The sequence below is a fragment of the Motilimonas eburnea genome, from assembly GCF_021295345.1.
Lineage (GTDB): Bacteria > Pseudomonadota > Gammaproteobacteria > Enterobacterales > CBDFNC01 > Motilimonas > Motilimonas eburnea.
Map to the genome: position 1 here is coordinate 114,073 of NZ_JAIMJB010000003.1, position 55,860 is coordinate 169,932.

Below are 55,860 nucleotides of genomic sequence, written 5' to 3' on the forward strand. Positions count from 1 at the left end.
GCTCACCTGAGCTTGCCCTGCGCTATTCGATTGACCTTTGTTTTGTGTCAACCAAACCAGCGCAATTAAAGTGAGTGCGCCAGAGCTTAGCCGGATCAAGGTAAACTCGCCTGCGGCAACTAAGTTTTCAGCTAAGGCTAAACGGCAAAAAATTGAGTTGGCAGCAAAAAGCAGTAAGGTCAGGCCAAGGCGTGACCAAAAGTGTATGGAATGAGTAGCGGTAGAGTCGAAAGGCTGGTTCATGGGCTATCTCTTTAAAAAAACAAATGATAGCCCTTAGCAAGCTCAGCTGCCACTGTCTAGCAACCTCGCATAGCCACCTGTGGGAGGTGAGCTCGCGAAAACGGCACAACTCACACTTAAATATATAATTCCCTGAGCAAGCTCAGGTCCCACTGTCTAGCAACTCCAGATAATCACCTGTGGGAGGCAAGCTCGCTCGGCGAAAACAACACAGCTCACACTTAATTATACATTTCCCTGAGCAAGCTCAGGTCCCACAAGCTCGCGATCAAACTTATTTTAGCGAAGCGTAATAAGCCGCTAAATCTGCAATATCTTCATCAGACAATGCCGCCGCGTTGGCTTGCATCACCGCCGCCATGCCGCCGGTGCGCTCTTTGTTTTTGTAAGCTTTTAATGATGACACTAAATAAGCTTCATTTTGCCCTGCCAGATTAGGGTAAACCGGCACACTCGCTATGCCTGCCTCACCATGACAAGCAACGCAAGTCGCTGATTTTGCCTTACCCGCTTCAGCGTCACCCGCCTGTGCTAAGCCCGGAAGACACGCTAACAGAGACAAACCTAATAACACTTTTTTCATTATTTATTATCCTTCACATTGCAGGTTATCTTAAAAATCATTTTATATTAGCAGCTTGAGCAACAATTAAGGCTACTCAGATCAACTAACATCGCGCTAAAACAAGTTTAGCTTAAGTGATCTTACCTTGGTAAATACGTTGATAAACGTGATTTAGTCCATATTACAAACAGACATCTTGGGGTGAGCGAATATCCCATGCCACCATATTGGCCACCTTACCCACCTCAAGGGAGCCCTCTAGGTGGTCAACGCCGAGCGCCCGGGCTGCATTAAGGGTGATCCCTTGAAAAGCTTCTTCGGCACTTAATCCAAAGTGAATACAGGCCATATTAGCGGCTAGCAGTAAAGAAAGCAGTGGTGAAGATCCCGCATTGTAATCACTGGCAATGGCCATATTGACCTTGTATTCACGCATCAAGGCAATAGGCGGCAAGCGTTTGAGTTGTAGATAATAATGACTTAATGGCAACAAAATGGCGCAACTATCATAAGTCGCCAGCGCCTTTACGCCGTGCTCATCAAGATAATTCAAATGCGCAACCGCTTTTGCCCCCTGAGAGGCGGCTAAAGAAGCACTGTGCAACAAGCGAAATTGCTCTGCGTGGGCACGAATCGCGAGTTTATGAAACTTGGCCACTTCAAAAATGGGCTTGGCCATGCTTAAACTAAACGCATTAGGGTCACAAAAAATATCCACGGTATCCATTAACTGTTGCTCTGCAAGCGCCGGGATCATTTGCTGACACAAGAGCGCAATATAAGCATCCTCTTTGCCTTGATATTCAGCGGGAAACACGTGGGCACCAAGAAAGGTAGTAGACACACTAATGGGCAAGGCTTTTTCAATCGCTTTTGCCACTTTCAGCATTTTAGTTTCAGTTTCTAAATCAAGGCCATAACCCGATTTTATCTCGATTCGAGTCACCCCTTCTTGAATCAGCTTCTTCACTTTTGGCAGGGCAATATCTAATAATTGACGCATACTCGCTTGACGAGTTTCACGTACCGTGGCGTGAATTCCCCCGCCTTGCGCTAATAAGTCTAAATAAGGCACTCCCCGCTGCATCAGTTCAAAATCATCACTGCGATCACCGGCAAACACCAAATGGGTATGGCTATCAATCAAGCCCGGAGATAGCCAGCGCCCTTGCAAGTCAATCACGGTTTGATCCGTTAATTCACTGGCATCCCATTCCGACATCGGAGCAATACAGCAAATAAAGCCATCAGCGACACCGACGGCACAACTGCGCTGCGTACCAAAGCGAGTGGGCACGTTAGCATCAAAACTGATTAACTCAGCATTAATCCAAATGGTGGAACACTGTGCAAAGGTGATGTTCATTCAAGATCCCAAAAAGTTGATACAAAACGGGCCTGTATCAACTTCTAGTTCATAACCCTGCACAGGGCAAATTGGAATAACAAATAAGCGGGTGACTTAACAGCTATGATCAATCTGATAAATATGATCTAATTGCTCTGCTGACGACACCGCCACATTAAGATCTTTGAGCAGGCCATCCTTAATCGAATAAACAATGCCATGCACCGTCAACGCCTGACCCCGCTGCCATGCATTTTGCACTATGCTGGTATGGCAAACATTAGCGACCTGTTCCATCACATTAAGCTCACATAAGTAATCTACTCGCTGCTCTTGGCTCATGTCGGGATCAAACCTAGCCTGATGCTTTTGGTAAGTATCCTTAATATTACGTAACCAGTAATCAATTAAACCATGAGATGAATTTTCTAAGGCGGTTTTGATGCCGCCGCAGCCATAATGGCCCGTGACAATAATATGTTTCACCTTAAGTACATCCACTGCATATTGGATAACCGACATGCAATTAAGGTCCGTGTGCACCACTAAATTCGCAATGTTACGATGGACAAAAATGTCACCCGGCAAGAGCCCTAATAACTGATTAGCAGGCACTCGGCTGTCCGAACAACCTATCCATAAATATTTAGGGGCCTGCTGCGCGGCGAGGGATTCAAAAAATGCCGGATCTTCGGCTTTGATCTGCTGCGCCCAATCGCTGTTTTGCTGCAACAGCCGTTGTATTTCATTCAAACTCAATTCCTCTGCATCATCTACTGGGCAGCAGTGTTGATTACTTTGTGCTAGCACTTTCGCTAATAAAAGTAATAACCTGCGCCTCCTTTCTACTTGTCAGCATTTTATCGGTTTAGAGTAACGAAACCCTGATGCAAAGCAAATAACAAACTCATGATTAGTGTATTAGCCAAAACACATTTTCTTTACAGCGGATCCAGCAACTACGGCAGATTTGCTGCAATTCAGGCAACCATAACCAAAATAAAACGGCGAGCATCATCAATGTATCGCCGAACCAACCTTCAACCAACAAGCTGATGAGGGTCAAGGTGGCAATGAAAACGCGTTGCAAATGTGAGTCATTGGATAGTGTCATCGTGCTCCCCTCCTTTGCGCTTTTAAGGGAAAGATGCATAACCCATTCCAACAAATTTTCGATTTTTCTAGTATCATAGCCTGCTACATTTATCCAACTGGCGTTTATACTTACGGTTAGCTAACTGGGGTATATTCCTCAAGGTGTCTGCTCAGCGACAATCCCTTGGCGCTTAGACCAAGCCGTCAGGTCTCGGTTCGCTGCATGTTCACCACAGCCCGATATTGCTCGTCGCGCAAAACGGGTTACTAGGCTGCAATAAATGCAATTTGCAGTAATAAGGGGGCGCCAATGAGACAAGGAACGAAAGTGCACAAACTCTACCCGCTGTTGTTGTTGGCAACGATATCAACGTCGCCCCTAGCGGCAGACTCAGAACAAGATGAAAACGAAAGCCTGTGTGAATACGAAAGTCCGCATAACACCATGCTCGACAAAGCCTATGATTATCTCAATACTAAGATGTGTGAGCCCGCCCTTTGGTTTGATGATTTCTTCGTTGATGAGCGGGTGAGTGAAGATGCCAGAGCCGGCACCATGGTACGCTGGTATAACGACTTTAAGTACACCGAAGGCGAAGGCTTTGACTATGAAACCCGCCTCTCTGCTCGGGTACATATTCCCAAGGCAACCAAGCGCCTCAAACTTGTTTTTGATAATGACAGTGATAGCAAGGTAGCCGATTTGTTTCCCGGTAGCTCAGATGACACCAAAAATACCTTGGGCTTGCAGTATGATTGGTTTGTTAAAGGTCGCTCTAGTTTAAATTTTAAAGTGAGTTTGCACCCTGGCATCGAAGCCCGCTATCGTTATATCTATCCCGTCAATGATGCCACCTATGCACGTATCACCCAAAAGGTGTATCAAAAGAAGAAAGAAACCGGCAGTAATACCAGTATTGACTTGGACCATAGGCTAAACCAGAACTTATTAATTCGTTGGAATAACTTCGTTAAATTCTCCACGGAATTTGACGGCTCTGAGCTCGGCACGGGGATCACACTATACCAATACCTGTCCGACAAACGTGCGTTAGCCTATGAAGCCAGTCTGTACGGTAAAACCCAACCTTATCGCTACCTAGCCAATCAACGTCTGGCAGTCCGCTACCGTCAAAACATTCTGCGTAAATGGTTTTTCTATGAAATCACCCCGGCCATCGAATGGCCAAAAGAAGAGTATGAATCGAGACGAGATGAAGCTTCTATCACCCTTAGACTAGAGGTGTTGTTTAATAATATCTAACCCTAACGCTCAGTTTGATAGCTAGTACCTATCAGACTGACTGTTATAAACCAATATCACCTAAGCTGCTTTTGCTCTATGCTATGGCTTAGTTGATAATCACCGAAGGAAATTATTATGTTAGCCGTTATTTTTGGTCGCCCAGGTTGTCCGTATTGTGTTCGCGCTAAAGAAATCGCCGAGACATTAACCGAGTCACGCGACGATTTTAAATTTCGCTATGTTGATATCCAAGCTGAAGGTATCAGCAAAGCCGACTTGGAAAAAACCGTGGGCAAGCCGGTTGAAACCGTGCCACAGATCTTCTTAGATAAAACCCATGTCGGCGGTTGTACTGAGTTCGAAGCATATGCCAAAGAACACTTAGGCCTGTATCAAGAGGGCTAAATGGGTGACCGCTGCGTTGTCCCCATTTTCGGCGCCACTGTGGTGCGCTAATGCGCACCTACAAACCTTGCTCCCCACCTTACTCAAGCGCCAATTTCGCCAGCACCTGCACCAACAAACCATCACCACGCCTGATGGTGACTTTTTAGACCTGATTTGGACAGAGCCCCCCAAGGCTCACTACCCTAAGCCCATCGTGGTGTTGTTTCACGGCTTGGAAGGGTCGTTACACTCGCCTTATGCGCAAGGCATGCTCCACGCCATAAAAAAAGCAGGCTGGATTGGCTGTTTAATGCATTTTCGCGGTTGCAGCGGTCGGCCGAACTTAACCGCGCGCAGTTACCACAGTGGGGAAACCCAAGATGCGCGATTCTTATTAACTTGGTTAAACCAGCATTATCCTGAGCACCCTCTCGTGGCCATCGGATATTCTCTGGGTGGCAATATGCTGCTCAATCTCGTCGCCGAACCAGAGCCTACGGCGCTAAAAGCGGCGGTGTCGGTCTCGGCGCCATTACGTCTTGAGCTTTGTGCAAAAAGACTACAAAAAGGGTTTTCTCGGGTTTATCAGCATCATTTGCTCAGCCGAATGAAGCGCAACTTAGCTAACAAAATACAAACCGGTGCACTGGCTGAGTTTACCTTGCCCCATCCAACCGAAATACAGAACTTTCACGATTTTGATCAGGCTATCACCGCTCCCCTTCATGGCTTTGCCAGTGCCAATGATTATTATCAGCAGTGCAGCGCATTTCATAAGCTCAGTGCGATCCACACCCCAAGCTTACTGATCCACGCTCAGGATGATCCCTTTATGACAACCGCGGTGATCCCAACCGCCGATCAAGTAAGCCAACAGGTTGAGTTGATGATCAGTGAAAAAGGCGGGCATGTCGGCTTTGTCCACGGTAATATACATCAGCCCCAATTTTGGTTGGAGCAAACTATCCCCGTGTGGTTAAATCGATTTATCTAGAGCGCTAAATGATTATTCCTTATCAAGAAATCCAACCCGATACGTTAACCGAGTTAATTGAGCATTTTGTCCTGCGAGAGGGCACGGAATATGGCGAGCAGGACGTAAGCCTAGCCGATAAGGTGGCACAAGTAAGGGCACAGCTTGCGTCAGGGCAGGTGGTTATCGTTTATTCTGAGCTTCATGAGTCGGTCAATATCGTGCCAAAAGAGCAAGTAAGTGCAGAAAATAACAGTTTGATCTGCTAAAGCATTTGCGGTCGGATATTTTTCCCCTAAACTGCTATTCCTATGTCGACTTTTTAGCTTAAGGTGTTTTCATGTCAGCTACGCATCCCATTATCGCGATCACCGGCTCTTCTGGCGCGGGCACATCCACTACAACCTTAGCCTTTGCGCAAATTTTCCGACAACTCGGCATTAAAGCGGCCTTTGTAGAAGGCGACAGTTTCCACCGCTACACCCGCCCTGAAATGGATGTGGCAGTGCGCAAGGCACGTGAGCAAGGTAAACACATTAGTTATTTCGGCCCCCAAGCCAATGACTTTGAACAACTTGAGCATTTTATGAAAGAATATGGCGAAACAGGCACAGGTAAGTTTCGTCGTTACCTGCATACCTTTGATGAAGCCGTGCCGTATAACCAAATGCCTGGTACCTTTACCCCGTGGCAAGAGTTAGAAGACAACACCGACTTGTTGTTTTACGAAGGCTTACACGGTGCGGTGTGCGATGGTGAGGTCAACGTCGCTCAACATGTCGACTTTCTCATCGGCATGGTCCCTATCGTTAACCTAGAATGGATCCAAAAACTGGTACGCGATACCTCAGAGCGTGGCCATTCCCGTGAAGCGGTCACCGATTCCATTGTTCGCTCCATGGATGATTACATTAACTTTATCACGCCGCAATTTTCACGCACCCATATTAACTTTCAGCGCGTTCCTTTGGTGGATACCTCAAACCCATTTAGTGCCAAGAACATTCCTTCTTTAGACGAAAGCTTGTTAGTGATCCGTTTCCGAGGCATTAAAAACATGGACTTCCCTTATCTGTTATCCATGATTGATGGCTCCTATATGTCACGAATGAATACCATCGTCGTGCCTGGGGGTAAAATGGGATTTGCAATGGAGCTGCTATTAACGCCTTTGATCCGACAATTAATGGCAACGGGGAAGATAGCTTAGTTAACTGGTTATCGTGCTCATCAAACTCGATGCTTGATGAGCAGACCTAATAATTAAGGATTAATCACAAAGCTAGCATTGATCTGTGCGGTCGACTCAAGCATTTTTGCTACCGAGCAATACTTATCCATCGAGGCATCAATCGCCTTTGCGACTTCGTTCGCGTCTACACCTTGGCCTGTTAAGGTATAAATCAAATCAATTTGCGTAAATACTTTAGGGGCGGTCTCGGCGCGCTGCGCCTTAACATCCACACTGCAGGCTTCAACCCCTTGTCCGGCTTGCTGTAAATCAGAAACAATATCCACGCTACTGCAGCCAGCAATGGCCATCAGTACTAATTCCATCGGGCTAGCACCCGAAGTGCCACTGTTACCGTCCATCAATACCTGATGACCTTTACTTGATTGCCCGACGAACTGTAATGCTTGTGACCAATCGACTTTTACTTGCATATTCTTCTCACTCAATAGATGACTCAAAAAACGTGACTTATTTCACACCCATGTTCATAACAACATCAATGTAAAAACCTGATCCAGCGCTAATTTTATAACTTTATCATTCAAGACTTGCAGCATAACCACAAGGCTTTTATGCTATCATGCGTTAATTATAAAGCTCACTGCTAATGATGTCTCGCTGCAGGTGCAACAGGATTGAAGCGGTAACATACAGTCATAGAGGAACACATATGGTACTTGGTAAACCTCAAGCAGATCCGACGTTAGAATGGTTTTTGTCGCACTGCCATATCCACAAGTATCCTTCTAAAAGCACATTAATCCACGCTGGTGAAAAAGCTGAAACCCTTTACTACATCGTAAAAGGTTCAGTTGCTGTGTTGATCAAGGATGAAGAAGGCAAAGAAATGATCCTGTCTTACCTGAATCAGGGGGACTTTATGGGTGAATTAGGGTTATTTGACGATTCAGAAAACCCAATCCGCACCGCTTGGATCAGAGCAAAATCACCCTGTGAAGTGGCTGAGATTTCGTACAAGAAATTCCGTCAACTGATTCAAGTAAACCCAGAAATCCTAATGCGTTTATCGTCGCAGATGGGTGCGCGTTTACAAGAAACCAGCCAAAAAGTGGGCGACCTAGCCTTCTTAGACGTCACCGGCCGTATTGCTCAAACGCTGCTTAGCCTAGCGAAGCAACCTGATGCAATGACTCACCCAGACGGCATGCAAATCAAGATCACCCGTCAAGAAATCGGTCAAATCGTGGGTTGTTCACGCGAAACCGTGGGTCGTATTTTGAAGATGCTAGAAGAGCAAAACCTTATCTCTGCGCACGGTAAAACTATCGTGGTATTTGGTACGCGTTAATCTAAGCATGCACTATCTAAAAAACGAGGCAAGTTTGCCTCGTTTTTTTATGCCCGAAATATTTTCAAGGCACAAAAAAACCGGCCTAAGCCGGTTTTCAAGAGTAAGCAATTAATGCTTATTCTGCAGCAACAACTGAAACTTTAACCGTTGCAGTTACATCGCTGTGAACTTGGATAGCGATGTCGTATTCGCCAGTGTTACGTAGAACACCTTCTGGAAGACGAACTTCGCTCTTCGCTACTTCTACGCCAGCTGCAGAAACTGCATCAGCGATATCACGAGTACCGATTGAACCAAATAGTTTACCTTCGTCGCCCGCTTTAGAAGCAATGACGATCGCTTCTAGTGCATTTAGCTTCTCACCACGTTGCTCAGCAGCACTTAGGTCTGCAGCAATTTTCGCTTCAAGCTCAGCACGACGTGCTTCGAATTTTTCTGTGTTTGCTTTGTTAGCAGGAACCGCTTTACCTTGTGGGAAAAGGAAGTTACGAGCGTAACCAGCTTTAACAGAAACGGTGTCACCTAAAGTACCTAGGTTAGCCACTTTATCTAATAGAATAATATCCATGTCTACTTCCCCTCTTACTGATGTAGGTCAGTGTATGGTAAAAGAGACAGGTAGCGTGCGCGCTTGATAGCACGAGCTAGCTGACGTTGGTATTTTGCACGTGTGCCAGTGATACGGCTAGGTACAATTTTACCACTTTCAGTGATGTAGTTTTTTAGCGTAGCTACATCTTTATAATCAATTTCGCTCACGCCTTCAGCAGTGAAACGACAGAACTTACGACGACGGAAATAACGTGCCATTTGCCTGATCCTTAAATAATTTTCTCAATGTACTGAGCATGTAAAACCAATTCACCAACACCACTTCGGGTTTTATGGCTAGCAAGAAATCCACTTGCTTTAATTTTACTGCCCTTCTCTATTTGATTTGAAATCTGTGTTGCCATCTCACCCGCTACCACGATGGGCATAATGCAAAAGCATTGGCGAATAAAGTTAGCTTCTGTTTGCCGCGATTCATGTTTCAGCTTAAATTTGCAATGAACAATACCCGCTGGACTTTTCGTCAACTTAGGAGAGCTAATTAACTCACCACTGAGTTGCAAACAGTTTTCTGACACAAATTACTCTTCGCTAGCAGCCTGTTCAGCTTCTTCCGCTACTGGAGCAGACTCTACAGCTGGACGAGAATCACGTGATTGACGCTCTTCTTTAGCTTTCGCCATTGGAGAAACTTCAGTGATCGCAGCTTTAGTACGCATGATCATGTTACGGATCACAGCATCGTTGAAACGGAAAGCAGTTTCCAATTCGTCGATTACAGCTTGTTCAGCTTCTACGTTTAATAGAACGTAGTGTGCTTTGTGTAGCTTGTTGATTGGGTAAGCCAATTGGCGACGGCCCCAATCTTCTAGACGGTGAATAGTACCGCCATTGTCGGTGATCATCGCGCTGTAACGCTCGATCATGCCGTTAACTTGTTCACTCTGGTCAGGGTGAACCATAAATACGATTTCGTAATGACGCATTTACTTGATCCTTACGGGTTTAATCAGCCTCTGTGTGCGGCTCAGTCGGGTACCGTCAGAAGCAAGGAACAAAAGGTGATGACTGATTTAAGGCCGCAGATTATACAGTTCAAGTTCATCTGACACAAGGGAAATAATCGGCCATCACGCTAGCCTTTTTTTTACGGCTAAAGGCTTCTAAAATAGAAAAAAAACCACCATAGGTCATTTATGCGCGCTCTTTTATTCGCTTCTCTCTGTTGCACCTCAGCGCACGCTATCGTGCCCCCTGAGTACCAAGACCCCATTGAGCCATGGCAATCATCTATCGAATTTGGTTGGAACTATGATAAAAGCAATAAAACAACCAGCGCACTCAATAGCGTATTGGCGATTGAGTACGATGCCGACCAAGCCCTAAGTGGTTTTATCAAATACAGCTTTGACTATGCCAGTAGCGACAAGGAGCCCTTCACCCGTAAAAGTCGTACCCAGTTCCAAGCCGACTACGCCTTCGCCAAAAAAGATTATGCCTTTATTCGTACCGATTTAAAGCGCCATAAATACGCCAGTTTTGCCAAGGAATTCACTTACTCTACCGGTTATGGTCGAACCTTTATCGACCAAAAAAAGCAGCGGCTCAGTATCGAAGTTGGCCCAGGCTATCGTTACGCGAAACCTCAAGAAGACAGCTCAGATAACGAACGCATAGAAGAAGGGATCATTCGTAGCGTGATGAAGTTCCGCCATTCATTTCACGATAAGCTGACATTTTATCTCGACACCTCATTAGAAACAGGGCAAAAAAATACCATTTCATTAATCGATGCCAAGTTCGAAAACAAGATCCTAGATGATTTATCGCTGGTGTTAAACTTTAGCCACAGCTACACCCAAAATGTACCCAAGGATACCGAGAACCACGAATTCTCCAACAAGGTTAATCTGCGTTATTTGTTTTAGACCAAAGCATGCCTTGATGAGGAATACCGTCTTCCAGGTAGCCCGCCCCGTGAGGGGTAAAGCCATGTTGATGGTAATATTCCACTAAATGCGTTTGCGCACTGAGATATAAAGGCGGAGAAAAGTATTGCTCGGCAAGCTTCACCGCACGTTGCATTAATTGATGGCCTAAACCTTGGCCTCGTTCACTTGCGGCGACTATCACCCGACCAATCGACGGCTGCGGATAAGCAGTATTTGGGGGCAGAATACGTAAATAGGCAACCAGACTGTCGCTGTGTTGCTCATTGCGCCAGAGGCATAAATGCAGGGTTTGCGGATGACAATCTAACCCATCCAAGTCTTGATAGGGGCAGTTTTGCTCAACCACAAAAATAGCCATGCGCAGCGCGGCGATTTGATACCACTGCTGCGCACTCAGCTGCTGAAAATGGCATGCTTGCCAATTAAATTCAGCCACCATCGGGGTTACTTAACTTGGTAATCGCCGCGCTGGCGCACCACTTCAAACAAGCAAATACCCGTTGCCACCGACACGTTTAGGCTAGACACCGCGCCCGCCATTGGCAAACTAATTAGCTCGTCACAATGCTCGCGCGTTAAACGGCGCAAACCGGCACCTTCTGCGCCCATCACTAAGCCAACCGAGCCCGTCAATTTGGTTTCATAGATACTTTGGGTGGCTTCACCCGCGGCACCATAAAGCCACACGCCCGCTTCTTGTAGTTCACGTAAGGTACGCGCCAAGTTGGTCACTTGAATCAAAGGCACGCTTTCTGCTGCGCCACAAGCCACCTTGCGTACAATCGGCGTTAAACTTGCCGACTTATCCTTTGGCACCACCACGGCATGCACGCCCGCCGCATCGGCACTACGTAAACAAGCGCCTAGGTTATGCGGGTCGGTGACGCCATCTAAAATCAAGAGGAACACCGCCCCGTCATTGGCTTTTAATATGTCATCCAAATCCGCTTCATTCAGTACCGGCGCAGGCTTCACTCTGGCAATAATGCCCTGATGCTGACCACCTTGGGATTTATCGTCCAAGGCTTTGCGCTGCATAAATTGCACCGACACACCCATTTTTTGTAGGCTGCTAATAAGAGGCAACATGCGATCGTCTTGGCGCCCTTTAAGGGCATAAACCTCAATAATACGCTCAGGATTGCTTTCTAATGTGGCCGCAACGGCATGAATGCCGTAGATTAATTCTGATTTACTCATTTCGCTTTCTTCACTTTTTTCTTATTTTTTGCCGGCCGTTTCGATTTCTTAACGGTTTTTTTCTTCTTAGGTTTGCCAAACTCTAGCTCACCAGCGCGGCCTTTGCCTTTACGCTTTTTGCCTCGCCCCTCGGGTTGCAAGTCTTGCTTGCTGCGCTTCGACTCGGTTTGCTTGCTGTCATTACCAATCAGCCTATCGACATCTGTCACGCGAGCGGGTTTGGCCTTACGACCCGAGCGACGACGCCCGCCCTCTTCTCCGGCTAATTCAAAGTCAATTTTCTTATCGTCTAAATTAACCGAGAGTACTTTAACCGTGAGGGTATCACCAATTCTAAACACACGCCCGGTGCGCTCGCCCTGCATCACTTGTCGTCCGGCATCATACTGATAATAATCACCGGGTAAAGAGGTGACGTGCACTAAGCCATCAATATGCAAATCATTGAGGCGCACGAAAAAGCCAAAGTTGGTCACCGCGGCAATCGTACCAACCATTTCATCGCCGACATGATCTTGCATGTATTCACATTTCAGCGCATCGGCGACATCTCGGGTCGCATCATCGGCCCGACGCTCGGTCATCGAACATTGCTCGCCTAGTATAGGCATGTCATCGGCGAGGTAATGATAACCACCTGTATCGGTCCAACGGTGCCCCGGATTCTTCACTTCTTTCACCAACTGATACTTAATGGCGCGATGCAGAATCAAATCGGGATACCGGCGGATCGGCGAGGTAAAGTGCGCGTATTCTTTAAGGGCTAAGCCAAAGTGACCGACGTTTTCATCTTGATACACGGCTTGCTTCATTGAACGTAGCAACATGGTTTGAATCAACTCGGCATCGGGGCGGTCATGAATTTGATCGGCTAAATCCGCATAATCGCGCGGCGCAGGCTCCATGCCACCGCGTAGCTCTAGGCCAAGCTCAGCAAGGAAGCTTCTAAAACCATTGAGCTTTTCTTCGCCGGGACGTTCGTGCACCCGAAACAGGGCATGTGCTTCCATTTTTTCGATATATCGCGCGGCCGCCACATTGGCTTGGATCATACATTCTTCGATGATCTTATGGGCATCGTTGCGCACCAACGGCACTATCTGCTCAATCTTACGCTGTGAATTGAAAATAAAGCGGGTTTCTTGGGTTTCAAACTCCATGCCGCCGCGAATATGACGGGCTTTTTTCAGGGCATGGTACATGGTGTGCAACTCATGCAAGTGTTTAACATGGCTCGCATATTGCTCACGCAGGGCTTCATCGCCATCCAAAATACTCGCGACCTTGGTATAGGTAAAACGCGCATGAGAGTTCATCACGGCTTCATAAAACTTATAACCAGACAAACGCCCCGCCGCTGAAACGGTCATTTCACAGACCATACACAAGCGGTCGACTTGAGGGTTGAGCGAACACAAACCATTAGACAGTTTTTCCGGCAACATGGGCACCACTTGATCGGGGAAATACACCGAGTTGCCGCGATTTAATGCTTCCTTGTCTAAGATGCTGCCATGGCGCACGTAATAGCTCACATCGGCAATGGCCACCCATAGGCGCCAACCTCCCGATGGTTTCTTCTCACAATACACGGCATCATCAAAGTCGCGGGCATCCTCACCATCTATGGTGATCAAAGGTAATTTGCGTAAATCTACACGACCTTCTTTCGCATGCTCTGGCACCGTATCACCAAAGGCTTGCAGCTCTTTATCGATGCCATTGGGCCAAGAGTGAGGAATGTCATGGGTACGCAATGCGATTTCTACTTCCATCCCCGGCGCCATATTCTGACCCAAAATTTCAATCACTTTACCTATGGCATTAACACGAATGCGCGGGCGCGTGGTGATTTCGGTGACCACCACCTGGCCATGACGCGCACCATTTCTGGCATCGGTGGGCACAATGATATCTTGGGCAATGCGGCTATCATCGGGCACCACAAAGCCCACTCCATCCTCAAGAAAAAACCGCCCTACGACCTGAATCGGCTTATCGTCGAGCACTCGGATCAAACGCGCTTCGGTGCGTCCTTTGGCATCCACTTTAACTGGCTGAACCAACACATAATCGCCATGAAATAAGGACATCATTTGCTTCGGCGGTAAAAATAAATCCACCCCGCCCTCGTCAGGCTTAACAAAGCCAAAGCCATCTTTATGACCTATCACCTTGCCTTTCACTAGCTCCAGCTTGTCCGGCAGGGCGTAGCTGGCATTGCGGCAATACACCAACTGACCATCTCGCTCCATCGCCTTCAAACGACGTCGCAGTGCGATGTAATCGTCATCGGTTTTAAGTTCAAGCATTTCAAAAAGGGTATCGCGGGTCGCAGGTTTGCCTAACTTTTCCAATAAGTTAAGAATAAATTCACGGCTAGGGATGGGCTTATCGTACTTTTGCGCCTCACGCGCTTGGTGTGGGTCATTTGACATCGGTATTTCTCCTCAACGGAATACTGCCAGTATATCCAAATCCCTTGTTTATTGTAGGAAATTTCTCGTTGTTCAGGATTGGATAAATGGCAAGAAAATAAAAAAAAATATTATCAGGATAAATGCCCTAGCAACGACTAACCTTTAAAGAGTAGAGCATAGGTATATTCATTCCTTATTGAGGGAGCAGGACGCTCCCTATTTTTTTGGCCGTAACACTCCGTTTACGGCCGGCTCCTTTCACAAGTTCAACCTTTCATGAGTTAAACCTTTCACGATTTAAACTATGGAGCAATACGTTTGGCGCGGGCAACCACGTTGGCAGGCATTTTTTGACTCAACTGACTTAACAACCGCGCAGCTTGGCGATGGGTTTTCTGGTCGGCAATGATGGCATGATGTAGCAAACGATAAGCCTCTTCATAATCTTTTGGGCTTCCCTCTCCTTGTACCAATAATTGTGCCCACTGCAACTGTGCAGGCAAAAAGCCCAAACCGGCTGATTCTCTTAACAAGGGGAGCGCACGCGCTATATCCCGCTGTACTAAAATGCCTTTAGTATAATATCGCCCTAGCTGTTCCAACGCCGCTGGCAAGCCTTGATTTGCCGCTTCCCACATGTAGTAAACGCCGAGCTCAGGGTCTTTTTCAACACACACGCCCCAAGCCAGCATATCTCCCCATAGAAATTGATAGGCAGGCTCTCGCACTTTCTCGGCATGAGCTTCAATGTCTTGCACCAACTGACACTCATCTTTTTTCACTTGTGCCAGGTGTTGGTTTTTATTGATCAGGACTATCAGCTCATCTTGGGTATATAGCTGAACCACTTCATAGTTTTCCGCAGCATGAACCGCGGTGATAGTACAGCAAAATAAACCTAATAAATACTTATACATAAATAATCCTTATCGTCTTAACCAAGTATATCGGCATGATTTTGACTATCTTGACCTCAAAACAACCAAAGTACGTCTCTTAGCAAAACTAAGCAAACAACGATCCAAAAATAATTATTGATAATCATTATCAATTGCATTAGTGTTACAATATAACATCACAACCTTAAGCGAGACCCATGCAAGCAAATATCCACCCAGAATATGACTACGTTATCTTTCACGATACTTCAGCCAATCACTCCTTTTTGATCCGGTCCACCTATAAAAGCGATCAGACCATGGAGTGGCACGACGGCAAGCACTACCCCGTTTGTTACTTAGATACGTCCAGTGAGTCGCATCCTTTCTATACCGGCAAGCAAAGCTTAGTGAAGTCTGAGGGTCGTATTGCCAAATTTAACAATCGCTTTGGTTTCACCAAAACCAATAAGGAAAAATAATGCAGGTACTGAGTTCTCTGAAATCCGCCAAGCAACGTCATCGCGATTGTCAAATCGTGAAAAGACGCGGACGTTTGTATGTCATTTGTAAGAGTAACCCAAGATTTAAAGCGGTACAGGGTGGCACCAAAAAACGTAAGGGATAAATATCAAGAAAGAGGTTTACCGCATCATTAGCGGTAAACCTAAGAGGCTGAGTTCAAGCTCATACCATTATGCACGCATTATGCACGCATTATGCACGACTGGTAAACTTACGCTCTTCAACGTTGATTTTAATCTTGTCGCCTTGTGCTATGTGCTCAGGCACTTGCACCACTAACCCCGTAGACAAGGTTGCAGGCTTAGTTCGCGCCGTTGCCGAACCGCCTTTCAGAGACGGCTCCGTCTCCACAATCACCAGCTCTACGCTACTCGGTAGATCAATGGCGACTGGCGCATCATTGACGATGATCGCTTGTACACCTTGAGTGTCTTCATTGATAAAAAGAAGTTCATCAGCAATCGCTTCTTTGTTAAAGCTGTATGACGTGTAGTCTTCGCTATCCATAAACACATACTCGTCACCATCTGAATAAGAGAAAGTAACAGGGCGACGAGTTAAGTCTGCCAACGTCAGCATTTCAGAATCCTTGAAAGACTGATCCACTTTATGGTTTGTACCTACGCTGTACATGCGCATACGGTAAATACTGCCACCAGCACGGCCTTGCGGTACCGAGCGCTCAATGTCACGCACTATGTAAGCCTCGCCATTGAATTCAATGGCCATGTTTTTTTTGATTTCACTTGCCTTTGGCATGTTATCTACTCCTCAATAATATTTGCCGGCTATCTTAATTCAGGATTTGTCCTCTAGGGTACTTTTTTGTGCGTCAAAGCAAGCATTTTTCAGCGCTCAGTTCACAACTTAGCAAGGCCAATCGGCAGCATCGATAGAATCCAGCGGCAACTGCCCAGCGTCACCTTGCCAACGAGCAACAAAATCCCCCAAGGGATCATAGTGCTCCGTTTGTTTGGCGACATTAAAATGACGCCCCCCGCGCGGATCCACTCCCACTCCAGCAATATACTGCCAGTTACCCCAGTTGGCCGCGACGTCATGATCCGCCAATTGTTGTTGAAAATACGCCGCGCCATAGCGCCAATCAACACCCAGCTCGTTGACTAAACAACTGGCAACTATTTGTCGCCCTCGATTTGACATATAGCCCGTTTGATTAAGTTGCTTCATACAAGCATTCACCAATGGAAAAGGCGTTTGCCCCTGACACCATTGGATGAAGCGACCAGAGTAATAACTGGTTAACGGCGGTTTTGTCGCCAGCCCCTGAAAGCGGTATAAATCCGCTTTGATATGCAAGGCCAGCCACTGGAAATACTCACGCCACCAAAGCTCAAAACCTAACCAATAGGTAGAATCATTAGCGCCAAATTCACTCTCATACCCCTTTATCTGCTGCCAAACCTGTCTAGGAGACACATTTCCAAGGGCCAAAAAATGGCTCAATTTGCTCGAATTTTGCCAGCCATCCAGCTCGTTGCGCGTTTGCTTATAACGGGCTGGCGCACCCGAACGAAAGTAGCGCTGCATGTGTGCGATAGCACTTAACTCTCCCCCCTCTAGAAGCCTTTGCTCACAAGCCCCCTCGCCATAGTTTGCTAACCCCATCCAGCCTTGCTTAGCCTGTTCGCGATTAACCAAGCTAGTAGGTAATGCGGTTAACTCGAAATGATAAGGCGGTCGAGGTAACAAGGGGGTCTTTTCAATCACTTTGCGAAATCGCGAAAATGACCCTAATGTCTCGGAGGTCATGTTGAGCTGCGACAATGAAAACAGCGTACTATCCCAACAAGAAATATACTCAAGTCCAGGCAAGGTTTGCTGTATTTGGCGCCATAATTGCTGCTCAAACAAGCCAACTTGTTCACCATGCCCAACCACATCCACCTGCCACTGCTGCGCTAATTGAGGGATAACTTGCTCGGGCTTGCCATGCACAACAAGCAATTCATGACCATGGGGGTGTAATTGATCTCTGAGTTGCTGCAAAGACTCACAAATTAACCGCCAGCGCTGTTCCCCCACCCATTTGTGGTGGTAATTAGTGGATGCAAACCAACGCGGATCAACCACATACACTAAGCCTAAGGCGTCAACTTGCTGCGCAAATTGAGCTAACGTTCGATTATCCTGTAGCCTTAAATCTTGACCAAACCAAAATAGCCCGCTTTTCATTAACCCCTCTCAAATTATTCGCGACAGAGTCAATAAATCGATACGTTTCATAGTCAGAAAAGTTCAACCTATGGGCGGGAAGTTTAAAGCAGGCAAGAAGTATAAAAAAGCAGGCCGCGGGGCCTGCAAATGGAAAGGTAACGCTGTTATTGGCTCAAGGTTAAGCCACAAGGGTGCCAGACATCCGCCTCAGGACTAAGATATCGCCAACACATCCCCAATCTCGGTTTTAATGTTGTCTGATTGGGTACCAAAGATGGCTTGTAGGTTATCGCCGACCACAACCACTTCACGAGCCCCAAGTGCTTTGATCCGCGCGATATCGACCTTATCAATATCAGCCACACTGACGCGTAACCTTGTGATACACGCATCGATATTTTTAATATTGCCTTTACCGCCCATGGCGCTGACTAAGTTAGTTGCTAACTCAGAGCCAACCACGACGGCAGCTTGTTCGGCTTCAGCCTCTTCGCGACCCGGCGTTTTTAGGTCGAACTTAGTGATCACCACACGGAACAGCACGTAATAAAACGCTGCCCATAGCGGCCCAATAATTAAGAACAACCATGCCTTAGTTGAAAGGGGTAAGAATAAGAAGAAATCGATGGCGCCGTGTGCAAAGGACTGACCATGCTGAATTTCTAAAAAGTTAGTGATAGCAAAGCCGATGCCGGTTAAGAACGCATGGATCACATAGAGCACGGGCGCAACAAACAAGAAGGCAAATTCCACAGGCTCGGTAATGCCCGTTAACCAAGACGTTAATGCCGCTGAAAACATCAAACCACCGACAATGGCTTTTTTCTCTGGCTTAGCACAGTGATAAATAGCCAAGGCCGCCCCCGGCAATGCCCACATGGTGTACATAAAGCCGCCACCTAGATGTCCCGCCGTTGGGTCGCCAGCAAAAAAGCGTGCCACCTCGCCCGTAATTACTTTACCGGTTTCAGGATCGGTATAACTGCCCACCTCAAAGAAAAACGGGGCGTTCCAGATATGATGCAGCCCTAATGGTAATAGAGCGCGCTCACCAAAACCGTAAATGCCCCATGCAAGAATCGGGTTTTGATAAGCGGTCCAATGGGAAAATGAATCGATCATCGCCCCTACTGGCGGCCAAACAAAGGCCATGATAATACCGACAACAATTGCAGCCAACCCCGTCACGATAGGCACAAACCGCTTACCGGCAAAAAAACCCAAATATTCTGGCAATTTAATGCGGTAAAAACGGTTAAACATATAGCCAGCGACCGCCCCCATAATGATGCCGCCGAAGATCCCCGTTTGCAGTGTGGTGATACCTAAAACGGTCGTGGTCTCCAACCCTTTTAGCTTGGCCGCGACACCTAAGGTCGCCAGCATGATGCCCAAGCCCACGGTTCCTGCTAACGCTGCCACCCCATCATTTTTGGTAAACCCAAGCGCCACACCAATGGCAAACAACAGCGGCATAAAACCAAATACGGCTTCGCCCGATTGCGCCATAATTTGGCTTACCGCTGCGGGCATCCAACTAAAGTTCGCTGAGCCTATCCCCAACAATAAGCCTGCCACTGGCAACACCGAAACCGGTAGCATCAGTGAGCGCCCTACCTTTTGTAACTGACCAAATGTATGACTGATCATATCCCTTCTCCCTGCCCAATTAGGCCCTGTAATGTACGTTAGTATTTTGCATCTACAGTCTACGAAGTTTTAATTCGGCCAAGGTGACATAGGGAAAGCACTTTGTAAGCAAACGCTTACAAAAGGAAGCGTGCCATGGCAGCACAATTTCAGTAAACTGATTCTAAGGCAACAAGGGCTAAAGAGGGACGATGCCTACCAGCACAACAAAAACCTTATTGGTCGTCGATGACAACGCTGAACTGCGTGATGCCTTGTCTGACTATTTAGGCAATGCCGGTTTCAATATTCTCACCGCCGCCGATGGCAGTGAAATGCGTGAATGTTTACTTCATCACAACCCAGATCTCATTATCCTAGATGTGATGCTACCGGGAGAAGACGGATTTAGCTTATGTAGCTGGCTAAGGCGTAGCTCAAGTGTGCCCATCATTATGCTGACCGCGGTAGCCGAGGAAGCCGACCGCGTCGTGGGATTAGAAATTGGTGCCGATGACTATATGACAAAATCTTTTAGCCCACGTGAATTACTCGCCAGGATCAAAGCTCAATTACGCCGCGCCCAATTCAATGCAGGGTTAAACCAAGCCCGCTATATTAGCTTTGCCCATTGGCGGCTCGATACCCTCACCCGCCAGTTACTCGACGAGCAAGGTAACATCAACCAACTCTCCGGTGCCGATTACAGCTTATTGCATTTGTTTTTACGCCATGCCAATCAACTGCTCGATCGCGATCAAATCAGCGCAACCATCAAGGGCCGAGAAGCCATGCCCCTAGAGCGCGGTATCGATGTGCAAATCAGTCGATTACGCCAGCACCTTCACGATCATGATCGTAGCTTGATCAAAACCGTTCGCGGCCAAGGTTACATGCTCAATGCCGAGGCGGTGCATGAAGTTTAACCAACCTAGGCTATTAAACACCTTAGTGGTGCGCTTACTGACCACCTTACTACTGGTGATCATCAGTGCTCAGCTGCTCACCGCCCTTATCTTGTATCGCCAAAGCGCCGCCAAACAAGATCAAGGCTTAATCAGTACCGTCAACAGCTTGGCCCTAAGCGCAGCCAGTACCGTGGCATTTTTTAGCTCACTGCCACTGGAATATCGCCACCTCACCTTAAATCAATTACGCAAAATGGGCGGTTCGCGTTTTTTTGTTTCCCTCAACAATCATGAGATAGCCATTGAACCTTTGGCCGATAGCCGACGCAAAACAATGGTACTAGATGAAGTGCGAAACGTGCTTAATCAAGAGCTAAGTAACAAGCCCAATATCACCCTAGAGTTTACCGACCGTGACAAGTTGCGCGTATTTAATACCGAAGTGAAACTCGATGAGGTGCCTCAGATATGGGCTAACTATAGCCTCTCACTGGGCGATTTAAATCCGCCAATCTTAGTCATGCAAATTGAAATTTCCCCCACCGAATGGCTTTATCTCGCCGCCATATTGCCAGCCCCGTTTGTGTTACTCGACACGCCCTTTATGGACAGCAAACAATGGTACTTTATGGGCTTATCCTGCTTACTCTTAATATTTTTCACTTGGCTGGTGGTACGTCGAGAAACCCGCCCCATCGCAAAACTCGCCAGTGCAGCCCAAGCCATGACAGAGCAGCTGGATACCCCTCAATTGGCCGAACAAGGCAGTGAAGAAATCGTCACCGCCACTCGCGCTTTTAATAAAATGAGCTTGCGGATCAAAAATTACCTGCGCGATCGCGACATGCTTTTTAGCGCGATTTCTCATGACTTAAAAACCCCGATTGCCTGCTTGCGCCTGCGCACCGAAATGCTCGACGACGAAGCCACCCGTAACAAGTTTTCAGGCGCCCTCAACGAGCTCGATTTTATGGTCAAGGGAGCGCTGCAATGCATTCGTGATACGGATTTACACGAAGATATCGAGCCTGTGGATATCAACCTGATCCTACAACAATGCATTGAGCTCTACGGACGCTATGACAAACAAGTGGTGTTAACCGGACAAGCCCAAAAACAATACCTAGGCAAACCCTTAGCCCTTAAACGTATGCTGAGCAACCTAGTAGAAAATGGCATCAAATACGGTAAGCGGGTCGAAATCAGCATTAGCGAACAACAACAGGAATTACACATCCAATTGCGTGACTACGGCGAAGGGATCCCCTTATCTCAGCAGCAACAAGTCTTCGAGCCATATTTTCGGCTCAGTAAACAAAAACAAGAAGGCACCGGATTGGGCTTAACTATCGCTCGCAGCATCGCCCGCAGCCACGGTGGTGACATCACCTTAAGCAATCACCCCGAGCAAGGGTTGGTCGTTAGCCTCAGTTTACCGGAGCACTAAGTTATGACGTTCAATCCATTACCCTTGTTTTGTCTCGGTTTCATCATGGCGGTGGTTAATGCCCAAGCTAGCACACCATTAAGTCAACAACACACCCAACCCGAAGTAGAAGTATTACATTGGTGGACAAGTAAAGGTGAACAACGGGCCGCCGCCGCATTAAAACAAGCAGTCAACAATAACGGCATGGTGTGGAAAGACTTTGCCGTGCGAGGGGGCGGCGGTGAAAGTGCCATGACCGTACTGCAAGCTCGCGCTATTGCTGGCAACCCGCCCACCATGGCGCAAATTGAAGGCCCAGCCATCGAAGCCTGGGCGCGGTTAGGTTTTTTAACCGACCTTGAATCCATCGCACAGCAACAGCAATGGCAACAAAGCCTGCCCGATATCGCCTTAAAGGTAAATCGCTATCGTGGGCATTTTGTCGCTATTCCCCTCACCTTGCATCGCATTAATTGGATGTGGCTTAACAAACAGGTATTTACTCAGCTTAATTTAGCCGTGCCACACACTTGGCCTGAGTTTATGCACACAGCAGCCATCATTAAGCAAGCAGGGATAACGCCCCTCGCCATAGGTCATGAGCCTTGGCAAGTGGCCATGATTTTTGAAATGATGAGCCTAGGTTTGCACGGCGCAGAGCATTACCGACAGTTATTAGTGGAACTCAACCCCGATGCCATCACCAGCACCAAAACCTTAGCCAGCTTGAAAATGTTTCGCCAGCTCGCCCAGCTTGTCGGGCCAAAGCAAAATATACAAGAGTGGCCTCAGGTCACATCCGACCTCGCTCAAGGCAAGGCCGCCATGCAATTGTTAGGCGATTGGGTAAAAGGTGAACTCAGTGCCCTAGGCTATCAAGCTGATGTGGATTATCTTTGCGCTCCTGCCCCCGGTACACAAGATGGCTTTATCTACAACATGGACAGCTTTGTGCTGTTTAGCCAAAACAGCGCGCATCCACAGCAAGTCAGCCAAACCATGGCTAACTTACTGATGGATAAAACCCTGCAAAGCCAGTTCAATCAGCTAAAAGGGTCACTGCCGGCCCGCCAAGATGTCGACCTAACGGGGTTTGACAGTTGTAGCCTCAAAGCCAAACAAGCCTTTGATAAAGCTAAGGCCAACAACAACTTGGTGCCCAGTCTCATTGACTCCATGGCGCTACCCGAGCAGCAGCAAAACGAGATCATCCAACTGCTGCATCGATACTTCTATCAAAGTGAAATTACACCAGAGCAAGTCGTGCAGCAGCTATTGAATATACAAAAGCGCCTAGGCCAAGATGGCTTTTAAACGGGAATGGTAAAGCACAGCGCTACCGCATCAATACTGCTTTGATAAACATCATGGCAAGGCCGCCGCTCAATAAAACTCAACCGGCAGCAAATAATTTACCTATGGCATCCGCTAGGGCTGGATCCTGACTCATCAACACCTTTAGCTTATCTCCCGGCAACCACATAACGTCCGTTGGTGTATCTGCGACGCAGCGGGACATGCTTTTATGCGTCAACAGCGACAATTGTGCAAATGACTCCCCCGGCCCCTTGGTCGTGCTGAGCTTATGTGTCCCCTGAGCTGAAACTAAAGTAGCCGACTCACTAACACTGCCACGACTCACAATTCCCACCCGACACCAAGGTTTCCCTTCATCACAAATGGTCTCACCAGCGTTATACACCGCATGCTCGACTAAAACGCCTAGCTTCTCCCTCGTTTGAGCAGAGAGCGCTTTTGCCCAAGGAATGTCTTTGACCAGCTTATGCTCTTGTGTTTTATTGAAAATAGACAACTTTTGCAGCGCCATCATTCTGGCTTCCACATCGTCTAGCATTCGCGCCGCCTCTGGCTTATCCAGCACAGCTTGCTTAAGTAGCTCACCGATAACCGCACGTTCACGATTAAGCAGTAACCGTGCCGCGGTTTGAGATTGCAGCGCCTGAATAATTTCGGGAAAGCTTTCTCGCAGCGACTCTATTCGTTCAAAGGTCGTGGCCTTATTTTGTTTAACTTGAGCATGAACTCGCTCTGCCGCCTCTCCATTTGGAGCCAAACTGTCGATATGACTTTCCAACGCCTCTTGAGCTTGGATAAAGCCTCGAGCCACATCATAACCTAAAGCAAGGCGGGAAAAATATAACCTCAGTAATAGTCGATTACATAAAGGAATATGCCTAAACCCTTCGGCCCATGCAGGTAAACTCCAACTATTAAACAAACGATTTCTAGGCCCGATGCTAGGATCGCCATCCAAGGCTTGCTCAACGGCTTCAACTAGCTTAGCGGTCGCGGATTTTCCTAAGGTACCTTGTTCAAACTGGGTCCAGTAGTGTTTACGCTCCGTTTCCAATAAACGACGCTGAAAAGCGGTATCCAAATCTTCCTCAGTAACCCTCACATCGATATCTAGCTCATCCACCGCCTTAAGGTTGGCCTTTTGTTTCACTTCTTCCCAATCAGCTCCGCGTAAAAAATCACTGTTCATCATCGCAGGTAACATGTCGTTCAAGGCTAGACTAACCTTACCCTGAGCCTTGTCTACTGTGGCTTGTTTCGCTGCTGGTAACGAATTTAGCCGTAACCACTTAAGCAATAACCCCATGGTGCCGCCGTTTATTAAAATAGTCATTACGACTATTCCAGCGCATAAGAACAGCACCAAATCGCCAGTCTCCTTAGGGATCACATCACTGGCCGCCACCGTCAGCGCCAATGCTAAAGACACGGCCCCGCGAAGGCCTCCCCAACAAAGAACCGCCGCCTTCTCAAAATTAATACCGATACCAATGCGTTTAAGGACTGGCATAAACAAGGTAATAGAAAAGGCGCGGATCAAGATGATCCCAACATACAAGACCATCAAGGCCTGCCATGCCTGCACATCATCTAACGGCACCCGGATCGCGACCAATATCCCCACCAACAGAAAGATTAAGGTGTTAGCCATGTGAGCCATCATTTCCCAAAAATGATGCAAAAAACCGGCGACCTAGGGGCTAATTCGGGTTCGACCATAGCTAGCAAACATCAGTGCCAACGTCACTACCGCCACCACACCCGAAACATGGAAAGACTCTGAAATTAGAAAAACCGAATACGCGGCAGCAATGGTCAAACTGATTTCTATCATGGGATCATTAAATACCCGACCTATCCACAAAATACAAAGGCCACCCAAAACGAGTCCAATCACCAAACCAAGTAAAACCACTTTAAAGAATGCTAAGACCACACTAAACAGGCTCGCTGATACCACCTCACCGCCGCTGTAACTGACCAGTACCCAGCCATAAAACAGCGAGAAAAAAACGATGGCAGTACCATCATTAACCAAAGATTCACCTTCGATTAAGGTTTCCAACCTTTTGCGGGAACTGACTTCCTTCAACAAGGCAACCACGGCCACGGGATCCGTTGCGCTAATCAAGGCGCCAAACATCAAACACATGGCCCAGCTCCACCCCCATTCAGCGGGAAACATTTGATCTACTAAGGTGGCGGTGAGCAAGGTCGCCACCATTAATCCCGGCACGGCAAGAATAGCTATCTGGGTGAACATACGCCGAAACAAGTGCACTTCCATGGCAAAAGCACTTTCAAAAATCAAGGTAGGTAAAAACAAAAATAAAAAGAGATGCGGGTCTATTTTAGCGACTAGGTCTAAGGTCTCAGACACGACAGGGGCTTGCTCTTGTAGCCACCGCCCACGATTTAGCAGTCCAAAAATTAGCCCAAGGATCAACAAGGCAACCGTATAAGGAATTTGAGTCCCCTTAAGGGAAAATCGAACCAGAGCGCCAATAGCTAAGGCTAGTACAACAAAAACCAGCACCAATATTCCGGGGTCGAGGTGCATACCAACCTCCGAACCTTATCCGCTTTGCGAAATTGTATTTAATAGAAATGGCCTAACAGCACTTAGAGCGACAAGACCCTCTCTATAGACTAGTTCCAAGATCGCAATATTGCCGCTAAAGCAATAGCAACAAAATATAATGTATTTTGAAGGGGCTAAGCCCAGCCTCATCTAACCTAGGATGAGCTTAGCCTGTCGACGCTTTCACTCAATAATGTTCAGCGAAAGACCATCATCAACCTAAGGCGAATCAGGCAAAGCCACCTCTTGATAATGCTCTGCCCTTAGCCCTAACACCTCAGGCAAGCTGGTGCCCACCGAAATCGATGACCAAGTGCCCGCAAGGATGCCGATAAACATGGCGATGGCAAACCCAGCCAACGGCGCACCGCCCAATAGCCACAGCGCAGACACCGTCATTAAGGTGGTGCCAGAAGTGATCATAGTGCGGGTAAAGGTGGCCTTGATGGCTTGATTATTAACATCGGCTAGCGCGCTATCGGGCTGCAGGCGAAGTAACTCGCGGATCCTATCGGCAATGATGATGGAGTCATTGAGTGAATAACCCAAAATCGCCAGCACCGCCGCCAGCACGGTGAGATTAAACTCCATTTGGCTAAGAGCAAAAAAGCCCAGCACAAATACCACATCATGCACCAAGGCCACCAGCGAGCCCAGCGCTAAGCGCCATTCAAAGCGAATGCTTAAATACACCATGATACACATCATGCTCACCAGCAACGCCAGCCCGCCTTGCTCGGCCAGCTCTTGCCCAACTTGTGGCCCCACAATGCTCGTATTTAGCACTTGCACCTCACCCGATAACGGCGCCAGCAGGGTCTCGATGGAGGCGGCTGAGGCATTCATGTCTTCTGGCACAGCATAACGAATCACCCAACGTCCCGGCTCATCGCTGGCGACCACACTCACCTTTTGCCCCAATCCGGCTTCAAGTAACGGGCTAATTTCACTGCTGCTAATTGGCTGGCTCAGTTGAATTTCACTGACCACCCCGCCAGTGAAATCTAAGCCCCAGTTAAACCCTTTGGTGGCAATAAAAAACAGTGAAATACACACCAATAAAATCGAAATAACACTGCTGCCATAACGCCATTGGCTGGCATTGTGCTTATTCAATAAACGAGTAAATAAACGATCCAATACTTGAGTCATGATTAAATCCTTACGCTGCGACGAGCGTCATTGCCCCAAAACCAATTGATCATGGCGCGCGATGCAAAAATGCCGGTAAACATACTAGTGAGCAGGCCTAAGCCTAAGGTTAAGGCGAATCCTTGAATCGGCCCATTGCCTATACTGTAAAGCACGATGGCGGTGATCATGGTGGTGAAGTTGGCATCAAATATGGTGCTGGTCGCACTGCTAAAGCCACTATCAATGGCGCGAGCCATGCTATTACCTTGCTTTAATTTGTCGCGAATGCGTTCAAAGATTAGCACATTGGTATCCACCGCCATGCCCACGGTTAACACCAAACCGGCAATACCGGGCAGGGTTAACACGGCGCCGGGGATCAACGCGAGCAAGCCAAACAACATCACCATGTTGGCCAACAAAGCCACATTGGCAATCCAGCCTAAACGGCGATACCACAAGGCCATAAATACCAAGGTCATGCCCAAACCTAACGTCAATGCTGCAAAACCATTGCTGATATTCTCAGCCCCTAAGGTTGGGCCGATAGTGCGCTCTTCCACTATGGTGACGGGGGCGGTTAACGAGCCGGCGCGCAATAACAACGCCAGACTTTGCGCATCTTGCATTGAGCCCGTGCCCGTGATGCGAAACTTGGCCCCCAACCCAGACTGTATGGTCGCCACGCTGATAATTTTATGGCTTTGAGTCACCTCACCTTTTGCGTTACGTGAGTATTCGCTGTAAGCGGTGGCCATGGGCTTGCCGATATTCTGGCGCGAAAATTCCGCCATCATGCGCCCGCCTTGTTGGTCTAAGGTAATGTTCACCTCGGGCATGCCCATTTCACCTAAACTGGCGCGGGCGTCGACAATATGCTCGCCTGTTAACACCGGCGCTTGGGCGACCCGTACCGGACGGCCTTGCTCATCAAGCAAGGTTTTCCCCGCTAGCGCTTGATCGGCCAATACCTGATAAAAGGCCAAACTCGCCGTTGCGCCAATCACATTTTTGGCCTGCGCAGGATCTTGTACCCCAGGCAGTTCAATACGAATACGGTGCTCACCTTGGCGCTGCACCGAGGCCTCGGTAATGCCAAGCTCCTCAATCCGACTGCGCATAATTTGTAGGTTCTGTTGCACGGTTAAATTACGCAGCGCAAGATGCTCAGCCGCCTGACGCTCGACCTTTAGTCTTTCTCCAGTCAAAGATACCTGCCAGTTAGGGTATTGGCGCTTAAGGTGTTGAGTTAGCTCACTGCGCTGGCCTGAATCAGCCAAATAAATGCTAAAGCCATCGGCCGACATCGCCGAAAACTGAGCGCCGCGGATCTTGTGCTCGCGCAGCCAAGTATTGATTTCTTTTCGCACTTGGTCGGTTTGCCCTTGATAAACCGGGGCCATATCCACATCCAGCAAAAACTGGACTCCACCACGCAAATCTAGCCCTAAGGCGATGGGCTTAAAGCCCAAAGCGCTTAACCACTGCGGCGCATTGGCGACCGAGGCTAGGGTAATCGGTAAGTCTTGATCGGGTAAAGCGGCCGACTCGGTCAACACTTGTCTTGCTAGCGGCAGTTGGCTCGCATCTTCTAATACCACCCAAGTATTTTCGTTATCTTGCTTGATTTGCTTTACGTGCACACCTTGCTCAACAAGCTGGCGCTGCATGGCAAGGGGATCTAACACAAGGTAAGGATGCGTTTGCTCCACCTTATTATGGTTGATTTGCATCGCGGGAGACTCGCCGAACCAAGAAGGCAGCGCGCTCAATAACATGATGAATAAGGTGACAATCAGCACCGTATACTGCCAGTACGAATACTGGTTTAGGGTGCGTTTAGTGGCTCTTTGTTTCATTTCAAATACCTAATACTCTGCGCCAGCACAGTCACAAGACCAAGCTTTACGGCAAGTGCTGGCGATGGTGCAGCTGATAAATCAGTGCAAATTCAGGCTGTTTAAGGCGAAATGCCGTGGCAGCCAAATTGAACATTGGCCGTAGACGCAAAAGGTCAACCTAAGGTTAACGCAAGCGCGCTTAGCCAATCATTAGGCAAAGAAAGGGGCGTATTGCTGAGGTATGTATTGCAGATTGCTGTCCTTCCAAGCCGCCAAACGCGACTTAGAAAATGTGGCATAGAGTGACCAGTTAAGCTGCGCCGTAAAGGGCTCGACATAACCTAACGCCAGCAAGGGGTAAGGCAAAATCGCAAACTCGTAAACCAGCGCATAACTTGGCCAAGATTCGTCTTCATTGATCGCCCCATGGGCAACGCGCAAACTCACGCCATTAACGTGAACGTCATGATTGAAGTCTTTATTGGTATGCCACTGAGATGAAGCCGGGTCGCTCTGCTCAGTGGGATGAGCAGTGCACAGCTCTGTCGGCATACTGGCAGTGGTGATGGATACGGTCAAAGGCGGCAAGGCATTATGTTCAGATACCGTCACTGCCGCCATGGCTTGGCTTGTGCCGAGCAAACAGAAAAACAGTAAAAATATGCGAATAATAACCACTTATGCCTCAACGATAAGAGCGACAGAACAGTGAGATAATGGGGCCAAGGCAGATCTAATTCAATACCTAAAGACCCCTATTTCTATTTTGAATTTATCCTATCAGCTTGTTACTCGATAACGGGCTAAAAATAATTTAGTGGTTTCAGTGACTAAATGCTGCTTTTGCGCTTCGCTCAGCGGTGGCCTTAAACGAATCAATTGTGGCCATAAGGCACTGCCTTTGATCAAGCTATGCAATTGTTCTTTGGCAAATGCCGCATCAATATCCGCAAGTTTTCCAGCTTTGGTTGCTGCAACCAGCCAGCGATAAACCGCCGTTTCTTGCCCTTCCAACTTTTTCAACTCTTGCTCAAATAAAGCGGGATTATCGAACAGATGATCAAATGCCACTCGGGCGAGATCTTGATAATGGGGTGAGGCGTAAAACTCAACCTCGGCACTAAGCAATTGGGCCAATTGCTGATCCAGCGGCTTTTCGGCTTGGTATTCCAACTGGTTGGCCGAAATAGCCCGCTGCCATAACTCGGTCACCAGATGCAGCACCAAGGCCTCTTTATTGGCAAAATGATTATAGATAGTGCGTTTTGATACATTCGCTAACTTAGCCAGCTTATCCATACTGGTCGCTTGCACCCCGTATTCACGAAAGGCTTCAATTGCCGCACTCACTATGGCTTCACGCTTTTGCTCGGTGAGGCTGCTTTTCTTCTGCTCCATACCCATCTCATTTTTTTATCACTTGCTAGGCTTGCAATTCTACACTCAATAGTTTACTTTTCAAAATACAAGGTAAACTACACGGTGTAGTTTACATTTTAAGGAGGACAGATTTTGAAACTATTTCTAACCCTCATTGGAGCAATAGGCATCATGGCCCTGTTAACAAATCTACTCAGCGAGAAGAAAACCTATACCAATAGTGAAACCCTCTATCAGCCTGATTTTGCTAATACCTTAGACGTGATCAGCGCCTTTGTTTTTGCACCCAAAATAGATACCACCCCAGATTCACCGATTCCGGTACACCCCTTAGATCGCAATAAACTCATGGCTAACCAAGCCGATCAAGTTTACCGACTTGGCCATTCCAGCGTGCTGATGCAATTAGAACAAAAATGGATCTTAACGGATCCCGTGCTGAGTGAGCGTGCCTCCCCGATATCTTGGTTTGGCCCTAAGCGTTTTCATCAAAGCCCCATCGCCATCGAAGACATTCCGCAGCTGGATATGATCATCATCAGCCATGATCATTACGATCACCTTGATAAATCCACCGTGTTGAGCCTTGCCGATCAAACAAAATACTTTATCACGCCCCTAAAGGTGGGAGACCGCCTCATCAAATGGGGTATAGCGCCACATAAGGTCGTGCAACTAGATTGGTGGCAATCGATTCATTTAAATGGCATTGAACTGGTCGCCACTCCCGCGCAGCATTTTTCCGGTCGAAGCTTATGGGATCGCGACCAAACCTTATGGGCCAGCTGGGTGATCAAGGGACAAGCTAAACGCATCTTTTTCAGTGGCGACAGCGGTTACTTCTCTGGCTTTAAAACCATAGGTGAACGCTATGGACCTTTTGATCTCACCTTAATGGAAGCCGGTGCTTATCATGAACTCTGGCCCGTTGTGCACATGACGCCGGAGCAAAGTGTGCAAGCTCACCTGGATCTCAAGGGCAAATTAATGATGCCAATTCATAACGCCACCTTTGAGTTATCGCTGCACCCTTGGTTTGAGCCTTTGGAGCGAATTAGCCAGCTGACTCAGCAACTGCACATTCCGCTACTGGCACCGCAATTTGGCGAACAGGTATTACTGGATCAACCCGTGCTTGCTAACCAATGGTGGCTGCCCACTCAACATGGGCTAGACATTAGCCAAGCCGATTCGTCCCAACCAGCAACAATACAAGCCGTCAATCTAAAGGCGACAGGCTCAACCGAGATCAGTTGGTAACCAGTAGGTAACCAATAGGTAACCAATAGGTAACCAATAGGTAACCAATAGGTAACCAACACTAACGCTGAATTTGTTTTAACTATAAATGGAGCACAAGATGACAATCTCTTTAGTAACAGGGGCTAATGGCCACCTTGGTAACAATCTCGTTCGCACGCTAGCCAAACAAGGGCACACAGTGCGAGCCGGCATGCGTAATTTAAACAATGCAGGCACGCTGGACGATGTGGCATGCGACATCGTCCACTGCGATATGCTCGACCCAGATTCACTGGCCAAGGCGCTCGCTGGCGTTGATATCTTGTATCACGTCGCAGCGGTATTTAAACATTGGGCACAAGATGAAGAAGCAGAAATTGTGCAACCTAATATTTTAGGGACGCGATTAGTGCTGCAAGCCGCAAAAGCCGCGGGCGTTAAACGTGTGGTTTACGTCAGCTCTATCGTGGCGCTAGAGCAAAATCATCGCAATCAGCAAGGCGAAATCTTACTCGATAGCTACAACGAATCGGATCAACTCAACCCCTATTGCCGCGCCAAAACCCAAGCCGAACAAGAGGCATGGCGGGTTGCCAAGCAGCTTGAGCTAGACATGGTGACGGTATTGCCATCGACCATTTTAGGCGGCGAATATAAACCACAGACCGAGTCCCTTAATGCATTTTCGGCCATAGTGAATAACCAGATGCCGTTTTTATACTCTCTTTATCTGAGTCCGATAGACGTGGATGATGTGGTACAAGGCATGATAGCGGCCGCCAGCCTAGGCCAAAATGGCGAGCGCTACGTGCTTGCCAATAGTGAGATAATTTCAACCGCTGAAATTTTAAAGATTGCCAGCGAAGTGAACCCTGACTTTAGCGCACCCAAAGTATTAACGGCCGAGGAAATTTACGCTCTCGCCGACCAAGCCGAAGCCAAGGCAAAACAAACCCAAACGCGACCAACCTTATTGCGCAGCAATATAAAACGCACCCTAGATATTGAGTTTCTGTTTGATTTGAGCAAATCAAAACAGCAGCTTAACTTTAACCCTAAACCCGCCCAGCAAGTCGTACGGGAAACCATGCAAGCCCTAGTGCAAGCTTGATCCTTGTCGCCCTCATGCCACAGAGTGAGCTCACCTCACTCTGTTATTTGTTAAGACAAGCAGGCTAATCAATATCACACCCACATCACTATCTTGTTAGGCAGCGAAGTGTTATCTGGCTGCGACAGTTCGATAGCATTATCTGACACCTCGCTGGCAAAATATTCCTGCATTAAGCCATCGCAGCACAGCGCCATAAACCGGTTACGATAATCATTACTGCTGGTGCTCACACTTGCTCCCGGCGCATCATCTAAGCGGCTTAGCTGCGCTAAATCATTTTCCTGATCCAGCTCTATCATCAGTTTATAGTTGGCATAAGCCGTCTCAATCGGCTCGTCTTGCTGATTGTAATGGGCAAGAAACAAAGCGCAGTGCACACTGCAATCATTGGCATCTTGGATCGGTGCCATCAGGTAGTTTCTCGGTTTGGTTTCATCTAAGGCTAATTGATCAAGCAGGCTATCGTAATTAGCTTTAACCTCACTATCACTGGCGTATTGACTATCAAACACAGAAACCGAAATCGTCTCATCTTGCTCCGATTTTTTGAGCATCACCAAGGCATAATGGCCTTGCTTCACCATCACGGGCACCACTAATTCATCGCCATGGGCCAGGGTATCCGTGCGCTCTTTAAGCTCAGCAAGGTCATTTAAGTTCACCAATTCCACCACGCTCTGTTTGTCATTCCCCACAGATGCGCCATTTAACCCATTCAGCAATAAGTGCGAGCTAATGGGTTGGCCGGGCTCTTTAGCTTCACGGGTGCTTAAGCTGATCAAATCGTCGGTAATTTGATCTTCGCTATAGCAAGTGCGCAAAGCCAAATTGAGCTGCTGACATGCGTGATTCGCTTCATCTGGGTTAGCAGACAATTCATTGATCATTTGCTGTGGCATAGGTTGCAAGGGCTGACCGCGATCGCCCGAGGCCAACAGGGTAAGCACAGACGCTCGGGTCAATTTACTGGTGTCCGCTTGCCAATTTTCATCCAAGCTCGTTGTTAGCTCAAGCATGGCCCGCGCGGTTTGCTCTATGGTGATATCAGCGCCATTATTGCGCCCGACCCCACTATAAACCTGATACAAACACTGCTCGGCCGCTTTGCCCACCGCATCATTTTTCAGGGCAAGATTGTGTAACAGCTCAATGCTGTCCTGATCATTGGTTTCGGCGCGATTTTGCAGCGCGGTTAGGTGGTCTTGAATGCTGGGAGTTAAGCTGGTGCTGGAGAACAACTCATCCATCACCGCGCTCACCGCTTTACCAAAAGCCTGCTGCTGAATGTCTTGCTCTGGGCTGTTAATGTCACCACTGGCATAAAGGGCAAACTGGGTATTGCTAAGAATGGATGTCATAGAGTGGCCGTGCTAAGAAGTTTTACCCAGCTTACTAAAAGCGCCGCGACCATGTTGTTAATCACGCACAGAAAATTGTGAAAAATAGGCAAGTTGCGCTAAACCACCAGCCCATACACTCTGCCAATATCAAGGTGAAATGTGGTTAGCAAAGCTTTAACGAATCATATGATGGAAAAAGCTAACCAAGTAGTACCTGACAAATACTTCGGTTTCCTATTAAGCTAGCTCTCCTTAGCTTAAATACATTCCTCTGGCAAAAACAGGCCTTTACAACCATGCTCTTTTAGCATTCGAGCTAAGATGCCATTAACTAATAAATGAACACGATAATTTACTTCCCGTGCAATCATGAAATCGCCATCGTTATATTTAATTTTTTCAAACCTCATTATTGCTTCAGTGCCTGGAACAAAGTCAAACACGGAATCACGTTTATCTAACGCATCGACAAACGACAATACATTCACAACAAAATAATCTTTTGCAATTCCATCCTTGCATTGAACGATTGATTCTAAAAACTGTATATGACTGCAATGACCAGATAGTAAATCTCGAATCGCCTTATTAACTAAAGGCACTCGCTTATTGTTTGCCAGTTCACATAAGCCGTTTAGCTTATTCAACTTACAGTTAAACTTAAAAACTGGCACTAGATCACTGCTTACTTCTTTTGCCTTCTGGAACGCGCCAAACTCTAAGTCACCCATTAGTTCACCAACTAAAGATGCTGAAACATTCGGGTTCCTCCAAATATATACCATTCAACACTCCACTAAATGATTGAAGCAAATCACTACCACCCTATAACCCACCACTCATTTTTCACTCATCATCATCTGGTATCATGTCGATCAAAACTTCATCTAAATCATCGAAAATACCACCTATTGCTTCGGTATAAGTCCTAAGCCTTAACAGATAGCCTGATAATTGCTCTTTGTTTTTAACGCTTGGATACGAATCGATAAATTCTTCCAGATCTTGATTGCTTTCTTGTAATTCATTTAGCAGCTCTTCAATTCGTTTATCATCAGACAAGATGGCCAAACTTTTTTTAAACTTCTCTATTAAAATGTCATTCATCATTTCAACCTTGTTTCACGGTAGCTGCGCTGCAAGGAGATATCCATTAAGCAACCGACTCAAGCCACCAGATCTGAGTGTTCTTCCAAGGCGGCGGGCTCAAAATCCAATAGGTTACGCTTGTCAAAATAATGGGCCAACATCAAGGCAAGCACGCATATCCCTAGCCCCAGTACTTTAGGCACAGGTAACAAGATTAAGGTCGCAAACAAGGCTGCCAACACCGGAAGATAAACCCATCTCGCTTGCAGTGATTGTTTGGTCGACATGGTTCGCGCGCGTAGCGAGGTGGAATACAGCATGCGGATTTGTCGGTTTTTATGAATGGATATCCCAGCGTTAAATGATTTTGAATTAATCATGGCGATGGTGACATGGTATTCGTTGCCATTAGCCACAAAGCGATCACCCACACTGCTTTTTAGTGAAAATCCTTTAGCCTGACGCACGCCGTTTAGCCACACTTCGTGATAGCCCAGTACGTTGTACTTGATCTGTATCTCGTCCTCATCACAGCAAAAGGTGAAGCTGTTAGTCATCACAAAATGGCGTGGGCGATAATTTTGCAACGGGACCTGATTGATAATATCAAGCATATTGCGGCTCTCACTGGCCTTATTCGCAGAGGATGATTCGGCCTGATTAGACTCAGCGTTGCCGCTTTCAACACAGGCCTGCTCGGGTTGAATTGAGTCAACAACGGGCTTAACGTCTATGCTGATCCTCACCGTATCGGGTAAATCCGCCAATAGCTGCTCAAGGATGGCCGAAACCTTGGTTGGCCAGCTTTCAATGTCGGGCAGCATCACAGGATCAAATGGATAAATGCCGATAAAAAACGGCTTATCGTCTCCTCCCATGCGATCCATAAAGACTTCACCGGCAATCACTTTATCGCCTTCTTCCAGATCATATTCCCGCGCCAATATTGGGCATAAAGGGGGCAATAAGGCCTCGCGAATCGCCCACTTTTTCAGGGTATCAAGCGCCTTGGCTTCCTCGGGCGAATTGGCCGCCAACCCGTCGATGCGAATAAAGAAATCGGCCAGGGTATAAGCGCTCGCCAGCGGCGCTTCACCTGTTAACTGCGCAGCAAAACTGGCAAGGGGTGGCAGCTCAGATCTGGGGGCACATTCCCCCTTAAACATCCACAGTGGAATATAGTCACTTTCCACCTCGGGTAAGATGCCAAATCTGTGATAGCAATAAGACGCGATGGCGGTAATCGGCAAGGATATCCACCCCTCGGGATCAAAATGGTCCATTTCGCTGCGGGTGAACCACGCCTTATGGGCGTCTAACGCCTTAATCAGTGCACCTTGATAAGCTGTTTCGCGCTCTGTGCTAAGTACAACCCCTAATAACTCGGCAACGGGTAAATAGAGTTGATAGGCGTAATTAGCGCAATATTCATCGTCAAAATACTCCGGCGCTGAATAGGTAATGGTATCGCCAAGAAGCTGTGCCAGATCGGCTCCCTGCGTAAAGATGCCCTTTAGTAAGCGCATCATGGCACAGTCAAAATCATGTGGCCCCACAACTCCACTTTGCTTAGCAAAAACACCTTCGTCTAAGCGGTGTAAAACCGCAAGCCGCTCGCTGTCGTGCAGTATCATGGCGATGGCATAAGCCCTCAGCCAAGTGCTAAACGAAGTGTTATCATCACTTTGCGCTTCGCCGGTATAGGTTTTATGCTCTAACGTGAGGGTCACCGGTTGGCCAACATGAACAGCCATGCAAATCGGGTTGTAATACATTTGCCCTAGATTAATTAAGGCACGCTGGCGCATGGCCTGCGGCGCGTCCAATAATTGGCTGTAACCAAGTAGCATTTGAATGCCCATAGTACTAGACAACATTGAGCCTTGAGTCGAGTAAGATTGATAAGCTTGATTCCACTTTTCGATCATCTCATTTAACTTTTTTGTCTTATCAACCTGCTGGCCTCTTTTGGCCATCAACTCAAAATAATGATGCGGATATACTGCCATTTGATTACCTTCCCAACTTATACCACAAGGCCTTGTCGCCCTGCCGAGGAATACGTCATCGCCCTAAATCAGCGGCGCTAAAAATGCCCCTATTATACTGAGGTTTGCAGGGTTTGCTTTGAGGAAAAAATGATACCGCTCGAAGAAATGACTTAAATCCCACCTGAAGGCGAAAAGGTTGCCCAAACGGGATAGCCATGAATTTTGTGATACACATCACGTTAACGCTGTTTTTTTATGTTGCGCGATTTATCGTCACAACGGCGCCATGACGAAGGCAAAATTCAAGAAAAATAAATAGGTGTTTCAATGGCTAGCACGACTTATCTAGGTTAATGGATGACATCTTCTAGCGAGTTAACACCGCCCTTAATATTCCCTAAGTAGCGATAGTCGGTGAATGAAACCGATGAGCTGCCTTGCCCTTGATGATATGTTGACTAATATTTACATCGAAACTAGATGATTTAAATGTCACTAGTGGCAAATGGAATGTTTCCATCACTTCAGACTAAGGAATATACGATGAATCAGCCAGCACAAATCAACTCTATCAGCCAACTTGAAACGGTTAACCTTTCTGAGCTGCAAAGCGCAAAACCGGTAGCAAGATCTAAACCGCGGACGGCCGCGAAAGGCGAGGCAACAAATGGTGTTGCCGTTAATGCTTATGGTCAAGGCCAATGTTCAGGCGTCACCTACACCGTGCCTGCACATGGACAAATTGAAGTTGAATTTGAAATTAAAATGCAATGTATTACTCCTGAAGGTATTGAGTCTATGAACAAGCTCATCAGAGGTATGCTAGATGCATCAAAACAGCACGAATATGATGAGCTATCCAAAAAAAGCATCAGTGGCGGTATCAGCTTTTTACCTTTCTTCGGCTCAGCAAAAGCATCCTATGAAGATACAAAACACACCATGGATAAATGGGGTCTGAGTGAAAAAAACCAAGAAGAAATTGTCACCAAGATGCTCGCCCTTGCGAATGAAATGAACACCTTTAAGTACAAAGGGACCGTGTATAACAAAGATTACGATTACGACGTAACAGGCAATATGTTTGCCATCGTCATGGATTGTGAAATCAAAAAAGAAGAGCAATCATCACAGCAACGTTACATTGGTCCAGACGCACATTTAACAACCAATGAAGGTGAAACCTTACCAGCCGTTGGCAAGCTTTACTAAAACCGTCTCTGCTAAATACGTTAGGGGCATACAACCCCTAACGCTTACCCTCTTATCCACAACGTCTTAGGGCTCGATACCATGTTAACCCCAAGTAGCGGCACCATTGAGTTACTCAGTTATGGTAAAGGAAAGTGTTACGGGGTGACTTGTACCGTTCCCGCCCATGGCGAAATCCAAATTGAGTTTGAGCTGGAATTACAGTGTGTCACGACTGAAAACACCCTTTATATGGACAGCTTGGTCTACCAATTACTCGATAATTCAAAGAAAGCAGCATACAAGGCCCTGGCCAGTAAAGAAATTAGTGGCGGGATCAGCTTTTTACCCTTTTTTGGTACCGCTGCCGCCAGTGCTGAGCAAGTCAAACAAACCATGGACCAGTGGGGGCTAAATCAAGGCGCACAAAATCAAATTGTGGAAGCCATGTTACAAATGCACACCACATCCAATTCATTTAAGTTTCAAGGCAGCGTCAATAACACCTTGGGACATGAGCCGTTAAATGGGAGCGTTTGCTTGATATTTATGGAGTGTGAAGTCACCAATGGTACTAACACCCTGCAACAGCGCTACGTAGGGCCCAATTTACATTTAACTATCAATCAGCAAGCCATCCCTATCATTGGCAAGCTGTACTAATGCAACGAGGTTAAAATGAAAATAGAATACCCTTTCTCACAAAGCCAGCTTATTGATGCCACCGGTTTTCAGTATCCAGAAGGTGTTTGCCAAGGGCTGGTGGTGCAATGGTTAATCTCCATCAAAAAAAATGATAACAAGCAGTATTGGAAAGATCTCAATGGTAGTTTAGAAAGCGCCCCAAATGTACCTTTACTCGGCAAAGGCTATGCTCGACAAGCGATAGAACACCAAGGCGATTACGCATACAATTTTAGGGCCCAGCAAAGCGACGTTTACAGCTTAATTATGCTCAAAGAAGATAAGCTCACCTTGAACCAAGCCGAAACCATAACCAATCCACATCAGGGTGCCTTTACCCCCATAGGTAAAACGGCTATCTCAGATTCCGTGCTCGATGCATCGGGGCGATATTCATTACTCACCATCGCCAGTGCAGAAGCCGCACATGCCATCGGCATTCATAGAACATATGCTCTTTTTGGCAAAGGCAGTGAGGTGCAACTATTCGACCCTAATGTTGGAGAGTACCACTGCAATGGCAAAGATGAGGTGCAACAATGTTTGAGCCAATTAGCCACCTTTTACCGAGGCGGATTAAACAGTTACTTTAAGCTTCAAGTGTTTGACAGTTAACCCCTTTAAACCCCGTTTGCAAATTAACACAGCGCGGCCCATGTTCAGGCCGCGCTGTGGATTAAAGTGCTAACAAGCTGACTTAACCTCCATTTAGGTTAAAGATAGCGCTGTTCTCAAGGTTGCTTAGGGAGTACCGCTTAACCTTTGGTGGCCAAATCGGTGTGAGCCCATCCCCGTTAACATAAAGTAAAGCAGTAGCCCAACTGGGCCAACCATAAAGGTGAATGGCAAGCACAAGTACAATGGCCATTTGGCTCGGTTTGCGCGGGTCACGTCATCAATCATCCAGCGCCCTATAAACAAATCGAACGCCAAAAAATGAACCCAGCCAGCCGCCAAATTGCCCGGCGAGTCAAATAACAAGCCAACATTTTCCAAACTGTTATAGTTGCCCTGCGGCGCACTGCCCCAATACAGCAGCAGTAACACCAGGTACAAAATACACAGCACCAAAGGCAAAATCCGACCGCCTAAAAACAACAGGCCGTGGTTGAAATGACTCGCCATCGGCAGCAGGCTTGCGCCTAAGCAGCCCCAGCCAAGCAGCGCCAAGGTGTTGCTTAAATCAAATGCTAAGTTAGCTGTCATGACGGCACCTTTGAGGTTTCATTTGCAATCACCACGGCTTGTTGGCCGTATTTCACCACCTTACCACCGTGTGCCTTGGCATAACCTTGCGCCTGTTCGAATGAACTAAACCAGTGGCTAAGCCTAGTCACGCTATAGCCTTGCTCATACAAACCCGATGCCAATGGCGTGGCCATATTAGCCAGCACAGGTCGATACTGCTCCCAGCTAGGGTAACCCGCTTCAATGGCGAGCATTCTTAGCACATGCTTGCGTTGGATGTGTTGGCGAGCCTTAAACAGCTCCACCAGCGATTGGTTATAGCAGACACCCGATTGGTACAAACGGCGCAACACGGGCATGGCACTGGCCACACTGCCCTGTTTGGCGGCGCGGTGTAATAAACGGCCTTGGTGTAACACGGCGTCAACAGCCGGGGTAGTGTGTTTTTTTCGGTCAACAGCAGGCTGACCCTTTGAACTTAAATCAAGATTGGATTTTTTATCGCGCATACAAACTCCATCATCATTAGGCCATTCTCGTTAGGGGCCAAACATAGAGCGTGCAAATTGATAGATGAAAACAGGTGGAAAACTTTCACGAGGTGGGCGTCCTGTCAGCCCGTGCATAGACTAACAAAGAGGTAAGCAAAATGTAAAATCTAATTTTGCCCGATTTCACGCAATGGCGAGCCAGACGGATTAAAAAATCACTCGTTTGGCCGTGATTGACGCTCAAAATAAGCATCAATAATGCGCTGATAGCGGCCATCTTGTTTCATTTTAACGAGCTCGGCATCAAATTTATCGCGTAGCACACTCAGCTTATTTTGTTTGGAAAAGGCGATAAAGCTCGCCACATTTTCTAGCTCTGGCCTAAGCTCGGTAATAGCATCGACCCCTGCCATTCGGCTAGCACTGTACAAAGCGCCGTAGCGATGACTTACCAACAGCCTCACTCGCCCCGACAATAGCAACGCCATCGCCTTATCACCTGAATAGGTCAGGCGAATATTGGGTAATTGCCCAGAAGCCACGGCTTGATCAAAGGTTTTGCCGTAACTCACCTTATGGACCGCCGCTATCATGTGCGGGGCTAACTCGGCCAATTGACCCTGATAGGCAACTGGGGTATCTGATTTAGCATAAAGGGCGATCACCTGAGGCAGCAAAACCTCGCGGCTGTAATCCAAAAAAGTTTCTCTTTCTGGCGTTTTAAACACGGTAAAAATGCCATCGGCTTTGCCCGTTTCAACGTATTTTAACGATCTAGCCCAAGGCAGCACCGAGATTTGAATGGGCTGTTCTAAGGCATCGAATACCTCTTGCACAAGATCAACAGCAATGCCTTGCACCTGATTATCGACTTGATAAGCATAAGGAGGGTAATTGAGGGTAACCAGCTCTAGCGAGGCGCTATGAGTAAGGGCGCTGAGAAAAAATAGCAAACAAGCCAGTTTGTTCATCATGACTACCCGCGCTCACCTCGCCCTACTCTATGGATAAGCATAGCCGATCCCGAGACAATGATGCGTGAGTATCAAGTTGCCTAAGGTGGCCACTCACTTAGGCATGCAGTAAGGATTAAGCCAACGCGTGAGGGTAACAGCAGGCAAGGATGCAGGTGGAAGTATAGGTTGGTGATTAACGCAATCTGCGCCACTTTCCTTCTGTTAGGTTTTCCAGACACTCTCCGCTGAGAGGATTTCTATTTCATCACAAGTGAAACTGATTCTATCGTCTTCATAGTCAAATATCTCAAAATTGATATTTTCAAGACCATCATCACCACGATAATCAATATCAAACCCCATGATTTGTGTATCACCACTAAATTGATATAAATTTAGGCTGCCCACACCACTAAATAGAATCAAGCAGCGCACCATTTTACTGTTATAATCTGGCCAAACTTTCCCTCTTGGTTGACAAAGCGCTTGCATGGCTAAATCAGCCCTGAAATTTGATGGGTTGGTTGTCAGATTCATTGCTTCTACTATGGCCAAATCTCCTGGTGTCCATGCTTGATTTGTTATCGCTTCAATTTTATCTAACCCTTTAATTTCATTCATAACCAGCTCCATCAAATAGCAATACCCGCTTAGCTCTGACTTAGCAAATAAAAGCCTAGCCCTGTTTTCAAACGACCTAATTTAACAATGACAAGGGGCAATAAACAGTAACACCTCCCGATTCTTCTTTGCTCCCATCAGGGTTAAATTTGTATAAGAAAAATAGGTTAACCTCCCCCCCATACGCATAAAGAGTCAAACGAAAGCCTGACGGTAAATACATATAATAAATTCTACTCTCTCCAGAATTCCTCCTTTTAGCGCTAGGCCCTCTATAGTTCAATAGACACGTGTAAAAGTCACCCAGCTTTCCATCCTCTAACTCGCCACTCCATTCTTCACTTGTGCTTAATTTATACGGCGTTTCTTCATTAAACCTATCGAGTTCAACTAAAAAATCATCCGCCGTCCAGAATGAGTAAAAAACCTTAACAAATATAAAAGCACCAACTATCAATGCAATGTTTAACTTTGTTTTTTCTGTTAACTTCATAAACACCTACATCTACAAACTATTCCTTTCGCCCTACCTTGGTTTGTAACACTCTAATTTAGTAATGATAAAGGGCAATTAACAGCAACATGTCCTGATTGCTCTTCTTTACTGCCATTAGGGTTCAGTTTAAGAATTTTGAATGAGCTAACCTCACCCCCTGATGTATTCAAATTTAAACGAAAATTTGATGGTAAATACACATAAAAAAATATACTGTCACCAGGTTTCCTCCTTATCGAACTAAGACCCCTATAGTTCAATAGACAGGCGTAAAAATCACCAAGCTTTCCATCTTCTAACTCTCCATTCCATTCTTCACTTGTGCTAAGTTTATACGGCGTTTCTGCGTTAAACCGATCGAGCTCAACTAAAAAATCATCCGCTGTCCAAAATGTATAAAAAACTTTAACAAATATAAAAACAATCAATACCAACGCAATATTAAACTTTGTTTTTTCTGTTAACTTCATAAACACCTACATCTTCAAACTATTCCTTTCGCCCTTCCTTGGTTTGTAATACTCTAATTTAGTAATGACAAAGGGCAATTAACTGCAACACCACCAGATTGTTCTGCTTTACTTCCATCAGAGTTGAACTTAAACAAAAATAGTTGATTGACCTCACCTCCAGAAGTATGCAGGGTCAAACGAAATCCTGATGGTAATGACACATATACCGTTTTACTGTCGCCAGGTTTCCTCTTCACCCAAGCAATATCTCTGTAGTTCAATATACAGGTGTAAAAGTCGCCAAGCTGGCCATCCTCTAACTCGCCACTCCATTGCTCACTCGTACTTAATTTATAAGGCGTTTCTGGGTTAAACCTATCGAGTTCAACTAAAAAATCATCCGCTGTCCAGGATGAATAAAAAACATTGGCAAATATAACAATACCAACTATCAATATAATGTTAAACTTTGTCTTTTCTGTTAACATAAAAACCCAAAATTAAAAACAATATATTACCGTGCCCTATTCTTCAGTCCTGCACTCCTACTCTATTTTTGGAAAAATATCTAAACCTGAAAAATCATGAACACCAGATTTATTATAGGGCACAACTACCTTAAATGAGTTTCGAGCTGATAGGCTGTATACTGAATAGCCTGCATATTTTTTGGAGTCTCGGTAGTCAGCACTATAGATATCAACCCTACCTGGAGTATGTTTACCATTATCACCGGGCAGCAATAATTTTCGAGGAGGTTGAGGAGATGCGAATTCATATTGCTCGACATCTATATAAACAGAGTAAAAATCATCAACTGATATTGATAGATCACAATAATCCTCCCCCTTAACCACATTCGTTACAAATTGATACCAAAAATCATCTTTATTACTAATTTCTTCAAAAGCATAACTTGCTACATTTTTCGGGTTGTATACAATCAGGTAATTCTTACCCAAATCAAATTCCTTTACTACACCAAAACCTTTGCTATATCTAAGCACGCCCGTACTTAAAACCCAAAAAACAGGATTTTTATGTTCAGTAAAGGTCGAATCCTTCCCTTTATAAAAAGTGATATCTCGTGAAACTATAGGAAACTCAATAAACCGCACCCAATTATCACCACGTAGATTTTCAATCACACTAAATTCATATTCAATGGTCTCATCTTTCTCTTCTCTGCCAACAACCTTAACCAAAGAAACAACATCAGCACTTAATATGTATTTCGCTTTATAATCTACTTCACTAGGACACCCCGCATGAGCAAATAAAGGAAGAAGAAAAACAAACACAAAAAGCTTAACCATTATTAACTTCACTTTACAAAACCAATAAAAACCACTAAAAGATGGCAAGCTACAATAATTACAGTAGCCCCACTAACATTTCAAGTTATCAAGACGCTTATTTAATGATTCAACCATACTATCAAAATTCCTAGACGACACTTCAGTCATAGTAATACCGTGTTTGTAGAAGTATTCAAAATCATTTTCAAAGACCTTGTAATCTTCACCATTATTCACAACAACATTTTCATTTAAAAACAAAATCGCATCCAAAACCTCATCATAATCACCAAAGTACTTAGCATAATTATAAATATTACCAGGAAACCTTTCCTTCTCCATACTTTTTTATAGATATACTTTGGAAGTAGAAACGTCACCCAAATCAGAGTATATCTTAGAGAGCATATACAGACTCAATGAGGAGCTAAACTGTGAGACAAACCTTATCAATTTATCTTTTTCATAGTTATCACCATAAAAACAATCATACGCAAGAATCACAGCCGCTATTTCCGTATTTTCACTGTATAACATATCCCTTAAAACATCGTGCTCTAAGTCATGCTCAAAGACATACCATGAAAAAAAGCATAACTTCCCGTGCTCTGTCAGCTCACCTTTTTCATAAGCAGTATAAAGACAATCAAAAACTTTATTAACATCCATACTTTCATGGTCAGCAAGTACACTGTTACTGCGGTTTTTAAATACATCTCGCCTCACTGTTTTCACTCCTTATTTCCATCACCATTATTAATTACAACACTTTAAAAATCATAGTTACACCAATAATCATTACAGCGCAAACAAGAAATTTTTAGTAACAAGTGGTCATACCTTTAATGAAAATGGCCTATCCTGTTTTCACACACACTCATGTGGCAAATAGAATCCCTTGCAACCATGCTCAATCAACAATTCTGCAAGTTCATCACTTACAAGAAGGTGTAATAAATAATTAACATCTCGAGCGATTGAAAAATCATCATCTTTATATACAAGGGAGCTAAACCCCATAATATCTTTTGTTCCAGTTACAAAAAAACACTTAGATTTTTGTTTATCAAGGACATCTACAACCTTCAAAACATTTACTATATAAAAGTCATCAGAGACTCCATCAATAGCTTCTACCCTAACTTTAACAAACTGTATCTCATCACTAAATCCAGAAAGAAAACCACATATAGATTCATTCACTAAGGGAGCTATTGTTCCATTTGCAAGCTGTAAACCATTCAAACAACTTAACTTACAGTTAAACCTAAAAATAGGAATTACATCGCTACTAAAGAGGGTTGCCTCATTAAAACAGTCAAAGCCAAAGCAACTTTCATTTACAAACTCTCCGACCATATTTCTTTCCACATCGGGATTATTCCAAATATATATCATTCTATTTAATCCAATCCCTACTCACCGAGTTCAATGCTCTCCCCCCTGTCCTTAGCATTTGCCTTTCACGCGCAATGATATTAGAAACTTAACTATAAAAATCTCTATCCTGCATTTCTTCTGAAGACACCTTAGGCTAAGGCACCCTACTAATTAATTACCTGCACTATCTTTTCAATTTTTCCTCAGTTCAAAAAGACGTTTATTTAAGGACTCAATCATACTATCAAAATTCCTAGGCGACATTTCACTCATAGTGATACAGTGTTTGTTGAAGCATTCAAAATTATTTTCAAAGTCCTTGTTAATTTCACCATCACTCACAACAACACTTTTATTTAAAAATAAAATTGCATCAAGCACCTCATTACAACCCCCAAAGTACTTTGCATAATTATAAATATTATTAGGAAAACATTTCTTTTTCATGCTTTTTTCAAGATATACCTTTGCAGTAGAAACATCACCCAAGTTGAAATATATTTCAGAAAGCATAAATAGGCTCACTGAGGAACTAAACCGCGAGACAAATTTTATCAACTTTCCTTTTTCAAAGTTTTCACCATAAATACAGTCATACGCCAGAATCACAGCTGCTATCTCCGTATTTTCACTGTATAAGATATCCCTTAAAACATCGTGATCTAGTTCATACTCAAACACATACCATGAAAAAAAGCACAATTTCCCATGCTCTGTCAGCTCACCTTTTTTATAAGCAGTATATAGACAATCAAAAACTTTATTAACATCCATATTTTCATGGTCAGCAAGCACACTGTTGCTGCGATTTCTAAATACATCACGCTTCACTGTCCCCCCCCTTATTTCCACCACCACTTTTCACAACTCAACACCACCACGTACGATTTTCCATTCAGCCATATTTACTCACCACTTCCAAAGAAAGATAAATACAACTAAACCTGAAACCAAAGCTGAGAAAAAGTAAGCATAGGCGATCCCCCTAGCTGTTTCCCATTTTTTACCAAGAGGAATAACAACGAAAAACGGACATAAAAATAAAATAAGGTACACAATCGGATTAAACTGAAAAACAAGGATCAGCGATACTGTAAAAATCACTAAACAAGCTAGAAAGGGAGTTCTTGAAACTGTCTTGCCAAACACTGTTAGCTTATTCTTCATACTTAATGCGCCTTAATAATATTTCGATGACAAAATTAACGCCTATTTTGCTGCTTTTTAGTCAGCTCGGCGTCCAATCCATCACCTAGCAATAAAAAGTGAGAGTCTAAACATACACAGTTTTTCATCAATACAACTTAGGCTAGCTGGCGAACAACTAGATTTAAGAAACCAAGCTAAACCTGATTAGGGATTATGACAACCACAATGCGGGCAGTAAGAAGCACGCGTGCCCTTATGGCATTGGCGGCAAACATTGGCGCGGGTTATGAGCACAGTGAAGGCGCCGCAGCAGGACCAAAGCAATACATGGCGATTCTTTTTATGGGCGGCGATGGCGCAGATCAGTGCAAAGTAGACCCCACCAGCTAAAACGTATTCAGTCAAAGTCACCACCAAGTATAAAATTTTAGTCAATTAAATATTATCAGCTGGATAAAAGCAACTGGGTTTTGGTTACTTGGTTTGAGTTGCCTGATTTTAGTTACCTAGTGAAATCTACAAGGTCTTGCTCGCTGGGTCTTCTAACTTATTTTCTAATAAGGCAACCCAGTTGCTGGCTTGGCTCGCTGTGGTCTGTTGTTGCTGGGCTTGGCGGGCATATTGCAGTGCTTGTTGATATTGGTTTAGGGCGTAGTAAGCTTGAACCTTAGCCAAGGCGACCGAGCCTTGGGTGGCAGCAGGTAGCGAATGGCCAAGGCTTTCGAGTACCTTAATGGCTTGCTGGTGATCTTGAGCCAAGCTGTATAAGGAAGCCTGCTGCATATAGTGCTTAGCAAGGCCTGTTTGCGCCGCTACCTTACCCCATACCTTAGCGGCGCGCTGGTATTCGCGGGCTTGCTGCCAGTAACCCGCCAGCTCGGTTAAATTGCTTACATTGGCATCGAGTGAACCGTTATCCAGATGAGCAGCAAGCAAATTAGCCGCTTGATAGGGCAAGCCGGCATTGGCGCGCAGGCGCGCTAGGTTTTGTAGCTCCCTAGCGCCTTGTAGCATATTGGCTTGGTACGCGATTTCTAAGGTACTAAGGGCACGTTTATGGTCGTTCATTTGCAGATAAACCGACGACAACTGCTGCCACCAGCGTTTGTTATCGGGCTGGTGTTCGGTTAAGCCTTGTAACACCTTAGCGGCATTGGCCAACTGGCCAAGCTGATAATAGCCATTTAATAGCATCAGCTGGGCCGACTGATTAAATACCTTGCTGCGTTTGATGCCCAATTGCGCATGGTTCACCACATTTTGCCATTGCTCCAGCTGGTAATAGGCTTGGGCCATATGCAGGTAATAATTAGCGTCTCGCTGGCTTTTATCCACCTTGCGATAATGCTGCAGGGCCTGCTTGGCTTGTTGCTCTGCAAGATAAAGATCGGCCAACATGCGCTGGGTTTGCGATTGCTCAAGTGGCGGTAAAGCTTGCTCGGCCACCGCCTCACTCAAGCTGCGTAGTGCGGCCTTGGGTTGGTCTAATAACCAATAAAGATTACCCGTAAAACGCTTAACATAGGCGGTTTCAAATCCCGCCTTGGGCGAGGTTTGTTTTAGCACCTGTAGCGCTTTTTGATATTGCTGCTGCTGATAAAACTGATGCGCGGGTTTAACCTGTTTTGCCAAAGCAGCACTTAAGGCCGTTTGGCTCGCGGCATTAGCAAGGGCGAAACAGCTGCTCACTAAAAGCAATAAGGTTAAGATCCATTTCATCGTTTATTGCCTCATTTTAAACTCAAAACGCTGACGCTGCTGGGTTTGCATTTGAGCTTTACCATCCACAATTAGCGGTTTGAACTTCCATTTTTTCATCGCTTTTTTCACCGCTTTTTCAAACGTACGTTTAGGTTTAGCTTCAATGATTTTTACATTAATCGCTCGCCCCGATGTGCTGATATCGTAACTTACGATCACATAACCTTCTTTACCTCGCCTTTGCGCCCTGATGGGAAAATCGGGCTCCACGCGATGCAAGGGCACCGCCATGGTATCGCCTGCACTGGGCTGAGTAATAGGTGCCGGTACTGCCGCTACTGGCGCACTGATAAGCTTGGCAACAGGCTCACTAACGACCGGCTGAGTGACGGCTTGCGGGGCCGGTTTAGTGGGCTTGGCAACCACATTGGGCATGCTGATGGCCACGGCGCTCATTTGCATGGTTAAATTAACCTTCGGCGCTTCGAGTTTAGCGGCCACGGGCTTAGGTGTTTGCGGTTTAACTTGTGGCTGGGCCACTTGCTGCGCAGCCACAGGTTGAACTTGAGGCTGAATAGGCTTTTGCCTGATCTTACGCTCACTGTGCTCTTGCTGCTCTGACATCACCAGATCAAAATACGGCGTTGGCTCAGATTTAGGTAAGGCGCTGAGATCTTTATAAATCAGCCCCGCCATAAAGATAAACAGCGAGAAAGCAACGATGGGCGCGCCAATAAAGGCCAGCAAAATGCGCATCTAAGGCTGCTCCGCCGCAACCGAGATTTGTTTGATGCCCGCTGATTTCGCCGCGTCCATCACATTCACCACCACGCCGTGGCGCGCTTGCTGATCGGCTTGGATCACTAGCCCCACTTCACCGCGCTCGGCCACCACGCGCTCCAGGGCTAATTGCACCTTTTGCACATCCAGTTGTTTTCTATCGAGGTAAATCTCGCCGTTTTCTTTAATGGCAATAAACACGCCCGCATTTTTTTGCTCTGTAGCCGACGTGGCACTCGGGCGATGGACTTCGATCCCCGACTCACGTACAAAGGAAGTGGTGACAATAAAGAAAATCAGCATGATAAACACCACGTCCAACATAGGCGTGAGATCGATTTGCGCATCGTCTTCGGGTCTAACTCGTCTTCTTCTCATGATTTAATTTACGACCAATTGTTGGGAAAAGCGACTTAACAGCACCTTGCTGCGTCGCTCTAACCGTGAATACACTAATAATCCAGACAAGGCACACACCAACCCCGCTAGGGTGGGAATGGTGGCCATGGAAATGCCCGATGCCAATAGCTTAGGGTTACCTGTGCCGTGGACGGCCACCACGTCAAACACTTGGATCATGCCAGATACTGTGCCAAGTAGCCCCAGCAAGGGGCAGATTTTGATCAAGGCCGACAGCAAAGGAAAGTGCCGCGTGAGGGCCAGCTCGGCCTGACCTATCATGGCTTGGCGAATAAATGGGTCTTGCCAATGCTGCCCTTGCTTGCCCTGTTGCTCAAGCAATTGCTGACGCTGCTGCCAACGCGCTAACCAATGCTGTTGCAAAGGGTTAAAGCTAAGCCAGATAAAATAAGTCCGCTCCAGAATCAATAACCATAACAGCACCAATACCGCGGCGATGGCGTACATGACGACACCACCAGCGCGGATAAATACGCTGACTAACTCAATCGAGTTATCAATTTCAATCACGTTAACCCGCCTGTAGCTGCGGCGCACGCTGGTTGACTGGCAGGGCTGACTGAGTTTGCCCGGCTTGCATTTCGGCTTGCTCGGCAATCAGACCTATGCTTTGCTGCTCAAGTAAGATGATCAAACGATTGGCGCGGCCATGTAAAATGCTATGCAGTAACAACAAAGGCAAAGCAGCTACTAAGCCCATAACGGTGGTGATCAAGGCCATGGAAATGCCACCGGCCATCAGTTTCGGGTCGCTGGTGCCAAACACGGTAATGGATTGGAAGGTGCCTATCATGCCGGTGACCGTGCCTAATAAGCCCATCATGGGTGCCATTGCCGCTAAGATTTTTAGAATGCTGTTGCCGCGCTCTAGTGCCGGCACTTCGCGCATCACGGCTTCGTCTAATTTTAGCTCTAGCACCTCGGTGGGACGGTCTTGGTAAGCCAAATACACCGCCATAATGCGTCCTAATGGGTTGTTCTTGTTAGCTGCGCCTTGTTTGGTCTGACGGTGGATAAGCAGTGATACCTTAGTTAGCCGCACCGCTCGCACTAGGGCGATAATCAAGCCTAAGGCTAACACCGCCAAGATACAGTAACCTATCACGCCGCCTTGTTGGATCCGCTCGCCTAAGGTTGGCGTTTTCGCTAATAAGGTCAGTAGCTCGCCCTTGGCCGGATCAAAGTAAAACGCCTGCGGTGCACTCTTGCTCGCATCCCAACCACCTAAAGCCGCAGCCGCTCGGCCTGATACCGGTATGTGCACTAGGCCACCGGTTTGTTCATCTCGCAGCAGGTACGCGCCGTTACTCGCTAAATTAAAGCTACCAAAACGGGTCACGGTTTGGCTTTCACTTACGCCAGCAGGGCTCGCCACTTGGCTGCTAAATTGCGCCACTTTGCCCGCGGCGGTCATATCTTGTAGCAATAAGAACCAAAGCTGCTCGAGCTCGGTTAATGAAGGCAAGGCTTTGCGCTTGGCCAAGTCATTGACAAATGGCGCCCGCTCTGGGTATTGGCTGGTGATCAAAGCGCTTGCAAAATCCTCTGACACTTCGCTGGTCACTTGACGTACCACACCGAAGACTTCGCCCAAATTATCAGTGGCTATGGCTAAGCTTTCTTCTAGCTCGGCTAAGGTTTGCTCTTGTTGGTCAAACTGAGCGTTTAAGGCATCCGTTTGCGCCTTGATCACTTGGTGCTCGGCTTGGGCTTTGGCCAACTGCTCGCGCCAGTAGGCTAAATCTTTGCTGAAGTCGGCCTTGCGCGCGTTATCCACCTGCTGGTTTTTGGCTTGCTGGGCTTTAACTTGCTGCAATAAATCGTCGAGTTGATTGGCTGCGGCCGTGTTCAACAGGAAAAATCCAATGAATAGCAGCCCGATAACGGTTCTCATTGGCTCACCTCCGCAATCAAAGGTAAGCGAATTAAGTCAGGAATAGCGGACTTTTTGGCAATCTCGATGGCCTGTTTCACATCCGCGCCATAGCTGGCATCCACTTCTAACCACACGCCATTTTGCTTATCCCAGCTCCACACTTGCTTGCCATCAAGAGATAAAGCCACCAAGACTAAGCGGCCCAAATAAAAGTAATGCACGGTGCGCGTGGTCTCACCTAAGGTTAACTCGCCTTGGTATTCACCGATTTTACTGCCGTATTCGGCTTCAATTTGGTACGCGGTCAAAATACGGCGGTATTTTTCCGCTTCGGTGATGTCCGCTTGGGTCATCATTTGCTGCAGCTGCGCAATTCTTTCTTGTCTTTCTTCGGGTAAGAAAGGCGTATCGAGGGCAACAAACTGCGCCAGCTTGTCTAGCATCTGCGTCATCAAAGGCACTAAGCCTTGGCGCGTTTCTTTCACGTCGATGATTTGCTGCTCGTAAGAGGCAATCTCTTGGCCTTGGTCTTTAACTAGCTCACTAAGATAAAGGTTATATTGGGCCAATTGCTGCGCTTCACTTTGTAGCGCATTTACTTGCGCGATAATGGCCTGTTTTTCATCATCCAGGTTGTTTATGGTCTGCTGTGCCTGTTGGCCTTGCTCGACGTCTTTTAGCGCCTGCTGCTGAACTTGACTGACACTGGCAGCAGTTGCAGATGCACTGATAACCAGCCAAGCGATGCCTAACGGCAACCCTTGATTTAAAATACGGCGATACAACAAAACGACCTCGATTTAGCAGTGATAATGGAATAATTGATAACAACTCTCTTATGATAATGAATCTCATTAGAGTTAACAATCAAAAACATGCTTATTATAATCTTTTATTGTAGCCAAGTCGGCTGGTTAAATAATCAGCATTATTTGGCCTTCGAGAGCAGCCAGTTTATTCCAACATGAGTAAGCTATGACTAAGCCATGACTAAACCGTGACTAAGCCGTGATTTGCTCGTGATAAAGTCACATACATGGTCTGATCCATTTTCATTGACTTCGCGTATTTCAATGTGAGCTAGAGCACAGTAGAATGGCTCTAACCCAGTACTTCGAGATAGCATCCAACACATAGGAACAGAGCGTCCGTTATGGCCAATCATATCGCTGACAACACATCACATCTGGCAACGGTGGGTATCATTGGGGCCGGTGTCGCAGGCTCAACCATTGCCTTGCGTCTTGCTGAACTAGGTATCAAAACACTGCTGATTGAACGCGGTGATGGTTTGGTAAACGGTCCGCCTATGTGTCATTTGCACGCGGGGGGAAATCTGTACCGTGAAATCAGCGATCAGCAATGCTTAAAGTTACTTAAGCAGTCGATTGAAACCCTTCGAATCTATCCTCACTGCGTGAATCAGCGCCCGACCGTGATTGCTGTTCCGACTCAAGATCCCGGCGATCCTAGCGATCTGATGCCAAGGCTGCATTTACTGCGCGATGAATATCAGCGCATCGTGGCCGCAGACCCACTGAACCAAGTGCTGGGCCAACCAGAAAACTATTTCACTTTATACCAGCGTGAAGATTTAGACCGCCTTGCTCTGTGTCCGACTCCGGTGCAGCCTAGCTCAAATGACGATTGGATGATCCCTATCGCCAAGCAAGTGGATCTCGACAAACTCAAATTCCCACTGGTGCTCGTTCAGGAATACGGCCTGAGCTCGTTGCGCATCGCCGCCACCGCCAGCTTAGCATTAGCACAACTGGAATGCGCTCAAGTACTCACTAATACTCAAGTGACCCAAGTAACGCCCAATCAAGATGGCTGGTTAATTGAATCGCAAGGTAAGCAAGGCGTGCAGCAATATCAGGTCGATTACCTCGTTAATGCCTGCGGTTTTCGCACTGGCTCTGTTGATGATATGGCCAAGTTTTCACGCCAACGTATGGTGGAATTTAAGGCGGCCTATATTGCCCGTTGGCCTGAGCCTAACGCCGTTTGGCCCGAAGTAATTTTTCATGGTCAACGCGGTACACCTAAAGGCATGGCACAATTGACGCCGTATTGTGATGGCCATTTTCAGCTGCACGGCATGACCAAGGACATTACCTTGTTTAACGGCGGCCTAGTTCATTCAAGTACGGCGAGCTCACAGCCTAAACTCCCCGATGCCTTAGTGAATAAAATTATTCACCAATGGCCGATGGATGTATTAAAGCAGCGCACCGAGCAAGCCGTCGATCATGTTAGCCAGTTTGTGCCGAGCTTTGCCAGTGCTGAATTTGGTGGTAAGCCTTTGTACGGCGCTCAGCAAATACCCGGCGATGATGCGGACTTACGCGCGGCGGCGGTGTCATTTGAGCCACACCATTACGCCCGCGCTGAAATCGTCAAAGCCTCTTCGGCCCTGACCGCTGCGGATCAGATCTTGGCGAAGCTGACGGAATTGGATCTTGTTAGCCCTTGCGACGCCGCGCCGCGCGAGGCCCAGTTTACAACCACTTTAGGCCTAGCACCTAAACAAATTACTCAGTTGGCTATGGAGTTAGCCATCGCCCGTCAGTACCCACCAGCCTTAGCTTTGCCCTATCACGCCGCGTCCAGCCGTGACCAAGCCGCTAACACATCAGGTAAGCCAAGTTATTCCAGCATTCATGCTGAAAAATCAGATCTAACGCGCGTTTTCGCATAAAAATAGCGTTACTGTAGAACTTTTTGCTAAAATCGCGGACTCATAATGAGTTCGTGATTATTTATTTTCAAAGCTAATGATTTTTCAGGATTAATTTTTATGGTATTGCGTTCAACCAAAGCACTGGCGCTCGTTGTGGCCTTGCTTTTCCCCTCCTTGGCATCAGCCAATGCCGATATGATCGATTTTGCTCGCCAATATAAGGGCACCGAGTACGTTTGGGGTGGCACCACTCCCGATGGCTTTGACTGCTCCGGCTTTATTCAATATGTCTATAACGAATTTGATATCAGCATCCCTCGCACCACACGCGCTTATCCCAGCCTGTTTGATCGCGAAGTCCCTTTAAATGAAGCTCGAGTGGGTGATTTAATTGTCTTTACCGGCACCGATGCCAGTATCCGTCGTCCGGGTCACGCAGGCATCATCAGCGAGATCGACGATGGCAAGTTGATGTTCTTACATAGTTCGTCTTCGAAAAAACATTTTGGTGTTTCTGAGACCAACTATTATAAGAGTGGCTACCCTAAGCGATTTTTAAAAATTATTCGTATGACGGATAACGAAAGCGACGCTGACATCAGCAGCTAATCCCTACTAACATCTTGCCTCCTTGTATAAGCTGTAAAATGTTAGCTCTGGGAGGCGAGCTTGCTCGGCGAAAAAGCCCTCAACAAAACAAGCTTAAGGCTAATTCCACCCAATCCCATGATGGTCGCTATGGGTGCGATAAGTTATGATAGACCTTTTGCTCTGTGACCTTCTTTATGCCTGCTTTATTGCCCAATATTCCTATTAGTGCCCGTTTTATGCTGCTGTCGGCCCTTGGCTTTGCCATTATGTCGGCCTGTGTGAAATTGGTTAGCCAATATCACATTCCGGTATTAGAAATTGTGGCGGCGCGGGCACTGGTTTCCTTGCTGCTGAGCTACCTAGACGTAAAACGCAAAGGTATTTCGCCTTGGGGTGAGCAAAAAGGCTGGCTATTTGCCCGTGGTGCGGTGGGAGCGTTGGCATTAATCTGCGTTTATTACTCCATTGCCACCTTGCCGCTGGCTGAGGCTACCTTGCTGCAATATCTGCACCCCGTTTTTACGGCGTTGATTGCCCTGCTGTTTTTAAAAGAGCCGATACTGCATTCCACTAAACTTTGTATCTGCCTTAGCTTAGTTGGTTTGGGGATAATGATAAGCCCGGGATTGGGACTCGATCCTGCTGCAGGTTTGCCTTGGTTTAGTATTGTTATCGCCCTGCTGGGCGCCTTTGGCAGCGCCGTGGCTTATGTTATCGTGCGCAAGTTAAGTCGCACTGAAGACAGCTCAGTGATCATTATGTACTTCCCGCTCATTGCACTGCCATTGTCGTTAATATTG

The 55,860-nt window shown here is 46.6% G+C and carries 66 protein-coding genes and 1 pseudogene (2 of these 67 cut by a window edge); 21 read left to right on the forward strand and 46 right to left on the reverse strand.

The features are described 5' to 3' along the window. The 5 genes from K6Y21_RS04200 to K6Y21_RS04220 all read right to left on the reverse strand — a co-directional run. Positions 1–243, reverse strand: the 5' portion of a protein-coding gene (locus K6Y21_RS04200; RefSeq protein WP_233070501.1) for a DMT family transporter. It extends 660 nt beyond the left edge of the window; 243 of the gene's 903 nt are visible here — the first part of the coding sequence; its start codon is at positions 241–243; the stop codon falls past the left edge of the window. A gap of 274 nt (positions 244–517) precedes the next feature. Continuing rightward, complete coding sequence (locus K6Y21_RS04205; RefSeq protein WP_233070502.1) at positions 518–826, reverse strand: c-type cytochrome; 309 nt, start codon at positions 824–826, stop codon at positions 518–520. Between the two features lie 163 nt (positions 827–989). Continuing rightward, positions 990–2,174 (reverse strand): imidazolonepropionase, encoded by a 1,185-nt coding sequence (gene hutI, locus K6Y21_RS04210; RefSeq protein ID WP_233070505.1) that lies wholly within the window; start codon positions 2,172–2,174, stop codon positions 990–992. Positions 2,175–2,270: 96 nt separating this feature from the next. Then, positions 2,271–2,909 carry a carbonate dehydratase gene (gene can / locus K6Y21_RS04215; RefSeq protein ID WP_233070507.1) on the reverse strand — a complete coding sequence of 213 codons (639 nt, stop codon included), beginning with the start codon at positions 2,907–2,909 and terminating at the stop codon, positions 2,271–2,273. A gap of 160 nt (positions 2,910–3,069) precedes the next feature. Next, positions 3,070–3,270 (reverse strand): hypothetical protein, encoded by a 201-nt coding sequence (locus tag K6Y21_RS04220; RefSeq protein ID WP_233070508.1) that lies wholly within the window; start codon positions 3,268–3,270, stop codon positions 3,070–3,072. Between the two features lie 291 nt (positions 3,271–3,561). On the opposite strand from K6Y21_RS04220, the gene K6Y21_RS04225 reads away from it, so the two are divergent. The 5 genes from K6Y21_RS04225 to K6Y21_RS04245 all read left to right on the forward strand — a co-directional run bounded on the left by K6Y21_RS04225 (position 3,562) and on the right by K6Y21_RS04245 (position 7,067). Continuing rightward, positions 3,562–4,515 carry a hypothetical protein gene (locus K6Y21_RS04225; RefSeq protein ID WP_233070509.1) on the forward strand — a complete coding sequence of 318 codons (954 nt, stop codon included), beginning with the start codon at positions 3,562–3,564 and terminating at the stop codon, positions 4,513–4,515. A 117-nt stretch (positions 4,516–4,632) separates the two neighbouring features. Further along, on the forward strand, positions 4,633–4,902 hold the full coding sequence (locus tag K6Y21_RS04230; protein ID WP_233070510.1) for a GrxA family glutaredoxin: 270 nt from the start codon (positions 4,633–4,635) through the stop codon (positions 4,900–4,902). A 4-nt stretch (positions 4,903–4,906) separates the two neighbouring features. Next, entirely contained in the window at positions 4,907–5,878 is a 972-nt protein-coding gene (locus K6Y21_RS04235) for a hydrolase (protein WP_233070511.1), read from the forward strand. Between the two features lie 8 nt (positions 5,879–5,886). After that, on the forward strand, positions 5,887–6,126 hold the full coding sequence (locus tag K6Y21_RS04240) for a YheU family protein (RefSeq protein WP_233070512.1): 240 nt from the start codon (positions 5,887–5,889) through the stop codon (positions 6,124–6,126). A gap of 71 nt (positions 6,127–6,197) precedes the next feature. Then, positions 6,198–7,067: a phosphoribulokinase gene (locus tag K6Y21_RS04245; RefSeq protein WP_233070516.1), complete on the forward strand. Its 870-nt coding sequence runs from the start codon at positions 6,198–6,200 to the stop codon at positions 7,065–7,067. A 53-nt stretch (positions 7,068–7,120) separates the two neighbouring features. Here the strand turns inward: K6Y21_RS04245 and K6Y21_RS04250 are convergent, their stop codons facing one another. Next, entirely contained in the window at positions 7,121–7,522 is a 402-nt protein-coding gene (locus tag K6Y21_RS04250) for an OsmC family protein (protein WP_233070518.1), read from the reverse strand. 239 nt (positions 7,523–7,761) lie between these two features. Between K6Y21_RS04250 and crp the strand changes: the two genes are divergently transcribed. Next, positions 7,762–8,400, forward strand: coding sequence for a cAMP-activated global transcriptional regulator CRP (gene crp / locus K6Y21_RS04255; protein ID WP_233070520.1), 639 nt, complete (start codon positions 7,762–7,764; stop codon positions 8,398–8,400). Between the two features lie 118 nt (positions 8,401–8,518). On the opposite strand, the gene rplI is transcribed toward crp, so the two are convergent. From rplI to rpsF, 4 genes are read right to left on the reverse strand one after another with little or no spacing between them, the layout of a single operon-like run. Continuing rightward, positions 8,519–8,971, reverse strand: coding sequence for a 50S ribosomal protein L9 (rplI, locus tag K6Y21_RS04260; RefSeq protein ID WP_233070521.1), 453 nt, complete (start codon positions 8,969–8,971; stop codon positions 8,519–8,521). 14 nt (positions 8,972–8,985) lie between these two features. Then, complete coding sequence (rpsR, locus tag K6Y21_RS04265) at positions 8,986–9,213, reverse strand: 30S ribosomal protein S18 (RefSeq protein ID WP_233070522.1); 228 nt, start codon at positions 9,211–9,213, stop codon at positions 8,986–8,988. Between the two features lie 11 nt (positions 9,214–9,224). Continuing rightward, positions 9,225–9,533 carry a primosomal replication protein N gene (gene priB, locus K6Y21_RS04270; protein WP_233070523.1) on the reverse strand — a complete coding sequence of 103 codons (309 nt, stop codon included), beginning with the start codon at positions 9,531–9,533 and terminating at the stop codon, positions 9,225–9,227. A 3-nt stretch (positions 9,534–9,536) separates the two neighbouring features. Further along, positions 9,537–9,941, reverse strand: a complete 405-nt coding sequence (gene rpsF, locus K6Y21_RS04275; protein ID WP_233070524.1) for a 30S ribosomal protein S6 — start codon at positions 9,939–9,941, stop codon at positions 9,537–9,539. 210 nt (positions 9,942–10,151) lie between these two features. On the opposite strand from rpsF, the gene K6Y21_RS04280 reads away from it, so the two are divergent. Continuing rightward, positions 10,152–10,883 (forward strand): DUF481 domain-containing protein, encoded by a 732-nt coding sequence (locus tag K6Y21_RS04280; RefSeq protein WP_233070526.1) that lies wholly within the window; start codon positions 10,152–10,154, stop codon positions 10,881–10,883. Here K6Y21_RS04280 and K6Y21_RS04285 read toward each other — a convergent pair. From K6Y21_RS04285 to K6Y21_RS04300, 4 genes are all read right to left on the reverse strand, one after another. Beyond that, on the reverse strand, positions 10,861–11,346 hold the full coding sequence (locus tag K6Y21_RS04285) for a GNAT family N-acetyltransferase (protein ID WP_233070527.1): 486 nt from the start codon (positions 11,344–11,346) through the stop codon (positions 10,861–10,863). The two genes, K6Y21_RS04280 and K6Y21_RS04285, sit on opposite strands and share 23 nt — an antisense overlap. A 5-nt stretch (positions 11,347–11,351) precedes the next feature. Continuing rightward, entirely contained in the window at positions 11,352–12,107 is a 756-nt protein-coding gene (gene rlmB, locus K6Y21_RS04290; RefSeq protein WP_233070528.1) for a 23S rRNA (guanosine(2251)-2'-O)-methyltransferase RlmB, read from the reverse strand. Further along, positions 12,104–14,545 carry a ribonuclease R gene (gene rnr, locus K6Y21_RS04295; protein ID WP_233070529.1) on the reverse strand — a complete coding sequence of 814 codons (2,442 nt, stop codon included), beginning with the start codon at positions 14,543–14,545 and terminating at the stop codon, positions 12,104–12,106. The genes rlmB and rnr overlap by 4 nt, the downstream gene beginning before the upstream one ends. 284 nt (positions 14,546–14,829) lie before the next feature. Then, positions 14,830–15,444: a tetratricopeptide repeat protein gene (locus tag K6Y21_RS04300; RefSeq protein ID WP_233070531.1), complete on the reverse strand. Its 615-nt coding sequence runs from the start codon at positions 15,442–15,444 to the stop codon at positions 14,830–14,832. 179 nt (positions 15,445–15,623) lie between these two features. Between K6Y21_RS04300 and K6Y21_RS04305 the strand changes: the two genes are divergently transcribed. Together K6Y21_RS04305 and ykgO are read left to right on the forward strand one after the other, a co-directional pair. Then, entirely contained in the window at positions 15,624–15,887 is a 264-nt protein-coding gene (locus K6Y21_RS04305; protein ID WP_233070532.1) for a type B 50S ribosomal protein L31, read from the forward strand. Further along, positions 15,887–16,033, forward strand: a complete 147-nt coding sequence (ykgO, locus tag K6Y21_RS04310) for a type B 50S ribosomal protein L36 (protein ID WP_232801476.1) — start codon at positions 15,887–15,889, stop codon at positions 16,031–16,033. Before K6Y21_RS04305 ends, ykgO begins: the two co-directional genes overlap by 1 nt. An 89-nt stretch (positions 16,034–16,122) precedes the next feature. On the opposite strand, the gene efpL is transcribed toward ykgO, so the two are convergent. The 3 genes from efpL to ptsG all read right to left on the reverse strand — a co-directional run bounded on the left by efpL (position 16,123) and on the right by ptsG (position 19,758). Beyond that, the gene (efpL, locus tag K6Y21_RS04315) at positions 16,123–16,689 is read right to left on the reverse strand and encodes an elongation factor P-like protein EfpL (protein WP_233070533.1); all 567 of its coding nucleotides are present in this window, start codon (positions 16,687–16,689) and stop codon (positions 16,123–16,125) included. A 108-nt stretch (positions 16,690–16,797) separates the two neighbouring features. Then, positions 16,798–18,126 (reverse strand): DASH family cryptochrome, encoded by a 1,329-nt coding sequence (locus tag K6Y21_RS04320; RefSeq protein WP_233070534.1) that lies wholly within the window; start codon positions 18,124–18,126, stop codon positions 16,798–16,800. Between the two features lie 195 nt (positions 18,127–18,321). Beyond that, entirely contained in the window at positions 18,322–19,758 is a 1,437-nt protein-coding gene (gene ptsG, locus K6Y21_RS04325; RefSeq protein WP_238486330.1) for a glucose-specific PTS transporter subunit IIBC, read from the reverse strand. 191 nt (positions 19,759–19,949) lie between these two features. Between ptsG and K6Y21_RS04330 the strand changes: the two genes are divergently transcribed. Genes K6Y21_RS04330 through K6Y21_RS04340 form a run of 3 tightly spaced genes read left to right on the forward strand, consistent with a single transcriptional unit; the run spans position 19,950 to position 23,388 of the window. After that, on the forward strand, positions 19,950–20,663 hold the full coding sequence (locus tag K6Y21_RS04330; RefSeq protein ID WP_233070535.1) for a response regulator: 714 nt from the start codon (positions 19,950–19,952) through the stop codon (positions 20,661–20,663). Beyond that, positions 20,653–22,092 carry an ATP-binding protein gene (locus K6Y21_RS04335; RefSeq protein WP_233070536.1) on the forward strand — a complete coding sequence of 480 codons (1,440 nt, stop codon included), beginning with the start codon at positions 20,653–20,655 and terminating at the stop codon, positions 22,090–22,092. Before K6Y21_RS04330 ends, K6Y21_RS04335 begins: the two co-directional genes overlap by 11 nt. 3 nt (positions 22,093–22,095) lie before the next feature. Further along, a complete protein-coding gene (locus K6Y21_RS04340) occupies positions 22,096–23,388 on the forward strand; it encodes an ABC transporter substrate-binding protein (protein WP_233070537.1) in 1,293 nt (430 codons plus the stop codon). Positions 23,389–23,467: 79 nt separating this feature from the next. On the opposite strand, the gene K6Y21_RS21385 is transcribed toward K6Y21_RS04340, so the two are convergent. From K6Y21_RS21385 to K6Y21_RS04370, 6 genes and pseudogenes are all read right to left on the reverse strand, one after another. Continuing rightward, on the reverse strand, positions 23,468–24,697 hold the full coding sequence (locus tag K6Y21_RS21385) for a Crp/Fnr family transcriptional regulator (protein WP_349629460.1): 1,230 nt from the start codon (positions 24,695–24,697) through the stop codon (positions 23,468–23,470). Then, positions 24,689–25,951 (reverse strand): annotated as a pseudogene (locus tag K6Y21_RS04350) (cation:proton antiporter); the annotation flags it as partial. The gene K6Y21_RS21385 and the pseudogene K6Y21_RS04350, both read right to left, overlap by 9 nt. Before the next feature lie 240 nt (positions 25,952–26,191). Beyond that, entirely contained in the window at positions 26,192–27,088 is an 897-nt protein-coding gene (secF, locus tag K6Y21_RS04355; RefSeq protein WP_233070646.1) for a protein translocase subunit SecF, read from the reverse strand. Positions 27,089–27,126: 38 nt separating this feature from the next. Continuing rightward, positions 27,127–28,965, reverse strand: a complete 1,839-nt coding sequence (secD, locus tag K6Y21_RS04360) for a protein translocase subunit SecD (RefSeq protein ID WP_233070539.1) — start codon at positions 28,963–28,965, stop codon at positions 27,127–27,129. Positions 28,966–29,157: 192 nt separating this feature from the next. Beyond that, complete coding sequence (locus tag K6Y21_RS04365; protein ID WP_233070540.1) at positions 29,158–29,625, reverse strand: hypothetical protein; 468 nt, start codon at positions 29,623–29,625, stop codon at positions 29,158–29,160. A gap of 102 nt (positions 29,626–29,727) precedes the next feature. Beyond that, positions 29,728–30,345 (reverse strand): TetR/AcrR family transcriptional regulator, encoded by a 618-nt coding sequence (locus tag K6Y21_RS04370; RefSeq protein WP_233070542.1) that lies wholly within the window; start codon positions 30,343–30,345, stop codon positions 29,728–29,730. Positions 30,346–30,459: 114 nt separating this feature from the next. Between K6Y21_RS04370 and K6Y21_RS04375 the strand changes: the two genes are divergently transcribed. Together K6Y21_RS04375 and K6Y21_RS04380 are read left to right on the forward strand one after the other, a co-directional pair. Then, positions 30,460–31,587 carry an MBL fold metallo-hydrolase gene (locus K6Y21_RS04375; protein ID WP_233070546.1) on the forward strand — a complete coding sequence of 376 codons (1,128 nt, stop codon included), beginning with the start codon at positions 30,460–30,462 and terminating at the stop codon, positions 31,585–31,587. 100 nt (positions 31,588–31,687) lie between these two features. After that, a complete protein-coding gene (locus tag K6Y21_RS04380; protein ID WP_233070547.1) occupies positions 31,688–32,680 on the forward strand; it encodes an NAD-dependent epimerase/dehydratase family protein in 993 nt (330 codons plus the stop codon). A gap of 74 nt (positions 32,681–32,754) precedes the next feature. Here K6Y21_RS04380 and K6Y21_RS04385 read toward each other — a convergent pair whose 3' ends face one another. The 4 genes from K6Y21_RS04385 to K6Y21_RS04400 form a co-directional block, all read right to left on the reverse strand. Next, positions 32,755–34,041, reverse strand: a complete 1,287-nt coding sequence (locus K6Y21_RS04385; RefSeq protein WP_233070548.1) for a hypothetical protein — start codon at positions 34,039–34,041, stop codon at positions 32,755–32,757. Between the two features lie 239 nt (positions 34,042–34,280). Further along, complete coding sequence (locus K6Y21_RS04390) at positions 34,281–34,808, reverse strand: hypothetical protein (protein ID WP_233070550.1); 528 nt, start codon at positions 34,806–34,808, stop codon at positions 34,281–34,283. A 61-nt stretch (positions 34,809–34,869) separates the two neighbouring features. Continuing rightward, on the reverse strand, positions 34,870–35,133 hold the full coding sequence (locus K6Y21_RS04395; RefSeq protein ID WP_233070551.1) for a hypothetical protein: 264 nt from the start codon (positions 35,131–35,133) through the stop codon (positions 34,870–34,872). 56 nt (positions 35,134–35,189) lie between these two features. Continuing rightward, a complete protein-coding gene (locus K6Y21_RS04400; RefSeq protein WP_233070553.1) occupies positions 35,190–37,121 on the reverse strand; it encodes an immunity 49 family protein in 1,932 nt (643 codons plus the stop codon). Positions 37,122–37,646: 525 nt separating this feature from the next. On the opposite strand from K6Y21_RS04400, the gene K6Y21_RS04405 reads away from it, so the two are divergent. The 3 genes from K6Y21_RS04405 to K6Y21_RS04415 all read left to right on the forward strand — a co-directional run bounded on the left by K6Y21_RS04405 (position 37,647) and on the right by K6Y21_RS04415 (position 39,593). Continuing rightward, a complete protein-coding gene (locus tag K6Y21_RS04405; RefSeq protein WP_233070554.1) occupies positions 37,647–38,315 on the forward strand; it encodes a hypothetical protein in 669 nt (222 codons plus the stop codon). Positions 38,316–38,396: 81 nt separating this feature from the next. Then, positions 38,397–38,957, forward strand: a complete 561-nt coding sequence (locus tag K6Y21_RS04410; protein ID WP_233070556.1) for a hypothetical protein — start codon at positions 38,397–38,399, stop codon at positions 38,955–38,957. Positions 38,958–38,972: 15 nt separating this feature from the next. Further along, a complete protein-coding gene (locus tag K6Y21_RS04415; RefSeq protein WP_233070557.1) occupies positions 38,973–39,593 on the forward strand; it encodes a YopT-type cysteine protease domain-containing protein in 621 nt (206 codons plus the stop codon). A 126-nt stretch (positions 39,594–39,719) separates the two neighbouring features. Here K6Y21_RS04415 and K6Y21_RS04420 read toward each other — a convergent pair whose 3' ends face one another. From K6Y21_RS04420 to K6Y21_RS04480, 13 genes are all read right to left on the reverse strand, one after another. Continuing rightward, entirely contained in the window at positions 39,720–40,184 is a 465-nt protein-coding gene (locus tag K6Y21_RS04420; protein WP_233070559.1) for an ABA4-like family protein, read from the reverse strand. Next, positions 40,181–40,675 (reverse strand): hypothetical protein, encoded by a 495-nt coding sequence (locus K6Y21_RS04425; protein ID WP_233070561.1) that lies wholly within the window; start codon positions 40,673–40,675, stop codon positions 40,181–40,183. The genes K6Y21_RS04420 and K6Y21_RS04425 overlap by 4 nt, the downstream gene beginning before the upstream one ends. Positions 40,676–40,872: 197 nt before the next feature. Then, positions 40,873–41,631, reverse strand: a complete 759-nt coding sequence (locus K6Y21_RS04430; RefSeq protein ID WP_233070562.1) for a substrate-binding periplasmic protein — start codon at positions 41,629–41,631, stop codon at positions 40,873–40,875. 204 nt (positions 41,632–41,835) lie between these two features. Further along, on the reverse strand, positions 41,836–42,234 hold the full coding sequence (locus K6Y21_RS04435; RefSeq protein ID WP_233070563.1) for a hypothetical protein: 399 nt from the start codon (positions 42,232–42,234) through the stop codon (positions 41,836–41,838). Between the two features lie 76 nt (positions 42,235–42,310). Next, positions 42,311–42,727 carry a hypothetical protein gene (locus K6Y21_RS04440; protein ID WP_233070564.1) on the reverse strand — a complete coding sequence of 139 codons (417 nt, stop codon included), beginning with the start codon at positions 42,725–42,727 and terminating at the stop codon, positions 42,311–42,313. A gap of 53 nt (positions 42,728–42,780) precedes the next feature. Further along, positions 42,781–43,200, reverse strand: a complete 420-nt coding sequence (locus K6Y21_RS04445) for a hypothetical protein (RefSeq protein ID WP_233070565.1) — start codon at positions 43,198–43,200, stop codon at positions 42,781–42,783. Positions 43,201–43,253: 53 nt separating this feature from the next. Then, on the reverse strand, positions 43,254–43,670 hold the full coding sequence (locus K6Y21_RS04450; RefSeq protein ID WP_233070566.1) for a hypothetical protein: 417 nt from the start codon (positions 43,668–43,670) through the stop codon (positions 43,254–43,256). Positions 43,671–43,727: 57 nt separating this feature from the next. After that, positions 43,728–44,498, reverse strand: coding sequence for a hypothetical protein (locus K6Y21_RS04455; protein WP_233070567.1), 771 nt, complete (start codon positions 44,496–44,498; stop codon positions 43,728–43,730). A 72-nt stretch (positions 44,499–44,570) separates the two neighbouring features. Continuing rightward, a complete protein-coding gene (locus K6Y21_RS04460; protein ID WP_233070568.1) occupies positions 44,571–44,822 on the reverse strand; it encodes a hypothetical protein in 252 nt (83 codons plus the stop codon). Positions 44,823–44,828: 6 nt separating this feature from the next. Continuing rightward, positions 44,829–45,215, reverse strand: coding sequence for a hypothetical protein (locus tag K6Y21_RS04465; protein WP_233070569.1), 387 nt, complete (start codon positions 45,213–45,215; stop codon positions 44,829–44,831). 132 nt (positions 45,216–45,347) lie between these two features. Next, positions 45,348–45,851, reverse strand: a complete 504-nt coding sequence (locus K6Y21_RS04470) for an imm11 family protein (protein ID WP_233070570.1) — start codon at positions 45,849–45,851, stop codon at positions 45,348–45,350. A 201-nt stretch (positions 45,852–46,052) separates the two neighbouring features. Further along, on the reverse strand, positions 46,053–46,691 hold the full coding sequence (locus K6Y21_RS04475) for a hypothetical protein (protein WP_233070571.1): 639 nt from the start codon (positions 46,689–46,691) through the stop codon (positions 46,053–46,055). A 78-nt stretch (positions 46,692–46,769) separates the two neighbouring features. Beyond that, positions 46,770–47,027, reverse strand: coding sequence for a hypothetical protein (locus K6Y21_RS04480; protein ID WP_233070572.1), 258 nt, complete (start codon positions 47,025–47,027; stop codon positions 46,770–46,772). A 195-nt stretch (positions 47,028–47,222) separates the two neighbouring features. Here K6Y21_RS04480 and K6Y21_RS04485 point away from each other — a divergent pair, with 195 nt between their 5' ends. After that, positions 47,223–47,399, forward strand: a complete 177-nt coding sequence (locus K6Y21_RS04485; RefSeq protein WP_233070573.1) for a hypothetical protein — start codon at positions 47,223–47,225, stop codon at positions 47,397–47,399. A gap of 126 nt (positions 47,400–47,525) precedes the next feature. On the opposite strand, the gene K6Y21_RS04490 is transcribed toward K6Y21_RS04485, so the two are convergent. The 6 genes from K6Y21_RS04490 to K6Y21_RS04515 are packed head-to-tail and all read right to left on the reverse strand — an operon-like array spanning position 47,526 to position 52,571. Then, positions 47,526–48,728, reverse strand: coding sequence for a tetratricopeptide repeat protein (locus tag K6Y21_RS04490; RefSeq protein WP_233070574.1), 1,203 nt, complete (start codon positions 48,726–48,728; stop codon positions 47,526–47,528). A 3-nt stretch (positions 48,729–48,731) separates the two neighbouring features. Next, entirely contained in the window at positions 48,732–49,466 is a 735-nt protein-coding gene (locus K6Y21_RS04495) for a TonB family protein (RefSeq protein WP_233070575.1), read from the reverse strand. Then, positions 49,467–49,871 (reverse strand): ExbD/TolR family protein, encoded by a 405-nt coding sequence (locus K6Y21_RS04500; protein ID WP_233070647.1) that lies wholly within the window; start codon positions 49,869–49,871, stop codon positions 49,467–49,469. Next, on the reverse strand, positions 49,872–50,420 hold the full coding sequence (locus K6Y21_RS21390) for a MotA/TolQ/ExbB proton channel family protein (RefSeq protein ID WP_233070576.1): 549 nt from the start codon (positions 50,418–50,420) through the stop codon (positions 49,872–49,874). 1 nt (position 50,421) lies between these two features. After that, on the reverse strand, positions 50,422–51,804 hold the full coding sequence (locus K6Y21_RS04510; RefSeq protein ID WP_233070577.1) for a MotA/TolQ/ExbB proton channel family protein: 1,383 nt from the start codon (positions 51,802–51,804) through the stop codon (positions 50,422–50,424). Next, complete coding sequence (locus tag K6Y21_RS04515) at positions 51,801–52,571, reverse strand: DUF3450 domain-containing protein (protein WP_233070578.1); 771 nt, start codon at positions 52,569–52,571, stop codon at positions 51,801–51,803. The genes K6Y21_RS04510 and K6Y21_RS04515 overlap by 4 nt, the downstream gene beginning before the upstream one ends. A gap of 368 nt (positions 52,572–52,939) precedes the next feature. Here K6Y21_RS04515 and K6Y21_RS04520 point away from each other — a divergent pair, with 368 nt between their 5' ends. The 3 genes from K6Y21_RS04520 to K6Y21_RS04530 form a co-directional block, all read left to right on the forward strand. Then, positions 52,940–54,487: an FAD-dependent oxidoreductase gene (locus K6Y21_RS04520; protein ID WP_233070579.1), complete on the forward strand. Its 1,548-nt coding sequence runs from the start codon at positions 52,940–52,942 to the stop codon at positions 54,485–54,487. Positions 54,488–54,586: 99 nt separating this feature from the next. Continuing rightward, entirely contained in the window at positions 54,587–55,078 is a 492-nt protein-coding gene (locus K6Y21_RS04525) for a C40 family peptidase (RefSeq protein ID WP_285229715.1), read from the forward strand. A 176-nt stretch (positions 55,079–55,254) separates the two neighbouring features. After that, positions 55,255–55,860: the 5' portion of a DMT family transporter gene (locus K6Y21_RS04530; RefSeq protein WP_233070580.1), read on the forward strand. Its footprint extends 267 nt past the window's final position; the window shows 606 of its 873 coding nt (coding positions 1–606); its start codon is at positions 55,255–55,257; its stop codon lies off the right edge, out of view.

Coding starts and splice junctions, on each gene's coding strand:
- K6Y21_RS04205 (WP_233070502.1), bottom strand. CDS start 826: ATGAAAAAAGTGTTATTAGGTTTGTCTCTGTTAGCGTGTCTTCCGGGC.
- K6Y21_RS04510 (WP_233070577.1), bottom strand. CDS start 51,804: ATGAGAACCGTTATCGGGCTGCTATTCATTGGATTTTTCCTGTTGAAC.
- K6Y21_RS04400 (WP_233070553.1), bottom strand. CDS start 37,121: ATGGCAGTATATCCGCATCATTATTTTGAGTTGATGGCCAAAAGAGGC.
- K6Y21_RS04240 (WP_233070512.1), top strand. CDS start 5,887: ATGATTATTCCTTATCAAGAAATCCAACCCGATACGTTAACCGAGTTA.
- K6Y21_RS04525 (WP_285229715.1), top strand. CDS start 54,587: ATGGTATTGCGTTCAACCAAAGCACTGGCGCTCGTTGTGGCCTTGCTT.
- K6Y21_RS04480 (WP_233070572.1), bottom strand. CDS start 47,027: ATGAAGAATAAGCTAACAGTGTTTGGCAAGACAGTTTCAAGAACTCCC.
- efpL (WP_233070533.1), bottom strand. CDS start 16,689: ATGCCAAAGGCAAGTGAAATCAAAAAAAACATGGCCATTGAATTCAAT.
- K6Y21_RS21385 (WP_349629460.1), bottom strand. CDS start 24,697: ATGGGGTTATTGCTTAAGTGGTTACGGCTAAATTCGTTACCAGCAGCG.
- K6Y21_RS04300 (WP_233070531.1), bottom strand. CDS start 15,444: ATGTATAAGTATTTATTAGGTTTATTTTGCTGTACTATCACCGCGGTT.
- K6Y21_RS04425 (WP_233070561.1), bottom strand. CDS start 40,675: ATGCGCGATAAAAAATCCAATCTTGATTTAAGTTCAAAGGGTCAGCCT.
- K6Y21_RS04395 (WP_233070551.1), bottom strand. CDS start 35,133: ATGATGAATGACATTTTAATAGAGAAGTTTAAAAAAAGTTTGGCCATC.
- K6Y21_RS04385 (WP_233070548.1), bottom strand. CDS start 34,041: ATGACATCCATTCTTAGCAATACCCAGTTTGCCCTTTATGCCAGTGGT.
- K6Y21_RS04415 (WP_233070557.1), top strand. CDS start 38,973: ATGAAAATAGAATACCCTTTCTCACAAAGCCAGCTTATTGATGCCACC.
- rpsR (WP_233070522.1), bottom strand. CDS start 9,213: ATGGCACGTTATTTCCGTCGTCGTAAGTTCTGTCGTTTCACTGCTGAA.
- crp (WP_233070520.1), top strand. CDS start 7,762: ATGGTACTTGGTAAACCTCAAGCAGATCCGACGTTAGAATGGTTTTTG.
- K6Y21_RS04485 (WP_233070573.1), top strand. CDS start 47,223: ATGACAACCACAATGCGGGCAGTAAGAAGCACGCGTGCCCTTATGGCA.
- K6Y21_RS04250 (WP_233070518.1), bottom strand. CDS start 7,522: ATGCAAGTAAAAGTCGATTGGTCACAAGCATTACAGTTCGTCGGGCAA.
- K6Y21_RS04450 (WP_233070566.1), bottom strand. CDS start 43,670: ATGTTAACAGAAAAGACAAAGTTTAACATTATATTGATAGTTGGTATT.
- K6Y21_RS04390 (WP_233070550.1), bottom strand. CDS start 34,808: ATGGTATATATTTGGAGGAACCCGAATGTTTCAGCATCTTTAGTTGGT.
- K6Y21_RS04460 (WP_233070568.1), bottom strand. CDS start 44,822: ATGGAGAAGGAAAGGTTTCCTGGTAATATTTATAATTATGCTAAGTAC.
- K6Y21_RS04245 (WP_233070516.1), top strand. CDS start 6,198: ATGTCAGCTACGCATCCCATTATCGCGATCACCGGCTCTTCTGGCGCG.
- K6Y21_RS04435 (WP_233070563.1), bottom strand. CDS start 42,234: ATGAATGAAATTAAAGGGTTAGATAAAATTGAAGCGATAACAAATCAA.
- K6Y21_RS04320 (WP_233070534.1), bottom strand. CDS start 18,126: ATGAAAAGCGGGCTATTTTGGTTTGGTCAAGATTTAAGGCTACAGGAT.
- rlmB (WP_233070528.1), bottom strand. CDS start 12,107: ATGAGTAAATCAGAATTAATCTACGGCATTCATGCCGTTGCGGCCACA.
- ykgO (WP_232801476.1), top strand. CDS start 15,887: ATGCAGGTACTGAGTTCTCTGAAATCCGCCAAGCAACGTCATCGCGAT.
- K6Y21_RS04225 (WP_233070509.1), top strand. CDS start 3,562: ATGAGACAAGGAACGAAAGTGCACAAACTCTACCCGCTGTTGTTGTTG.
- secD (WP_233070539.1), bottom strand. CDS start 28,965: ATGAAACAAAGAGCCACTAAACGCACCCTAAACCAGTATTCGTACTGG.
- K6Y21_RS04445 (WP_233070565.1), bottom strand. CDS start 43,200: ATGAAGTTAACAGAAAAAACAAAGTTTAATATTGCGTTGGTATTGATT.
- rnr (WP_233070529.1), bottom strand. CDS start 14,545: ATGTCAAATGACCCACACCAAGCGCGTGAGGCGCAAAAGTACGATAAG.
- K6Y21_RS04280 (WP_233070526.1), top strand. CDS start 10,152: ATGCGCGCTCTTTTATTCGCTTCTCTCTGTTGCACCTCAGCGCACGCT.
- K6Y21_RS04430 (WP_233070562.1), bottom strand. CDS start 41,631: ATGATGAACAAACTGGCTTGTTTGCTATTTTTTCTCAGCGCCCTTACT.
- K6Y21_RS04410 (WP_233070556.1), top strand. CDS start 38,397: ATGTTAACCCCAAGTAGCGGCACCATTGAGTTACTCAGTTATGGTAAA.
- K6Y21_RS04455 (WP_233070567.1), bottom strand. CDS start 44,498: ATGGTTAAGCTTTTTGTGTTTGTTTTTCTTCTTCCTTTATTTGCTCAT.
- K6Y21_RS04305 (WP_233070532.1), top strand. CDS start 15,624: ATGCAAGCAAATATCCACCCAGAATATGACTACGTTATCTTTCACGAT.
- K6Y21_RS04330 (WP_233070535.1), top strand. CDS start 19,950: ATGCCTACCAGCACAACAAAAACCTTATTGGTCGTCGATGACAACGCT.
- K6Y21_RS04340 (WP_233070537.1), top strand. CDS start 22,096: ATGACGTTCAATCCATTACCCTTGTTTTGTCTCGGTTTCATCATGGCG.
- K6Y21_RS04285 (WP_233070527.1), bottom strand. CDS start 11,346: ATGGTGGCTGAATTTAATTGGCAAGCATGCCATTTTCAGCAGCTGAGT.
- K6Y21_RS04335 (WP_233070536.1), top strand. CDS start 20,653: ATGAAGTTTAACCAACCTAGGCTATTAAACACCTTAGTGGTGCGCTTA.
- K6Y21_RS04230 (WP_233070510.1), top strand. CDS start 4,633: ATGTTAGCCGTTATTTTTGGTCGCCCAGGTTGTCCGTATTGTGTTCGC.
- ptsG (WP_238486330.1), bottom strand. CDS start 19,758: ATGATCAGTCATACATTTGGTCAGTTACAAAAGGTAGGGCGCTCACTG.
- K6Y21_RS04495 (WP_233070575.1), bottom strand. CDS start 49,466: ATGCGCATTTTGCTGGCCTTTATTGGCGCGCCCATCGTTGCTTTCTCG.
- K6Y21_RS04220 (WP_233070508.1), bottom strand. CDS start 3,270: ATGACACTATCCAATGACTCACATTTGCAACGCGTTTTCATTGCCACC.
- K6Y21_RS04405 (WP_233070554.1), top strand. CDS start 37,647: ATGAATCAGCCAGCACAAATCAACTCTATCAGCCAACTTGAAACGGTT.
- rpsF (WP_233070524.1), bottom strand. CDS start 9,941: ATGCGTCATTACGAAATCGTATTTATGGTTCACCCTGACCAGAGTGAA.
- K6Y21_RS04380 (WP_233070547.1), top strand. CDS start 31,688: ATGACAATCTCTTTAGTAACAGGGGCTAATGGCCACCTTGGTAACAAT.
- K6Y21_RS04370 (WP_233070542.1), bottom strand. CDS start 30,345: ATGGAGCAGAAGAAAAGCAGCCTCACCGAGCAAAAGCGTGAAGCCATA.
- K6Y21_RS04490 (WP_233070574.1), bottom strand. CDS start 48,728: ATGAAATGGATCTTAACCTTATTGCTTTTAGTGAGCAGCTGTTTCGCC.
- hutI (WP_233070505.1), bottom strand. CDS start 2,174: ATGAACATCACCTTTGCACAGTGTTCCACCATTTGGATTAATGCTGAG.
- K6Y21_RS04440 (WP_233070564.1), bottom strand. CDS start 42,727: ATGAAGTTAACAGAAAAAACAAAGTTAAACATTGCATTGATAGTTGGT.
- rplI (WP_233070521.1), bottom strand. CDS start 8,971: ATGGATATTATTCTATTAGATAAAGTGGCTAACCTAGGTACTTTAGGT.
- K6Y21_RS04520 (WP_233070579.1), top strand. CDS start 52,940: ATGGCCAATCATATCGCTGACAACACATCACATCTGGCAACGGTGGGT.
- K6Y21_RS04420 (WP_233070559.1), bottom strand. CDS start 40,184: ATGACAGCTAACTTAGCATTTGATTTAAGCAACACCTTGGCGCTGCTT.